This window comes from Stenotrophomonas sp. YJH_SMC_82 (assembly GCF_059368875.1).
In genome coordinates, this window is sequence record NZ_JCAFSE010000002.1 from 1 (window position 1) to 57,671 (window position 57,671).

Sequence of the window (57,671 nt, forward strand, 5' to 3'; positions counted from 1 at the left end):
CGCCCAGCGCTCGGCCGCGGCCGCCAAGGAGATCAAGGGCCTGATCGACGACTCGGTCGGCAAGGTCAACGACGGCTCGGCGCTGGTGCACAAGGCCGGCGCGACCATGGGCGAGATCGTCGCCTCGGTGCAGCGCGTGACTGACATCATGGCCGAGATCTCTGCGGCCTCGCAGGAACAGAGCGCCGGCATCGAGCAGGTCAACCAGACCGTGGTGCAGATGGACGAAACCACCCAGCAGAATGCTGCGTTGGTGGAAGAAGCCACTGCTGCGGCACGCGCAATGGAGGACCAGGCCGGCCAGCTGGCTGACGCCGTGGCGATCTTCCGCCTCGACAACCAGGTGTCCGCCGCAGTGAAGGCCGTGGCCGCGCGCGCGGAGCCGGCCCGTGTCACCACCGTGGCACGCCCGCAGCCGACCAGCACGCCCGCTCCGGTCCGCCGCAGCAGCAACGCCAGCACCTTCGCCGCCAGCGACAGCGACTGGCAGGAATTCTGAGACCCACCCGCGGCGGCTGCGGCCGCCGCCTCTGCCGATGGACACGTCCCCCGTGCAAAGTCCTACCCCCATCGTCACCGGCCCGCGCGAATTCGAGTTCGCCGACCGCGATTTCCGCCGCGTCTGCGACCTGATCTACCAGCGCGTGGGCATCGCCCTCGCGCCGGCAAAGCGCGACATGGTCTATGGCCGCCTGTCGCGCCGCCTGCGCACGCTGGGCATGCGCAGCTTCCAGCAGTACCTGGACCATCTGGAGCAGGAAGATGGTGACGAATGGCAGGCGTTCACCAACGCCCTGACCACCAACCTGACCTCGTTCTTCCGCGAACCGCATCACTTCGACAAGCTGCGCGAGGAACTCCAGCAGCGCTCCAGCCGCACCCCACTGCTGCTGTGGTCGTGCGCGGCGTCCACCGGCGAAGAACCCTACTCGATGGCGATCACCGCCTGCGAGGCCTTCGGCACGTTGAAGCCGCCGGTACGCATCATTGCCACCGACGTCGATACCCAGGTGCTGGCCACCGCCGGCCGCGGCGTCTACAACATCGATCGCGTCGCCAGCCTCGATCCGGACCTGCGCCGCCGCTACTTCCAGCGCGGCAGCGGCCCCAACGAGGGCCAGTGCCGCGTGCTGCCGGCGCTGCGCGAACTGATCGAGTTCCGCCCATTGAACCTGCTCGCCCCGCGCTACGACGTCGGCGGCCCGTTCGACGCGCTGTTCTGCCGCAACGTGATGATCTACTTCGACAAGCCGACCCAGCGCGCCATCCTCGGTCGCCTGGTCCAGCACCTGGCCGATGACGGCCTGCTCTACACCGGCCATTCGGAGAACTACCTGCACGCCGCCGACCTGATCCAGCCCTGCGGCCGCACCCTGTACCGCCGTGCGGCAAAGGCCGGCGCATGAATGCCTCGCTGCGTACCGACGATGTGATGCGCTACCAGGATGCGCGCTTCCAGACCATCGCCGCCAAGCTGCTGCCGACCCAGTACCTGGTGGTCGATGACACCACTGCGCTGACCACCACGCTGGGCTCCTGCGTGGCGGCGTGCCTGCGCGACCCGGTGCTGAAGATCGGCGGCATGAACCACTTCCTGCTGCCGGAGGGCAACGCCGGTGACGGCGCACCCGCACGCTACGGCAGCTATGCGATGGAACTGCTGATCAACGACATGCTCAAGCGGGGCGCCCACCGCAAGCGCATCGAAGCCAAGGTGTTCGGCGGCGCCAACGTGCTCAAGGGCTTCACCAGCAATCCAGTGGGCACCCGCAACGCCGAGTTCGTGCGCCAGTACCTGCAGGCCGAGCACATCCCGATCATCGCCGAGGACCTGTGCGGCATCCATCCGCGCAAGATCTGGTTCTTCGCCGACACCGGCCGCGTGGTGGTGCAGCGCCTGCCGCATGCGCATGAGGCCGAAGTGGCCGCCACCGAATCGGCGGTGCGTGCGCGCCTGTCCAAGGCGCCGGTCACCGGTGGCGTGGAGCTGTTCGAATGACCTCTACCGGCAACGCCCCCTGCCGGGTGCTGATCGTCGACGACTCTGCCGTCGTGCGCCAGATGCTCACCGAGATCCTGTCCAGCGATCCCGCCATCGACGTGGTCGGCACCGCCGCCGACCCGCTGCTGGCCCGTGAAAAGATCAAGCGACTGGCCCCGGACGTGATCACCCTGGACGTGGAAATGCCGCGCATGGACGGGCTGGCGTTCCTGGAAAACCTGATGCGCCTGCACCCGTTGCCGGTGGTGATGATCTCCTCGCTGACCGAGCGCGGCGCCGACACCACCCTGCAGGCACTGGCGCTGGGCGCCGTGGATTTCGTATCCAAGCCGAAGTTGGACGTGGCCCGCGGCCTGCAGGGCTACGCCGACGAGATCATCGCCAAGGTCAAGATGGCGGCGCGCTCGCGGGTACGTCCGCTGGTGCGCGCTGCCGCGCCGAAGCTCATGCTGGACGCCGCGCCCGCGATACGCCCGGCCGCGCCGCAGTTCCGCACCACCGACCGGCTGATCGCGATCGGTTCCTCGGCGGGCGGCACCGAAGCGCTGCGCGTGGTGCTGGAAGGCATGCCTGCCGACGCGCCCGCCGTGGTGATGACCCAGCACCTGCCGGCCAGCTTCAGCAGTGCCTTCGCCGAACGCCTGGACCGGCACTCGGCGATGGCCGTGCGCGAGGCCAGCGATGGCGAAGCAGTGCTGCCTGGCCACGCCTACCTGCCGCCGGGCGGCAAGCACCTGCGGATCATCCGCGACGGTGCGCGCTGGCGCTGCCGCGTCGACGATGGCCCGGCAGTGAACCGCCACAAGCCGGCAGTGGACGTGCTGTTCCGTTCGGTCGCGCAGAACGCCGGTGGCAACGCCATCGGCGCCATCCTCACCGGCATGGGCGATGACGGTGCACGCGGCCTGCTGGAAATGCGCCAGGCCGGCGCGCCGACGTTGGTGCAGGACGAAGCCACCAGCGTGGTCTGGGGCATGCCCGGCGCCGCGTTCAAGCTGGGGGCGGCTGAGGAACAGGTGCCGCTGGAGCGGATTGCCGAGCGGCTGCTGGCGCTCGCTCGCGGCTGATAGCGCGCCCCGGCTCAAGGACTCCGCGGGCAGTAGATCCACGCCATGCGTGGATGACTTTGTAGAGTCGAGCCGCGCTCGACTCATCGCGCATCGCACGAACAGCAGCCAAGCATGGACTCGGCGCTACAGGCCATCAGGCAACAAGAAAAGGTGCCGGCTTTCATCGGGGTTCTTCGTTTCAAGGTGCCGGCTTTCATCGGGGTTCTTCGTTTCAACGCGCTACCCGCATGTGTGCTTTGATAGCGGTATTGCACAAGGAATGCTGCACATGATCAAAGGCATATGGAAGGCCGCCCTGGCGGCCGTACTGCTTTCATTGCCACTGGCACCCGCCAGCGCCAGTGGCGATCTGTTCTACTTCGAGGCCAAGCAGGGTGATGTGTTCTTCATGCTGATGCTGGTGGGTCGCGAAGATCCCGGCGCGGTAAGCGTCAGCTGGAAAGGCCCGTCTATCCCGCCGTACCCCAACGTGCATCGCCGCTACTACATCGAATTCAACCGTGCAAAGCGCCAGGCCTACGTGCGTCCACTTGACCGTGATGGACTGCCTTGGTTCGAGATGGATGTCTCCGGTAAGAGCGGCAACGTGCTGATCGGCGGCCGTCGGCTGGAAGGCAGCGCAGACTGGACCGTGCAGTAGCGCCGGAAGCCTGAGCGTTGCGTTGTTTCCAACACGCCCAGATTTTCCATTTGGATCGCACCAGGCTCCAGCCATACCAGGCAGTCAATGGTCCGACTATTGGCTGGGACGAGGATGCAGACGCCCCAGAACGGTCCCGTCGAGCTTGATCAGCTCCAAGGTCTGATCTGTCTTCAACGTCTCAAACAGACCATCCGGTCGAGAATGAATCGATAGAAATCCCTGTTCGAACAGCGTCGTTTCTGTGTCCGGGTCAAGAAAATTAACCGTAATATCACCGGCACTGTTTCGCTCACGCACTGAAACCAGGCCTTTCGAAACATTCACGTAGCCGTAGCGGGGCGCCAGCCTCCACCGCCCCGACTCATCCAGAAGACCCCAACGGCCACGTAGTGAGAGCGCATAGACTCTTGTTCCATCCGCCAAAAAATCCGGTAAGGGATCATGCAGCGTGAAATCAGCCACCGCATTGCCACGCAGATCGAGTATGTGATACCCGGGGTCATATCCCGGCCGTTCGAATGCCGCGACCAGATTCGGACCCAATGGTCTTATTCGACGGTAACGAGGAGGAATCAGCCAAGCACCCGTAGCATCTATTACACCCCATCCTCCATCGGCTTGGGCCAACAGCAGTTGGTCATCCAGTCCTTCCGCGGTTTGAAAAGGCGCAAGTCGGTAGTACAGGGAAGACGAGATGCTGCCATCTTCCAGCATCATGAAACGCACCCCCGCTTCGCCGGGCTTTTGATACTCGACGATCCTGCGGTTCAACGGATGCAGGCCTGCAGCGCGTTGCAGGGAGCGCAGCGACCCATCCAGGCCTACAACGTATTCATCATCTTCCGAACTGAAGATTACATACCCCACTCGTTCAGCGAACTCATCTGTCTTCATACAGTGGCCTGCAGGCGTCGGAAACATCAAACCCGCGCGCGTGAAATGCAGGCACTGGCCGTCTTCGGCTACCGCAGAAAGCAGGTACCCACCCCGACCAAACTTGAACCGATATCGACCCATGGGCGCCACTTGCACCCCGTGGGGATCCAGCACCGTGTCGTTCCCGCCCTGGGTGGCGAGCGCGAAACCCGAACTGTTGAAGGTCATCTGATCGTAGTCCTGGCGCCCTATGCCTGCCAGTGATCGATCAACCAGGCCAAAGTGGACACCATCGCGCGAAGCGATGGCCACTTCCCCCTCATGACCCACGGGACCAAAGCTACCAAAGACACTGAAAACGGGACCGGACCTGCCCTTTGCGTCAAGGAAGTGGGTCGTGCAGCGCCGCTTTTCACTGTTGCAGAGTTCTACAGCCGGGTTTCCTGCCCAGGACGCCGAGCGCAGGAGATCGATCTCGCCTTTCTCCTCAAACCGACGCACCAATCGGCCTCGTGCATTGAAGAAGTCGATTCGCGTGTACGCCTTGGGCGGGCTCCGCAGCAATACCTTGGCTTCGATCATCCCGTTGCCATGTGCCTCAACCGAGTCGTAATGCGCTTCAAGGACGATACGCCCTTCTGAATTCATGACGCCCCTGTTCTCCCCCCTTTCGAAGACCGCCACCCCATTTTTGAAGGGGCGGAGGTATTGCATTCCCCGATGCTCGACCAGTTGCCGGCCCGTGCCATCCAGCACCACGCAGCGACCCTCATGACAGAGGCTGTGGCGTGTAGTCCTGTCGAGACGGGGCGGCGGCTTGATAGACAGCGGCATCGCAGACGCCGGCGTTGCGCCGACCGATGGCGCCATGGTCAGAAGTGCGGAGGCCAGCAGAGCCCCGAAGGCCTGGGTGATGACGCTGCGGCGATGGGCAGGGCTGGGAGTCGTCAGCAGAAATGAATGGCGCATCTCAGGCAAGACCCGAATGGTGGGCATCCACGGTAGGCGCCATGCGTCGCCAGAGACATACAATTTCTCCGAAAGTGCCCTGTCCACAAAAAACCCCCGGCTTTCACCGGGGGTTCTTCATTTCAACGAGATGCCGGCCAGCGGCCGGCACTACCGCATCAGGCAGCGACCGTCTTGGCCACGTCCTGGTATTCCTCGATCTGGTCGAAGTTCATGTAGCGGTAGATCTCCGCGCCATTGGCGTTGATCACGCCGATGTCCGCCATGTACTCCTCCTTGGTCGGGATGCGGCCCAGGCGCGAGCAGATCGCCGCCAGTTCCGCCGAACCCAGGTACACGTTGGTGTTGCGGCCCAAGCGGTTCGGGAAGTTGCGGGTCGAGGTCGACATCGCGGTGGAGCCTTCGCGGATCTGCGCCTGGTTGCCCATGCACAGCGAGCAGCCCGGCATTTCCATGCGCGCGCCGGTAGCGCCGAAGGTGCCGTACACGCCTTCCTTGGTCAGCTCCGAAGCATCCATCTTGGTCGGCGGGGCCACCCACAGGCGGGTCGGCAGGTCACGCTTGCCTTCCAGCAGCTTCGCAGCGGCGCGGAAGTGACCGATGTTGGTCATGCACGAACCGATGAACACTTCGTCGATCTTGGCGCCGGCCACTTCGGACAGGGTCTTCACGTCGTCCGGGTCGTTCGGGCAGGCCACGATCGGCTCGTGGATGTCGGCCAGGTCGATCTCGATGACGGCGGCGTATTCGGCGTCGGCATCCGGCTCCAGCAGCTGCGGGTTGGCCAGCCACGCTTCCATCTTCTCGATGCGACGCTGCAGCGAACGCGGGTCCTGGTAACCCTCGGCAATCATCCACTTCAGCAGCGTGATGTTGCTGGTCAGGTACTCGATGATCGGTTCCTTGTTCAGGCGCACCGAGCAACCGGCCGCCGAACGCTCGGCCGAGGCATCGGACAGCTCGAACGCCTGTTCGACCTTCAGCTCCGGCAGGCCTTCGATTTCCAGGATGCGACCGGAGAAGATGTTCTTCTTGCCAGCCTTGGCCACGGTCAGCAGGCCCGACTTGATCGCGTACAGCGGGATCGCGTTGACCAGGTCACGCAGGGTCACGCCCGGCTGCATCTTGCCCTTGAAGCGCACCAGCACCGACTCCGGCATGTCCAGCGGCATCACGCCGGTGGCCGCGGCGAAGGCGACCAGGCCCGAACCGGCCGGGAACGAAATACCCACCGGGAAACGGGTGTGCGAGTCACCACCGGTGCCGACGGTGTCCGGCAGCAGCATGCGGTTGAGCCAGCTGTGGATCACGCCGTCGCCCGGGCGCAGCGAGACGCCGCCACGGGTGGAGATGAACTCCGGCAGGGTGTGGTGGGTCTTCACGTCCACCGGCTTCGGGTACGCGGCGGTATGGCAGAACGACTGCATCACCAGGTCGGCCGAGAAGCCCAGGCAGGCCAGGTCCTTCAGCTCGTCGCGGGTCATCGGGCCGGTGGTGTCCTGCGAGCCCACCGAGGTCATCTTCGGTTCGCAGTAGGTGCCCGGGCGCATGCCCTGGCCTTCCGGCAGGCCACAGGCGCGGCCGACCATCTTCTGCGCCAGCGAGAAGCCCTTGCCGGTGTCGACCGGCTGCACCGGCAGGCGGAACAGATCGGTCGGGGCCAGGCCCAGCGCTTCGCGCGCCTTGCCGGTCAGGCCACGGCCGATGATCAGCGGAATGCGGCCACCGGCACGCACTTCGTCGAACAGCACGTCGGACTTGACCTGGAACTCGGCGATCACTTCACCGTTCTTCAGCGCCTTGCCTTCATACGGACGCAGCTCGACCACATCGCCGTGTTCCATCTTCGACACGTCCAGCTCGATCGGCAGCGCGCCGGCATCTTCCATGGTGTTGTAGAAGATCGGGGCGATCTTGCCGCCCAGGCAGACGCCACCGGCGCGCTTGTTCGGGATGAACGGAATGTCATCGCCGGTCCACCACAGCACGCTGTTGGTGGCCGACTTGCGCGAGGAACCGGTGCCGACCACGTCGCCGACGTAGGCAACCAGGTGGCCCTTTTCCTTCAGCGACAGGATCTGCTGGATCGGGCCGCGCTTGCCGTCTTCTTCCGGGGTGAACGGCGCATCGTCGCGCTTGTTCTTCAGCATCGCCAGGGCGTGCATCGGAATGTCCGGGCGGGTGGTCGCGTCCGGTGCCGGCGACAGGTCGTCGGTGTTGGTCTCGCCCGGCACCTTGAACACGGTGACGGTCAGGCTCTGCGGCACTTCCGGATTGCTGGTGAACCACTCGGCATCGGCCCAGCTCTGCAGCACGGCCTGGGCGTTGGCGTTGCCGGCCTTGGCCTTTTCCTGCACGTCATGGAACGCATCGAACACCAGCAGGGTCTTCTTCAGGCCGTTGGCGGCGATGGTGCCGACGCTGGCGTCGTCCAGCAACTGCACCAGCGGGGCGACGTTGTAACCGCCGAGCATGGTGCCCAGCAGTTCGGTGGCGCGCTCGCGGCTGATCAGCGGGTTCTGCTCGCTGCCCAGGGCGATCGCCGCCAGGTACGAGGCCTTGACCTTGGCCGCGTCATCGACACCGGCCGGCACGCGATGGGTCAGCAGGTCGAGCAGGAACTCGGCCTCGCCCTGCGGCGGGTTCTTCAGCAGTTCGATGACATCGGCCGTCTGCTGCGCGCTCAGCGGCAGCGGCGGGATGCCAAGCGCAGCGCGCTCGGCGACGTGGTGGCGGTAGGCTTCCAACATGACAACTCCCGGGTAATGCGTAGGTTGAAATAACAAAGTGGGCTCAGGCGTGCGGCACGATCAGCTTCAGGCCCTTGAAGTAGTCGCGGTAAAACGTGTCGTTCCAGGTGATCAGGCCGTCACACTGCAGCAGTGCGTGGGCGCCGACCATGAATTCGTCCAGGCTGCGGCGGCTGCCGCCACGCTGGCGATGACGGCGGTGCATCTCGCCGGCGCGCAGCGCCGACTTGGCTTCCATCGGGTTGAAGTGCACGCCCATTTCTTCCAGCGCTTCGAGCACCTCGGCGCCGCCGCGCAGCGATGCGCAGACCTCGGCCAGGGTCGCGCCACAGACCACCACGCGGCCACCGACCAGGCTCTGCCGGAGGATGGCTTCCACGGCATCGGCCTGCGGACCATTGCTGAGCAGCTCGACCAGCACCGGTGAATCGACGGCGATCATCACGGCTTATTCCTCGTCACGCACCGCGCGTACCGCTGCGTCGGACGATTCGAAGCCGTCCAGCGCAAACTTGCCGCGCGCCCGTGAAATCGCATCGTCAACACTCTTGCGCAGGATGATGCGGCTGCCGTCCAGCTCGACCTTCAGCAGCGTGCCCTTGGTCAGGCCGAGGGCATCACGCACCGCCTTGGGCAGGGTGATCTGTCCGCGTTCTGCAACAGTGGCTTCCATCGGTAGGCCCTCCAGAGTATGCACAAATTATACATACTTCCCCGGGCATACTTCCACCCTGAACAGGACCGGCGCCCCGCCAGCCCTTGCCTCGCAAAGGATCGGCCACAAACGTGACATACGCCATACACCTTCCCCTGTAGTCTGGAACCGATGCCGCAGGCCGGGACCCGGCCCGGATGAATCCATTCAGTCTGAGGTTCATACTGGGACGACCGGGGCCGTCAGGCCCGCGGCGACCGCAAGCAGGCCCGCCCATGCGCGGGCCACTGCAAGCCATCCGCAAGAAGGAGTTACCCCGCATGAGCGATTCGTTCTCCACCCGCAGCCAGCTGAACGTCGGCGGCAAGACCTACGACTATTTCAGCCTGCCCACGCTGGGCCAGCGCTTCGATATCTCCCACCTGCCCTACTCGATGAAGATCCTGCTGGAGAACCTGCTCCGGCACGAGGACGGCGGTATCACCGTCGGCAAGGACCACATCGAAGCCGTGGCCCGCTGGAACCCGGCGGCCGAGCCGGACACCGAGATCGCCTTCATGCCGGCGCGCGTGGTCCTGCAGGACTTCACCGGCGTGCCCTGCGTGGTCGACCTGGCCGCGATGCGCGACGCGGTCGTCAAGCTGGGCGGCTCGCCGGAGCAGATCAACCCGCAGATCCCCTCCGAACTGGTCATCGACCACTCGGTGCAGGTCGATGTGTTCGGCAAGCCGGACGCGCTGGACCTCAACGGCAAGATCGAGTTCCAGCGCAACCAGGAACGCTACGGCTTCCTGCGCTGGGGCCAGAAGGCCTTCGACAACTTCAAGGTGGTGCCGCCGAACACCGGCATCGTCCACCAGGTGAACCTGGAGAACCTGGCCCGCGTAGTGATGACCGCCGACAGGGACGGCAAGGCGATCGCCTACCCCGATACCGTGTTCGGTACCGACAGCCACACCACCATGATCAACGGCATCGGCGTGCTTGGCTGGGGCGTGGGCGGCATCGAAGCCGAGGCCGCCATGCTCGGCCAACCGTCGTCGATGCTGATTCCGCAGGTGGTCGGCTTCAAGCTGACCGGCAAGCTGCCCGAGGGTGCCACCGCTACGGACCTGGTGCTGACCGTCACCCAGATGCTGCGCAAGCTGGGCGTCGTCGGCAAGTTCGTCGAGTTCTACGGTGACGGCCTGCAGCACCTGCCGCTGGCCGACCGAGCCACCATCGGCAACATGGCCCCGGAGTACGGCGCCACCTGCGGCATCTTCCCGATCGACGCCGAATCGCTGAACTACCTGCGCCTGTCCGGCCGCAGCGAAGAGCAGATCGACCTGGTCGAAGCCTATGCCAAGGCACAGGGCCTGTGGCACGAACCGGGCAGCCCGCATGCCCAGTACAGCACCACGCTGGAACTGGACATGGGCACGGTGAAGCCGTCGCTGGCCGGCCCGAAGCGTCCGCAGGACCGCGTGCTGCTGGAGGACGTGCAGAAGAACTACCGCGAAGCACTGGTTGGCATGACCAGCAACCGCGACAAGCGCAGTGATGATGTTTCCTCGTTCGTCAATGAAGGCGGCGGCGCGGCGGTCGGCAACGAGCAGCTGGCCAAGGGCTTCGCCGACATCGAGATCGAAGGCCGCAAGGTGCGGCTGAAGGATGGCGCGGTGGTCATCGCCGCCATCACCTCCTGCACCAATACCTCCAACCCGGCGGTGATGATCGGTGCCGGCCTGCTGGCCCGCAATGCGGCCGCCAAGGGCCTGAACCGCCAGCCGTGGGTGAAGACCTCGCTCGGGCCGGGCTCGCGCGTGGTCACGGACTACCTGGAAAAGGCCGGCGTGCTGAAGGAGCTGGAGAAGATCGGCTTCTACGTGGTCGGCTACGGCTGCACCACCTGCATCGGCAACTCCGGCCCGCTGCCGACCGAAGTCAGCGCCGGCATCGCCACCGGCGACCTGGTGGTCACCTCGGTGCTGTCGGGCAACCGCAACTTCGAGGGTCGCGTGCACCCCGAAGTGAAGATGAACTACCTGGCAAGCCCGCCGCTGGTGGTGGCCTATGCCATCGCCGGCACCACCGACATCGACCTGACCACCCAGCCGCTGGGCACCGGCAGCGATGGCCAGCCGGTGTTCCTGCGCGACATCTGGCCGAGCAACAAGGAAATCGGCGATGTCATCGCCGCCACCATCGGCCCGGAGATGTTCAAGCAGAACTACGCCGACGTGTTCAAGGGCGACACCCGCTGGAACACCATCGCCTCGCCGGACGGCAACCTGTACGCGTGGAGCGATGCCTCCACCTACATCAAGAACCCGCCGTACTTCGATGGCATGACCATGCAGACCGGCAGCATCGACGACGTGCACGGCGCACGCGTGATGGGCCTGTTCGGCGATTCGATCACCACCGACCACATCTCCCCGGCCGGCAACATCAAGAAGGACTCGCCGGCGGGCCGCTTCCTGCAGGAACGCGGCGTGCAGCCGGCCGACTTCAACAGCTACGGCAGCCGCCGCGGCAACGATGACGTGATGGTCCGCGGCACCTTCGCCAACATCCGCATCAAGAACCTGATGTTCGGTGGCGAGGAAGGCGGCAACACCCTGTACTACCCCGCCGGTGGTGGCCAGCCGGAGAAGCTGGCGATCTACGATGCGGCCATGAAGTACAAGGCCGACAAGGTGCCGCTGGTGGTGCTGGCCGGCAAGGAATACGGCACCGGCTCGTCGCGCGACTGGGCCGCCAAGGGCACCCTGCTGCTGGGGGTGAAGGCGGTCATCGCCGAGAGCTTCGAACGCATCCACCGCTCCAACCTGGTCGGCATGGGCGTGCTGCCGCTGCAGTTCCGCAACGGCGAGAACGCGCAGAGCCTGGGCCTGGACGGCTCGGAAGTGATCGACATCACCGGCCTGCAGGACGGTGCCAGCAAGCGCGCCACGGTCACCGCGACCAAGGCCGATGGCACGAAGAAGACCTTCGAGGTCTCGGTGATGCTGCTGACCCCGAAGGAAGTCGAGTACTTCCGTCATGGCGGCCTGCTGCAGTACGTGCTGCGCCAGCTGGCAGCCAAGTAACGGAAAAGGGCCGGATCCTTGCGGGTCCGGCCCTTTCCGTCTGCGATGCCCCCCTGTAGAGCCGAGCCTGCGCTCGTCTGCTTCTGCGCCAACAGCAGCCGAGCGTGGGCTCGGCTCTACAGAGGCGCTCAGCGGCGGGGTGCGTCCGGGTCGGTGCGCAGCGCCTTCAGCAGGCCCCACATGTAGAACGCCAGCGTGAACGAGAACGGCAGGCCACACAGCACCACCGCCGTCTGCATCGCACTGAAATTGCCGGCCAGCAGCAGGCCGACACTGGCCACGGTAATGCCGGCCGCCCAGAACACGCGCAGCCAGATCGGCGCGTCATGGCCGTCTTCCACACCATCGTCAACGCGACGGGTGCACAGGTTGGCGATCATCAGCGTGCCCGAGTCGACCGGGGTCAGGAACAGCACGAAGCCGATCACCACTGCGGCACCGGCCACGTACGGCGCGCCGGGCAGGTATTCCAGCAGCTTGAACAACGTCATCGCCGCATCGTGCTGGGCCACCTCACCCAGGATCGCCTGGCCGTGGTTGAGCACCAGGTCGATGGCGGTGTTGCCGAAGATCGACAGCCAGGCCAGGGTGAAGCCGAGCGGGATCAGCAGCACGCCCATGATCACTTCGCGGATGGTGCGGCCGCGCGAGATGCGCGCCACGAAAAGGCCGACGAACGGCGCCCAGGCGATCCACCAGGCCCAGTAGAACAGCGTCCACGAGCCCATCCACTCACGGCCCTTCGGGTCGTTGAGGTACATGTCGAAGCTCTTGCGCACGAACGCGCCAAGGTAATCGCCGGTGTTCTGGATCAGGCCGTCGAACAGGTGCAGGGTCGGGCCGGTGACCAGCACGAACAGCAGCAGGCCACACAGCAGGCGCACATTGAGGTTGGACAGCCAGGCAATGCCCTTTTCCACACCGGCGACCACGCCGATGGTGGCCACCACCATCATCACCAGCACGATGGCCACCAGCACCTGCGGCGTATCCGGGATGTGGAACAGGTAGACCAGGCCGGACTGCACCACCAGCGCGCCGATGCCGAGGTTGGTCACCATCGAGATCAGCGTGGCCAGGATGCCGAAACCATCGACCATGTCGCCGATGCGGCCGTGGATGCGCTCACCGAAGATCGGGTACAGCGCCGAGCGCAGCGCCAGCGGCAGGTCGCGGCGGTACGCGAAGTAGCCCAGCGCCACGCCGACCAGCGCGTACAGCGCCCAGCCGTGCAGGCCCCAGTGCAGGAAGGTCAGCACCATCGCTTCGCGGCCGGCGGCCACGGTCCCGCCGGGTTGCCCGGGCGGATGCAGGAAATGGTCCAGCGGCTCGTAGGCACCGTAGTACAGCAGCGCGATGCCGATGCCGGCCGAGAATAGCATCGAGACCCAGGCAACGTAGCCGAAGGCCGGTGACTCCTCGTTGTGACCCAGGCGGATGCGGCCATACGGCGAGAACGCCAGCCACAGCACGAAGCCCAGGCACAGCACGATCAGCAGCATGTACCACCAGCCGAACGCGGCCGACACCTCGGCCTGCGCCCATTGCAGCCAGTGCTCGCTGCCTTCGGGATAGAGAACGGTGAGCAGCCCGAGGATGCCGATCGACACCGAGGAGCTGAGAAAGACAAAACGGTTCAAGCGCAGGGGCGAACGCTTGGGATGAGCCAGGGAAGACATGGGATCGTCTCATCAGTCCGGGGGAGCACATGGGCGGGGCCGGACCGGTAAACCGGGCCCATGGCGTGGGGCGCGAGCGCATCCTAGGGTTTATTGATTGAACGTTCAATCAATAAAAAGCATAATGGCGGGCAGCCGATCCTTCGGGTCGCAATCCGTGGAGAGACAATGCCGAAGAAAGGCGTGGAACCGGTACGGCGCGAACAGCTGATCCGGGCCACTTTCCAGACCATCGACGAGATCGGCATGGCCGACGCGACCGTCGCCACCATCGCGAAGAAGGCAGGGCTGTCCAGCGGCATCGTCGCCCACTACTTTGGCGACAAGGACGGCCTGCTCAATGCTGCAATGCGGCAGATCCTGCGCGAACTGAAGGACGCCGTCGCCCGCTACCGCGCCGAGGCCAGCGATGACCCCCGCGAGCAGTTGCGTGCCATCGTCGATGGCAACTTCGACGACAGTCAGATCAACGGTACCGCAATGCGCGTCTGGCTCACGTTCTGGGCCGCCAGCATGCACCAGCCGGAACTGGCCCGGCTGCAGCGCGCCAACGACCAGCGCCTGTTCTCCAACCTGTGCCACCAGTTCAACCGCCTGCTGCCCCACCCGCAGGCCCGCCTGGCCGCCCGTGGCCTGGCCGCGATGATCGACGGCCTGTGGCTGCGTGGCAGCCTGGTCGGCGGCCAGTTCAACGCCGACAAGTCGCGGCGCATCGCCTACGGCTACATCGACTTCCAGTTGCAGGCTGCCGCGCTATAAGCGCTTCAGCACCCGCCCCCTTCCAAGGAGTACGCCCCATGACCACCCTGCCCGTCCAACAGCTCTACATCCACGGCCAGCGCGTCGATGCCACCAGCGGCAAGACCTTCAAGACCGTCAACCCGGCCACCGGTGAGGTGATCGCCGAAGTGCAGGTTGCCAGCCAGGCCGACGTCGAGCGCGCCGTGCAGAGCGCGGCCGAAGGCCAGAAGGTGTGGGCCGCGATGACGGCCATGGAGCGCTCGCGCATCCTGCGCCGCGCCGTCGAGCTCCTGCGCGAGCGCAACGACGAACTGGCCCACCTGGAAACCCTGGACACCGGCAAGGCGCTGGCCGAGACCACCACCGTGGACATCGTCACCGGCGCCGACGTGGTCGAGTACTACGCTGGCCTGGCCACCGCCATCGAAGGCATCCAGCTGCCGCTGCGCGAATCGAGCTTCTTCTACACCCGCCGCGAACCGCTGGGCGTGGTGGCCGGCATCGGCGCCTGGAACTACCCGATCCAGATCGCCATGTGGAAGTCGGCCCCGGCCCTCGCCGCCGGCAATGCGATGGTGTTCAAGCCGTCCGAAGTGACCCCGTTGACCGCGATCCGGCTGGCCGAGATCTACACCGAAGCCGGCGTGCCGGCCGGCGTGTTCAACGTCGTGCAGGGCCCGGGCCGCGAGATCGGGCAGTGGCTGACCGAGCACCCGGTGATCGAGAAGATTTCCTTCACCGGCGGCGTCGCCACCGGCAAGAAGGTCATGGCCAGCGCGGCGTCCTCGTCGCTGAAGGAAGTGACCATGGAGCTGGGCGGCAAGTCGCCGCTGGTGATCTGCGATGACGCCGATCTGGACCGCGCCGCCGACATCGCGGTGATGGCCAACTTCTTCAGCTCCGGCCAGGTCTGCACCAACGGCACCCGCGTGTTCGTGCCGCGCAGCATGCTGGCCGCGTTCGAGGCCGCCGTTGTCGAGCGCGTCAAGCGCATCCGCATCGGCGACCCGATGGCAGCCGAGACCAACTTCGGCCCGCTGACCAGCTTCCCGCACATGGAAAACGTGCTGCGCTACATCGAAAGCGGCAAGGCCGAAGGCGCCCGCCTGCTGACCGGCGGCGGCCGTGCCACCGAAGGCGCGCTGGCCAATGGCGCGTACGTGCTGCCGACCGTGTTTTCCGACTGCCGCGATGACATGACGATTGTCCGGGAAGAGATCTTCGGGCCGGTGATGAGCATCCTCGCCTACGACGACGAAGACGAAGTGGTGCGTCGTGCCAACGACACCACCTTCGGCCTCGCCGCCGGCGTGGTCAGCAAGGATGTCAGCCGCGCCCACCGCATCATCCACCGCCTGGAAGCCGGCATCTGCTGGATCAACACCTGGGGCGAATCGCCGGCCGAAATGCCCGTCGGTGGCTACAAGGAATCCGGCGTCGGCCGCGAGAACGGCATCTCGACCCTCGGCCACTACACCCGCATCAAGTCGGTGCAGGTCGAGCTGGGCGACTACGCCAGCGTGTTCTGACCGGCGCGCCGCCAGCACGCCCCATCGTCCGGCCACCGCGCCGATCCGACATCCCGCCGGGACGCCTGCATGCAGCGCGCCCCGGCCTGCAGGAGACACCCATGAGCACCCACAACGAGTACGACTACATCATCATCGGCGCCGGTTCGGCCGGCAACGTGCTGGCTACCCGCCTCACCGAAGATGCCGATGTCAGCGTGCTGCTGCTGGAAGCCGGTGGCCCGGACTACCGGCTCGACTTCCGTACCCAGATGCCGGCGGCACTGGCCTTCCCACTGCAGGGCAAGCGCTACAACTGGGCGTACAAGACCGATCCGGAGCCCTTCATGAACAACCGCCGCATGGACTGCGGCCGCGGCAAGGGCCTGGGCGGCTCGTCGCTGATCAACGGCATGTGCTACATCCGCGGCAACGCGATGGACTATGACAACTGGGCCAGCATGCCGGGCCTGGAAGACTGGACCTACCTGGACTGCCTGCCCTACTTCCGCAAGGCCGAAACCCGTGATATCGGCCCCAATGACTACCACGGTGGCGACGGCCCGCTGCGCGTTACCACGCCCAAGGCCGGCAACAACGAGCTGTTCGCTGCGATGGTCGAAGCCGGCGTGCAGGCCGGCTACCCGCGCACCGACGACCTCAACGGCTACCAGCAGGAAGGTTTCGGCCCGATGGACCGCACGGTGACCCCGAAGGGCCGTCGTTCCAGCACCGCCCGCGGCTACCTGGACCTGGCCAAGCCGCGCCCGAACCTGACCATCGTCACCCACGCGCTGACCGACCGCATCCTGTTCTCGGGCAAGCGCGCCGTGGGCGTGCAGTGGCTGCACAGCGACCAGCCGCAGCGCGCCACCGCCCGCCGCGAAGTGCTGCTGTGCGGCGGCGCCATCGCCTCGCCACAGATCCTGCAGCGCTCGGGCGTCGGCCCGGCCGACCTGCTGCGCAGCCTGGACATCGACCTGGTGCACCACCTGCCGGGCGTCGGCGCCAACCTGCAGGACCACCTTGAGATGTACCTGCAGTACGAGTGCAAGAAGCCGGTGTCGCTGGCGCCGGCACTGAAGCTGTACAACCAGCCGGCGATCGGTGCCGAGTGGCTGTTCCTGGGCACCGGCATCGGCGCCAGCAACCAGTTCGAGGCCGGTGGCTTCATCCGCAGCGACGCCGAATTCGACTGGCCGAACCTGCAGTACCACTTCCTGCCGGTGGCGATCAATTACAACGGCTCCAACCCGATCAAGGCGCACAGCTTCCAGATGCACGTCGGTTCGATGCGCTCACCCAGCCGCGGCCGCATCCACGTGCGCTCGAAGGACCCGCGCGAACATCCGAGCATCCTGTTCAACTACATGTCGCACGACCAGGACTGGCGCGAGTTCCGTGCGGCGATCCGCATCACCCGCGAGATCTTCGCGCAGCCGGCGCTGGCCCCGTACAGCGGCCGCGAGATCTCGCCGGGAAGCGCGCTGCAGACCGACGCGCAGATCGATGCGTTCGTGCGCGAGCACGCCGAGACTGCCTATCACCCGTCGTGCTCGAACAAGATGGGCCATGCCGACGATCCGATGGCGGTGGTCGATGGCCAGGGCCGCGTACACGGGCTGGAAGGCCTGCGCATCGTCGATGCCTCGATCATGCCGCAGGTGGTGACCGGCAACCTCAACGCGCCGACCATCATGATGGCCGAGAAGCTGGCCGACGTGATCCGCGGCCGCACCCCGCTCGCCCGTAGCACCGCGCCGTACTACAAGGCCAACGGCGCACCCGTTCGCAAGCAGGGTTGACGCAGCCGGCCCGCTTGGGGCCACGGTAGTGCCGGCCGCTGGCCGGCATCCATCGTATGGTCCGTCCAGCGCAGATGCCGGCCAGCGGCCAGCACTACCCAGCAAGGAGGCTCTTCGGGGCCTCTTCGCGTTTTCCCTACGGCGGGGTATGCTGCAATGACCGGCCGTTGTCGATACGCTCAGGGCCGGACCTAATACATCACGATTCCTGGAGGGGGAATATGAGTCTGGATCGTCCCTGGCTGCAGAGCTATCCGAAAGGCGTTCCCGCCGAGATCGACGTCAACGAGTTCCATTCGGTAGCTTCGGTCTTCGACGCTTCCGTCGCGAAATTCCGCGACCGTCCCGCCTACTCCAGCTTCGGCAAGGTCCTCACCTACGGCGAGACCGACGCGCTGGTCGAACAGTTCGCGGCCTACCTGCTCGGTGAGCTCAAGCTCAAGAAGGGTGACCGCGTCGCCCTGATGATGCCCAACTGCCTGCAGTACCCGGTGGCCACCTTCGGCGTGCTGCGCGCCGGCCTGACCGTGGTCAACGTCAACCCGCTGTACACCGCCCGCGAGCTCAAGCACCAGCTGGTCGATGCCGGCGTGACCGCGCTGGTGGTGGTCGACAACTTCGGCGACACCGTCGAGCAGGTCATCGCCGATACGCCGGTCAAGCATGTGGTCACCACCGGCCTTGGCGACCTGCTCGGCGCCAAGGGCGTGATCGTCAACTTCGTGCTGAAGTACATCAAGAAGATGGTGCCCAACTACCATCTCAAGGGCGCGGTGCGCTTCCGCCAGGCGCTCAAGCTCGGCAGCCGCCACAGCCTGCCCAAGGTCGAGATCGACCACGACGACATCGCGTTCCTGCAGTACACCGGCGGCACCACCGGCGTGGCCAAGGGCGCGATGCTGACCAACCGCAACCTGATCGCCAACATGCAGCAGGCCTCGGCCTGGATCAGTGCGTCCGGCATCGAGATGGGCAAGGAGTGGATCATCACCGCCCTGCCGCTGTACCACATCTTCGCGCTGACCGCGAACGGCCTGGTCTTCATGAAGTTCGGTGGCTGCAATCACCTGATCACCAACCCGCGCGACATGAAGGGCTTCGTCAAGGAGCTCAAGTCGGTGCGTTTCACCGCCATCACCGGCGTCAACACGCTGTTCAACGGCCTGCTCAACACCCCCGGTTTCGACACGGTCGACTTCTCCTCGCTGAAGGTCACCCTGGGCGGCGGCATGGCCGTGCAGCGCGCCGTGGCCGAGCGCTGGAAGAAGGTCACCGGCGTGACCCTGGTCGAGGCCTATGGCCTGACCGAGACCTCGCCGGCAGCCTGCATCAACCCGCTCACCCTGACCGAGTACAACGGCTCGATCGGCCTGCCGATCCCCTCCACCGATGCCTGCATCAAGGATGACAACAGTGCCATCCTGCCGCTGGGCGAGGTCGGCGAGCTCTGCATCAAGGGCCCGCAGGTGATGAAGGGCTACTGGCAGCGCCCGGAGGAAACGGCCAAGGCCATCGACGCGGACGGCTGGCTGCATACCGGCGACATGGCCAAGATGGACGAACACGGCTTCTTCTACATCGTCGACCGCAAGAAGGACATGATCCTGGTGTCCGGCTTCAACGTGTACCCGAACGAAGTCGAGGACGTGATCGCGATGATGCCGGGCGTGCTGGAAGTGGCCGCGGTCGGCGTCCCGGACGACAAGTCCGGCGAGGTGGTGAAGGTGGTCATCGTGAAGAAGGACCCGAACCTGACCGCCGAAATGGTCAAGGAGCATGCCCGGGCCAACCTGACCGGCTACAAGCACCCCAAAATCGTTGAATTCCGAAAGGAGCTGCCGAAGACCAACGTCGGCAAGATCCTCCGTCGCGAACTCCGCGATACGCCCGCCCAGTAAGGGTTTGCGGCAATCTGGACAGTGCAGGGCCCGGGGCGGAAACGTCCCGGGCCCTTTCGCATGCGACGCCGCTGAGGCGGTGTAGCATCGCCGCGTGTGTGGACCGTTCGGCCCGCCGGCCACCCACCTGACACTGCGGGCCGCATGCCGAGGACCCTTCCATGAGTACCATCGAAAAGCTGCCTTCAAGCGGCTCACCGTTCGCCACCATCCGTACCGAAGACAGCGCCGACGGCGCTGCCCACTGGCTGTTCATGCACGCCGATGCCGCCACCGGGATCCGCCCCTGCTGCCGCAAGGACATGCTCGACGAAATGTGGAGCTACATGGCGGCCATCACCCGCAGCCCTGCCGAACGCCACAACGGGACATTGCGGCATTTCGTGCTGGCCTCCGATGCCGTCGCCTACAACCTGGGCGGCGACCTGGACCTGTTCACCCGCCTGATCCGCGAAGGCAACCGCGACCTCCTGCTGAATTACGCCCAGCGCTGCGTGGAGGGCGTGCACCACCTGCATACCGGGTTCGGCGGCGATGTCCGTTCGATCGCGCTGATCCAGGGTGACGCCCTCGGCGGCGGCCTGGAAATGGCCCTGGCCTGCCACACCATCGTCGCCGAGGAAGGCAGCGGACTGGGCCTGCCGGAGGTGCTGTTCGGCCTGTTCCCGGGCATGGGTGCGTACTCCTTCCTGTGCCGGCGCGTGTCCCCCCACCTGGCCGAGAAGATCATCCTCGACGGCCGGGTCTACAGTGCCGAGGAGATGCATGCCATGGGCGTGGTCGACGTGCTGGTGAAGAAGGGCGAAGGCCGGGCGGCGGTCGAGGAACTGATCCGCCAGCAGCAGCGCACGCCGCAGTCCTATCTGGCGATGAATGTCGCACGCGCCATCGCCCAGCCGGTCAGCTACGACGAACTGCTGGAGATCACCAAGGTATGGGTCGATTCCGCCCTCGCACTCGGCGACCGCTCGCTGCGCACCATGGATCGCCTGATCAAGGCCCAGACCCGTCGCGCCAGTCTCGACGCGGCCTGATTCCTCCCCTCCCCCAGGATGGGTTCAAGCCCGGCTGGCCACCGGGCTTTTTTTGTGTTCACGCCACGCCTCAGCGCGCTTCACCATCATCGGCGGCGCCGCGCATGCGGCGTTCGGCCCGCGCGTCCAGCGCGCGCCGGCCTTCCTTGATCGCCTCCTGCAGGATGCCCAGGCGCGGACGCCATTCGGTCTTGAGCTGCCAGTCGGCCATCCGCATCAGCTCGCCGGCACGGTTGGACGCGCGCATCAGGCCGAGATTGCTGGCCACGCCCTTGATCGCGTGGGATTGTTCGCGGAACACATCCCACTGCGTGGCCTCGCCGGCCTGCTCGGCCTTGCCCATGCAGCTCGCCACGTCCTCCAGGCACTGGCGGATGAACTCACGTTCGAAGCCCTCGCCCATGCCCAGCGAAGCCAGTTCGTCCAGCACGCTGCTGTCGAGCACGCCATCCTGCAGCGGCGCCGCCGGTCGCACCACCGGTGCGGCCATGGTCTTCAGCTGGGCATTGCTGGCGATCTCGGCCAGCGTATCGAGCAGGCGCACCGCAACGACGGGCTTGGCCAGGAAGGCATGTGCGCCGGCCTGGGTACAGCGCTGGATCGCCTCGGGCGTTACATCCGCACTGAGTACCAGTACCGGCGTGCGCGGACCGCCGCCGGCCTGCATCACCCGCAGTTCCTTGAGCATGTCCAGCCCGCTCATGCCCGGCATGTGCAGATCGACGATGACCGCGTCGAACTCGCTGTCGGCCAGCGCATCCAGCACCGCCTCACCGCCGTCCACGCACAGCACGCGATGGCCGGCCTTCTGCAGCAGGCGCTGCAGGACCATGCGGTTGGCCTCGTGGTCGTCGGCCACCAGGATCTGCATGCTGCGCACGCGGGCGCGATGGCGCAGGAACGGATCGGCAAAAGCGATCACGTTGCCGCCCGGGCCCGCGTCTTCGTCGCCGCTCAGGCTCGGCACCGCGCCCGGCACCTGCGGCTGCGGCGGCGCGAACGGCAGCTCGACCCAGAAGTGGCTGCCGCGCGGCGGGTTTTCCAGATAACCGATGTCACCGTCCATCGCCTCGACCAGGCCTTTGGCGATGGTCGTGCCCAGCCCCGTCCCCTCGTGGCGGCGCGCCATGCTGACATCGGCCTGCTCGAACGCGTCGAACAGCCGTGCACGCATGGCAGGTGGCACGCCGATGCCGGTGTCGAGGATGTCGAAGCGCAACCGCACCGCCCCGCTGGCATCGGCCTGCACCACGCCGACACGTATCTCGACCCGGCCATGGTCGGTGAACTTGACCGCGTTGCCGGCCAGGTTCAGCAGGATCTGCCGCAGGTGCCCGACATCGCCGCGCACGCGTGGCGGCACACCATCGGCCACCTTCACCCGGTAATCCAGCCGTTTGGCCTTGGCCTGTGGCAACAGGATCAGACCGATCGCCTGGATCACGTCGGCCACGGCGAAGTCCTCGGCCACCACGCGCAGCTTGCCGGCCTCGATGGCCGAGATGTCCAGCACTTCCTCCACCAGTGCCAGCAGGCTGCGCGAGGACGCCTGGATGGTGTTGAGGCACTCGCGCTGCTCGTCATCCAGGCGCGTGGTGGCCAGCACTTCGGTCATGCCGTTGAGACCGTTCAACGGCGTGCGGAACTCATGGCTCATGTTGGCCAGGAACCGGCTCTTGGCCTCGCTGGCGCGGCGCGCCTCGGCCATCGCTTCGGTCAACTGCCGCAGCAATGTCGAGAAGTACAGCGGCACCGCTGCCAGGCCCAGCCAGAGGCCGATGGCCAGGCGGAAATTCTGTTGCCAGTAAGGCGTCAGCATCACGGTGCAGCCGAAGCTCACCATCGCCATGGCCACCGCCACGTACAGATAGTGGTTGCCAAAGCGCATGCCATTGCCGACCGTCACCCACATCACCACGATGTAGACCCAGGCCAGCGGCTCACCCATCTGCACCATGCCGGCAGCAATGAGGCCGTAGTCAGCCAACATGCCCAGCACGCGGCGGGGATCGGAACGCGCCGGCCGCCACAGCAGCCAGCCGAACAGCAACAGTGACAGGCTCAGGCCGGTCAGCACGATCGCCAGCACACCGACGTACTGGGTATGCGGCAGATCGTGGCGCGGTGCCGGCAACAGTACGTAGGCCAGGATCAGGCTGATCAGCACGATGCGGACGATCTGCTGGCCGTGCTCGCTGTCCTGGCGCTGGGACAGGCGCAGCCGCAGCTGCGACAACAGGCGTTTCACGCGCCCAGCCCCGGGCGCGCGGACGCCATCGAATGCTCGGCGCAGATCTGGTCGAGCTGTTCGCGGCCGCGCAGCAGCGCGTCCACGCATCGGGGATCGAACAGGCGGCCACGCTGGGCGTAGAGATAAGCCAGGGTGGCTTCCATGGTCCATGCTTCCTTGTACGGACGGGGCGAAATCAGGGCGTCGAAGACATCGGCGACGGCCACGATGCGCGCTTCCAGCGGAATCGCGTCGCCGACCAGCCCATCGGGATAGCCACTGCCGTCATAGCGCTCATGATGACGCAGTGCGATCAACGCGCCAACCTGGATGAAGCGATTCTGGCTGCCGCTCAGCAGTTCATGGCCAATCCGCGGGTGCCGGCGCATGATCGCCAGTTCTTCCTCGTTGAGCTTGCCCTGCTTGAGCAGCACCGCATCGGGAATGGCGATCTTGCCCATGTCATGCAGCGGCGCAGCCATTTCGATCAGGCGCACCTCCTCTTCGGGCAGCCCGAGCTGTTCGGCGATCAGTCCGGCCACGCGCGCCATGCGCTCCAGGTAGGCGCTGGTGCCGGCATCACGGAACTCGATCGCGCGTGCCAGCCGCGACAGCGTTTCGCGCTCGCGCTCTTCGACCTCATGCATGCTGGCCAGCAGGCGCTGCTCCAGCGACAGCGCCCGCTGCTTCACGTTCTCGGTCTGCTGGCGCAGCTGCAGCAGGTTGTAGCAGCGCGCCCGCAGCTCGCGCGGGCGGATCGGCTTGACCAGGAAGTCGATGACGCCTGCTTCCAGTGCCGCTTGCCGGATCGGCTCGTCACCGACCACGGTGATCAGGATCACCGGAATGTCACGGTGCTTGGGCAGGCGACGGAAACGACGGGCGAATTCCAGCCCATCCATCTCCGGCATGCGGTAATCGAGCAGCAGCAGGTCGACCGGATGGGCTTCGCACCAGGCCAATGCGGTCAGCGGGTCTCCGAAGTCATACACGCTCACTTCCGGCGCGATGTCTTCGATGACGTGACGCAGCATCGTCCGGGCCGAAGTCTGGTCGTCAACGATGACGATGTTCAACGCGTACTCTGCCTGGTTTCTCGACCACGCTGGATCATCAGCAGGCGAGGATACTCTGCCGCTGCGAACGCTCGCACCCTGCATCGGCCTGACTCCCGTGTCATGCGTCCCGATTCATGATCGTCATCACAATGTGAAGCGGACTCCCCACACCGTGCCCTCCCCCTGGCGCCGATCAAGCCATAACAGGCGTCAAGGTAGTGCAATTACGATACGCCGAGTGCGGGACGCGTCAATCGCGCCGTCTCGTTTCGGGACGGCGCGCACAATCGGGAGTCAAAAAGACGACTTACTGCTCCGGACGCATGTACGGGAACAGCAGTACATCGCGGATCGAGCTGCTGCCGGTCAGCAGCATCACCAGGCGATCCACGCCGATGCCGAGGCCGCCGGTCGGTGCCATGCCGTACTCCAGCGCACGGATGTAGTCGGCGTCGTAGTGCATGGCCTCGTCATCGCCACCTTCCTTCGCCGCCACCTGGGCCTGGAAGCGCTGGGCCTGGTCTTCCGGATCGTTCAGCTCGGAGAAGCCGTTGGCCAGCTCCTTGCCGTTGACGAACAGCTCGAAGCGGTCGGTGTAGCCCGGGTCATTGTCGTTGGCACGGGCCAGCGGCGAGACCTCCACCGGATGGTCAGTGATGAAGGTCGGCTGGATCAGGGTGTGCTCAACGGTGGCCTCGAAGATCTCCAGCAGCAGCTTGCCCCAGCCGTAGGACGGCTTGACGCGGATCTTCAGGCGCTCGCAATGACGCAGCAGCGCATCGCGGTCGGTGCAATCGGCGACGGAGATTTCCGGGTTGTGGTGGCGGACTGCCTCGTCCATGCGCCAGCGGCGGAATGCCGGGCCCAGGTCGATCTTCGCGCCGTCCCATTCGACCTCGGTGCCACCGTTGACCGCCTTGGCCACGTCACGGATCACGCCTTCGGTCAGGTCCATGATCTCGTTGTACGTGGCATAGGCCTCGTACAGCTCCATCATGGTGAATTCCGGGTTGTGGCGGGTGCTGACGCCTTCATTGCGGAAGTTGCGGTTGATCTCGTACACGCGCTCAAGGCCACCCACGGTCAGGCGCTTGAGGTACAGCTCCGGCGCCACGCGCAGGTACAGGTCCAGGTCCAGCGCATTGTGGTGGGTGGTGAACGGCTTGGCCGCCGCGCCGCCGGGGATGTAGTGCATCATCGGCGTCTCGACTTCCAGGAAGTCGCGGTTGTCCAGCCACGCGCGCATGGCGCGGATGATCTTCGAGCGCTTGATGAACACCGCGCGCGACTCCGGGGTCACGATCAGGTCGACGTAACGCTGGCGGTAACGCTGCTCGACGTCGGCCAGGCCATGCCACTTGTCCGGCAGCGGGCGCAGCGACTTGGTCAGCAGGCGGATCGATTCGGCCTTGACCGACAGCTCGCCGGTCTTGGTACGGGTCAGGCCGCCTTCGACGGCGATGATGTCGCCCACGTCCCAGCCCTTGAAGGCGGTATAGGCATCGCCCAGCACCGCGCCCTGCAGGAACAGCTGGATGCGGCCGGACTCGTCCTGGATCTGCGCGAAGCTGGCCTTGCCCATGATGCGCTTGGCCATCAGGCGGCCCGCCATCTTCACCTGGCGGCCGTTGCCTTCCAGGGCCTCGGCGGTCCAGGTTTCGGCATCTGCGAATTCTTCCTGCAGGCGGCCGGCGAAGTCCTCGCGACGGAAGTCGTTCGGGTACGCGATGCCCTGCCCACGCAGCGCTTTGAGTTTCTCACGGCGCTCGGCGATCAACTTGTTTTCGTCGACGGGGGGGGTATCGGTAGCTTCGCTCATGGATCTGCGGGAATCGTGTAGTGAGGGGGGATGCAGCGCCCGGCACAGCCGGTTGCCCAGCATACCAAAACCGCCCAGCCCCAGCCCTGGGCCGGGCCCGCCCCGGTAGCCGCCAACCTTGGTTGGCGCCGTGCGTGTCGACCAAGGTCGACACCTACCGGGCGGATCGGCCGGCCCTGCTCCGCCGCTACCTGTTGCCGGGGAACGCCTGGCGCAACTCATCCACCAGCACCCGCTGGTTCTCCGAATAGTCCACCGGCACCGACACCAGGTGCACCCCGCCCTCGTTGAAGGCCGCTTCCAGGGTCGGGATGAACTGCTCGATGGCCGTCACCTCGTGGCCCTTGCAGCCATAGGCCTCGGCGTACTTCACGAAATCGGGGTTGCTGAAGGTCATGCCGTAGTCGGTGAATCCGTCCACGGCCTGCTTCCAGCGGATCATGCCGTAGGCACCGTCGTTGAGGATCAGCACCACCAGGTTCAGGCCCAGCCGGCGGGCCGTCTCCAGCTCCTGGCTGTTCATCATGAAACCGCCGTCGCCGCACACCGCCAGCACCCGCCGCTGCGGATACAGGATCGAGGCCATGATCGCCGACGGCAGGCCCGCGCCCATCGTCGCCAGCGCGTTGTCCAGCAGCAGCGTGTTGGCCACCTGGGTGCGGTAGTTGCGCGCGAACCAGATCTTGTACATGCCGTTGTCCAGCGCCACGATGCCATCCGGCGGCATCACCTGGCGCACGTCGTGCACCAGCCGCTGCGGGGTGAACCCGACCTCTTCGGCCCGGTCGGCCAGGTGTTCGAGGATGGTCGCGCGCAGCGGCAGCAGCGCAGCGGCATTCGGCACCGCGCCCTCGATGCGGTCGGCCAGCTGGGTCAGCGAACGACCGATATCGCCGATCACCTCCACCTGCGGGAAATACACCTGTTCCACCGCCGCCTGCGAGTACCCGATATGGATCACCGTCGGCCCACCCGGGCGCATCACGAATGGCGGCTTCTCGGTGACCTCGTGGCCGATGGTCACGATCACGTCGGCCTGGTCGATCGCCATGTGCACGTAATCGCGCTCGGTCAGCGCCGCGGTGCCCATGTACAGGCCTGAACCACCGGCCACCGCGCCCTTGCCCATCTGCGTGGTGAAGAACGGGATGCCGGCGCGCAGCACGAACGCGGACAGCGCGTCGCTGGACTGCGGCCGCGAGGCCGCCGAAGCGATCATCAGCAGCGGCCGCTTTGCATTGCGGATGAGCTCTGCTGCCCGATCCAGCGCCTCCGGGCTGGCAATGGGACGGTCCACCGCGTGCGGCGGAATCAGCGCCACGCCCTCGACCTCATCGGCAGCAATGTCTTCGGGCAGCTCCAGCAACACCGGGCCCGGGCGCTCTTCCTGGGCGACACGGAACGCCTCGCGGACGATGGTCGGAATGGTGCGTGCCGAGACGATCTGCCGCGCCTGTTTGGTCAGCGGCTTCATCGTGCCGACGATGTCGACGATCTGGAAGCGCGCCTGCTTGCTGGCGACGATGCCCTTCTGGCCGGTGATCATGATCACCGGCCACGCACCCAGCAGCGCATAGGCGGCGCCGGTGGTGAAGTTGAGCGCGCCCGGGCCGAGCGTGGCCAGGCATACGCCCGGCTTGCCGGTCAGGCGGCCGTAAGTGGCCGCCATGAACACCGCCGCCTGTTCGTGGCGGGTGATGACCAGTTCGATGCTGGAATGGCGGAGCGACTCGACCACGTCGAGGTTTTCTTCGCCGGGAATGCCGAAAATGCGCTCGACGCCTTCGTTCTCAAGTGCGGCGACGAGCAGATCTGAACCCTTGGACATCGGATGCCGTCCTTTGTGCTGGACTGATGGTGGATCGTTGCAGGAAGGATGAGAGCCGCGCGTCAATGCTTGTCGAACCACACTGTCTGCGCGTTGACGAATTCACGGATGCCGAAGTGCGAGAGCTCGCGGCCGAAGCCACTCTTCTTCACACCGCCGATCGGCACGCGAGGGTCGGAAGCGGAGAAGCCGTTGACGAACACACCGCCGGTCTGCAGCCGGCGCGCCAGCTGCATGGCCCGCGCGCGGTCACCGGTCCACAGGTTGCCGCTGAGGCCGAACTCGCTCTGGTTGGCCAGTTCCACCGCGTGGTCGGCATCGCGGGCGCGGCTGATCGAGGCCACCGGCCCGAACGTTTCCGTGTCAAAGGCCTGCATGCCCGGCTCCACGTCCGCCAGTACGGTGGGCGCGTAGAACGCGCCCGGGCGATCGAGCTGATGGCCGCCGACGAGCAGCTTCGCGCCTGCGTCCACCGAGGCGCGCACCTGCGCGTCCAACTGTTCCAGCAGGTCCTGGCGTGCCATCGGACCAACGCGATTGCCCGCTTCACGGCCATCACCGATGGTCAGCGCCTGCACTTTCTGGCAGAACTGCGCCACGAAGCGGCCGTACACCGCGTCTTCAACGATGATGCGCTTGCCGGCAATGCAGACCTGCCCGGTGTTCTGGAAGCGCGAGGTCACCGCCGCATCGACGGCCGCATCCAGGTCAGCGTCAGCCAGCACGATGAACGGATCCGAGCCGCCCAGTTCCAGCACCACCTTCTTCAGCGCCTGCCCGGCCTGGGCGGCGATGCTGCGGCCTGCGGCCACGCTGCCGGTCAGGGTGACGGCGGCGATGCGGTCATCGGCGATCGCACGGCTGGTACCCTCGCGGCTGATGTTGGCGGCGATGAAGGTGCCTTCCGGCAGCCCGGCATCACGCCAGGCGGCATCGAGCAGCTGCGCGGTGCCGACGATGTTCTCGGCCGGCTTCAGCAGGAAGCCGTTGCCGCCCATCAGGATCGGTACCGCCGCGCGCATCACCTGCCAGTACGGGAAATTCCACGGCATGATGCCCAGCACCACGCCCAGCGGCAGGTAGGACACGTAAGCCTTGTCGTCGGGCACCTGGGTCGGCTCGTCGCGCAGGAACTGCGCACCGTGGTCGGCGTACCAGTCGCACAGCACGGCACACTTCTCGATCTCGGCCAGTGCTTCGGCCTGGACCTTGCCCATTTCGGCAGTGGCCAGCGCGGCCAGCGTCTCGCGGTCACGGCGCAGTACGCCCGCCATCGCACGCAACACCTGCGCTCGCTGTTCCAGGCTGCGGGCGCTCCAGGCGGCGAAACCGGCCTGACCGCGATCGAGGATCGCTTCCAGCTCGGCATCCGTGGCGAAGGGATGGCTGGCGATCTGCTGGCCGGTGGCCGGATCGCGGGAAATGGCGGTGGTGGGGGCAGCGGACATGCAGGTCTCCTGGTGTCTCGTCGACGGGCGGCGGCCCGTCTCCTGCACAGGAATGTGGACTCGATTGGCGGAGGCAACAAGGCGTCTGCTTATCCTGTGACCTGCACTTACCTGTCTGAATGGGGGCTCTTGCAGGGCTGCGCCCTGCACCCGCAGAGGCAACGGCAACAGCCGAAGCAGCAGCAACAGCGGGCTATCCGTGGGATGGCGAGGTGGGTCCGGTTGCGGGAGACGCCGTAAACCCGTCCTTGGGGGCTTGGCCGCGGCATCCATGCCGCGGACACTCCCGCAACCGGACCCACCCCGCCTTCGACGGTTTTCCGCGATCTGTCGGAAATGCTCTTGGGGTCAGATCCGTTTTCCATAGGAAAACGGATCTGACCCCGGAATTTCTTTCGATATCTGACAGATGTGTCGACCAAGGTCGACACCTACCAACAGCCGCGTGAACCTTTCAAAGGTGGGGCGGTGTCGGAGTGCGGGGTGTCAGCCGCATGGATGCGGCTGCCAAGCCCCCAGGGACGGGTTTACGGCGTCCCCGCACTCCGACACCGCCCCGCCAACCCACGGAATCCAGCTCTAGCTCTGGCTCTGGCTTTGGCCGTTGCATTGAGCAGGTGCAGGGCTGCAAGCCCTGCCGACCAACCTACCTACGCGGCAGGTAAGTGACCAGGGAAAGATCGTGCCGGCTCTCCGGCACCAGCGCCACGTACTGCAGGTCCAGCAGCCCGCGCGTGGGATGGTTCAGCTTCTTCGCACCCTCATCGAACCGGCGCACGTCGTGCTCCGGCCACCACTGGCGGAACTCCTCGCTATGCGCCGCGATGTCCTCCACCAGCGCCAGGAACGGCGCCTTGTCCGGCGCCTGCGCCATCGCCGCACGGAAGCCTGCCAGCAGGCCGCGGGTCATTTCTTCCCAGTTGAGGATCAGCGTGCGGTACGGCGGGTACAGGAACATCAGCCGCAGCGTGTTGCGCTCATGCGGCGCCAGTTGGCTGTAGTCCACGAACAGATCGGCGATGGCCGGGTTCCAGGCCAGGATGTCGAAGCGGGTGTTGCGCACATAGGCCGGGATCGGCTGCATCGCCTCCACCAGCTGGCGCAAGCCGTCGGTCACGCTCTCGTCCGGTGATTCCAGCGGCACGCCGTAGCCGGAGAGCGCGAACGCGTAGGCGCGTTCGTCGTCGCTCATGCGCAGCACCTGCGCCAGGCGCTCCAGCACCTCGGGCGAGGCGCGCACTTCACGGCCCTGCTCGATCCAGGTGTACCAGCTGACGCTCACCCCGATCGCCAGCGCGACTTCCTCGCGCTTCAGGCCCGGGGTACGCCGGCGCCCGGCCGGCAGGCCGAGCGTGGCAGGATCGACACGGGCGCGGCAGGCCTTGAGAAAGCCGCCGAGTTCCTTGCGTTCACTTTCGCTGCGCATCATCGCTACCGCCGTACCCGTTGTAGCGTCGAGCCATGCTCGACGCATCTGCTACTGCGCCAACAGCAGCCGAGCATGGGCTCGGCCCCACATCGGAAGCGTGATCAGCCACCCTCGGCGTTGCGCACGAGGGTGACGATATCCGCGCAGGCGCGCCGATCAGGCATCGACGCGCTTGGAGCCCACGGCCAGGCCGGCCTTCAGGCTGGCCTCGACGAACTCGTCCAGGTCGCCGTCCAGCACCTTCTGCGTGTCCGACCGTTCGATGCCGGTGCGCAGGTCCTTGATGCGGCTCTGGTCGAGCACGTAGTTGCGGATCTGGCTGCCCCAGCCGATGTCGGACTTGGTGGCTTCCACCGCGTCCTTCTCGGCATTGCGCTTCTGGATCTCCAGTTCATACAGCTTGGCGGCCAGCATCTTCATCGCGTTGTCGCGGTTCTGGTGCTGGCTGCGGCCGGTCTGGCAGGCCACGACGATGTTGGTCGGGATGTGGGTGATACGCACCGCCGACTCGGTCTTGTTCACGTGCTGGCCACCGGCACCGGACGAACGGTACACGTCGGTACGCAGGTCGGCCGGGTTGATGGTGATGTCGATGTTGTCGTCGATTTCCGGCGACACGAACACCGAGGTGAAGCTGGTGTGGCGGCGGTTGTCCGAGTCGAACGGCGACTTGCGCACCAGGCGGTGCACGCCGGTCTCGGTCTTCAGCCAGCCATAGGCATAGTCGCCTTCCACGCGCAGCGTGGCCGACTTGATGCCGGCAACGTCGCCACCGGACACTTCCATCAGTTCGGTCTTCCAGCCGCGCGACTCGCACCAGCGCAGGTACATGCGCAGCAGGATCTCGGCCCAGTCCTGGGCTTCGGTGCCGCCGGCACCGGCCTGGATGTCGACGAACGCCGCCGCATTGTCCATCTCGCCGGAGAACATGCGCTGGAACTCCAGCTTCTCCACGTGGGCCTGGTGCTTGTCCAGGTCGGCGACCACGGCCAGGGCGGTGTCCTCGTCCTGCTCGGACTCGGCCAGCTCCAGCAGCTCGGTGGCATCGTTCAGGCCATCGAGCACCGAGGCGATGCCGCCCACGGTCTTTTCCAGGCTGGAACGTTCGCGGCCCAGGTTCTGGGCGTACTCGGCGTTGTTCCAGACGTCGGGGCTTTCCAGCTCCCGCGTTACTTCTTCAAGACGCTCTTTCTTGGCGTCGTAGTCAAAGATACCCCCGAAGCGACAGCACGCGATCGGTCAGATCGGTGATGCGCTGGCGGACAGGATTCAGTTCGATCATGTCGGCGGTTATGCATTCAAAAGATGACTGGTAATGATACCGCAGGCTGCGGGTGCCCGGAATGAGGGCCTCACCCTGCCCCCAGCGCCTGCCGCAGCAGCGGCAGCTGGCGCCGGCTGCACGGCACTTTCGCCCCGTCGGCCATGTGCAGCAGGGCCTCGCCACCGTCCAGCGGCTCGATCGAGCGCAGCTGGCCCCGATGGATCAGCCAGCTGCGGTGCGGGCGCAGGAACTCGCCCGGGTCGAGCCGCTGCTCCAGCACCGCCATGGTGATCCGCAGCGGATAGTCGTGGCCGCGTACCCGCAGGTTCACATAGTTCCCCGCGGCCTGGGCATACTCCACGTCCGCCGTGGCGACCAGGAACTCCTTGCCCAGCTTGCGCACCAGGAAGTGCTGGGGGCGCTCGACCGGCTCCACCGGCGGGCCGACGTCCGGCTCGGCCAGCAGGCTCGCCTCGCCCTGCCTGCGCCGGCCGAACCAGCTGGCAAAGTGCTCCAGTGCCACGAACATCGCAAACGTGCGTACATCCTTCAGGTATTCGTAGGCAAAACGCTCCAGCCAGCCGGCATCATCCTGGTAGCGATGGCCCAGCGACCCGTAGGCCAGGTGCCGCAGCAGCACCATCCCCACCACGTGCAGCAGCGACCAGCCGACGCTGGCCAGCAGATACAGCGGCAATCGCCGCTTCCAGGTATCGGCATGCAGCGGCCAGCGCTCGCAGCCCCACCACAGCAGCGGCAGGGTCAACAGGACCAGGCCGAGGCTGCTGAACTCCCAGATCATCGGCTCCCACAGCCCGAGATCGGCGCCGCGGCGACTGGCGTCCATCACTTCCACCAGCGCATTGGTCACTGCCGAGGCCGACAGGATCGCCGCCCATACCAGCAGCCGGGTTGAAGTACGCCAGCGCGATGGTCGGCCCTGAGTCATTGCTGCATCCATGTCGTTGCGGTGCTCCAGCCTGCCTCAAGGGACAAAGGGTAGCGGCTCCATTGATCCCACCACCCCCGCCATTGGTCACTGCGTCGGTTCCAGCGGCCCCTTGCCAGTCGCCGCACGGACCGGGCGGCGTCACCTTGGCTCGACTCTCCGGCACACCACCACCATGACCCGACGCTACGACATCGACGCCCTGCGCGTGTTCGCCTTCGCCCTGCTGATCCTCTACCACACCGCCATGGCCTACGTGGACGACTGGGGCTTTCACCTCAAGAGCGTGCATACCGCCGAATGGCTGCAGTGGCCGATGCTGTTCGTCAACCGCTGGCGGATGTCGCTGCTGTTCCTGATCTCGGGTATCGCCATCGCGCTGATGCGGCCGGAAGGCAGGTTGCTGCGCTTCGCCGGCCTGCGCACCTGGCGGCTGCTGCTGCCGCTGCTGTTCGGCATGTTCGTGATCGTGCCGATCCAGCCCTATTGCGAAGGCGTGGCCAACGGCCACGTGGCACCCGGCTTCGGCCAGTTCCTGCTGCGCTACTGGCAGGTGCGGCCGTGGCCGGAAGGCAGCTTCGCCGGCTGGCAGTACGGCATCACCTGGAACCACCTGTGGTACCTGGCCTATCTGTGGAACTACACGCTGGCCTTGGCCCTGTTGATGCCATTGCTGGGAACGGCGGTGGTTCGCCGCGCGATGGCGCTCTGCGCAGCATCGCCGATGCTGCTGATCGGCCTTCCGTCCGCCCTGCTGCTGGCCTGGGTGATCTGGCTGGAGCCGATCTACCCGTCCACCAATGCCCTGCTCGGCGACTGGTACCAGCACGCGAAGTACGCGACGGTGTTCCTGGCCGGCTACCTGCTGGGTCGTGAACCGGTGTTCTGGGAGCGCGTGGTCGCCCTGCGCCGCACCACGCTATGGCTGGCGCTGGCTGCCGTCGGCTGGTATCTGGGGTTGCGCATCCTCGGCCAGGTATTGCCCGCCGATTCCCAGCTGCGGCAATGGCCCGAACCGTTCTGGGACCTGCAGGGCCGGGCCAGCCAGTCGCTTTACGTATGGACCGCGCTGCTGGCCATCCTCGGCTGGGGAAAGGTCTTCCTCGATCGCCCGTTCCGCTGGCTGCCGTACTGCACCGAGGCGATCTATCCCTGGTACATGCTGCACCAGAGCCTGATCATCGTGCTGCTGTTCTGGCTCAAGCCACTTCAGTTGGGCCCGTGGATGGAACCGGCCCTGCTGCTGGCCGGTACTGTCGGCGGCTGCCTGCTGATCCATGAGTTGCTGATCCGTCGCGTGCGTTGGCTGCGGCCCCTGTTCGGCCTGCGTGCGAATCCGCCGGCGGCGCCAATGGCGCGCACCGCAGTAGTGTAGAGCCGAGCCCACGCTCGGCTGCTTCTGCCATGAGCCGAGCGCAGGCTCGGCTCTACATTGAGGCAGTCGAGCCAGCTCGACTCTACACGGGTGCCCGAGCGATCAACGCACCTCGAACTCGCCCACCAGCACGGTTTCGGCGCGATCCTTCAGCCGCATCGTCACCATCTGGTCCTTCTGCTTGGCCGTGCCCCAATGGGTGGTCAGGCGCAGCATCAGCGTCGTCGCACCGGTCACCAGCTGCTGGCGACTGCCGAAATAGTTCGCCTCGACCTTGTACTTGCCCGGCTTGGCGTTGCGCAGCGAGAACTGCTCGGGGCCATAGCCGCCGGTGAAGTCCTGCGACATCCGCCCGCCCTGGTAGGTCTGGCGGTTGCCGTAGTAGGCACGCTCGCCGTTCGGGTCGGTCACCCACAGGTCCATGTCGCTGTTGTCGGCATCCCAGGACAGCACCACGCGCAGGTCCAGCGGCATTGCCTGCAGCAGGCGCGGGTCGATGGCCGAGGTATCCAGCCGTGGCGTGCTGCGCGCCACCAGGTTGGTCAGCTCATCCAATGCGATCAGGGCGATGCCATCGAAGCGGCTGTCCCACGGCCGCACCACCACCTGGTACAGCGGCGCCAGCGCCTGCTGCGGCTTGCCGGCCGCTGCCAGCGCCAGGCCCAGGTCGCGGAAGCTCTGCGGTTCTTCCTGGCCCATCGCCAGCACCTGCTCGAACACCGGCACCGCCAGTGCCGGGGCATCAGCCTGCATCAGCCGGTAGCCGAGCACGCGCAGCAGATGCCGGTTGTCCAGATCCATCTCGGCCAGGTTCGACAGTACCCGCAGTGCCAGTTCGCGCTGGCCCTGCTCCAGCAGCAGGTCGGCCACATCGAGGAAGAACGCGCTGCTGTCGGCGTGGGCATCGCGCTCGGCCAGATAGCGGTCGTAGAGTTGCGACGGCGGGCCCTCGCGCAGGCGCCGGGCGATGGCCGAGTCCGGCTGCCAGGCCGCCAGCTGGATGCCGAGTTGGCCGTCGTTGGCGGCAGCAGATGCGTCGGCGAACCCACCGGTGACCGCGATCGCATCCAGCGCCTTGCTCGATGCAGGTGCGGAGCGGCGCGCGCGTGCGCTGCTGGCTTCCATGCGCTGCTCGGCGGCGGCCATCGGTGCCGGGGCGGGTGGTGCCGCCGGGGCCGGCGCGGCGAGCATCGCCACCGGCGCTGATTCCATCGCGTAGTCCGCGGAGGCCACTTCCAGTGCCCCGCCCTTTGCCTGCGGCGGCATTCCCTTCGGCCAGCTGCGGTTCCACCACTGCTGGCGCTCCTTCCAGCGTGCCGCCACCTCATCCAGGCGCTGGCGATCAGCAGCGGCGCGATCTCTTACCTGCACTGCGAACCTGGCGTCGTACTCGGCGCGCAGCGTGCCCGGAGGGCGGATCGCATAGCGCAGGTAGTCCTCCAGTGTCTCCAGCACGATCAGCGAGGTATCCGGCCCGACCAGGCCAAACTGCTGCGACAGGCGCTGCATGGCCTCGCGGTTGCCGCGGCGGTCGGCGGCCAGCTGCTGCAGGCGCGCCTGCGCCCACAGGCCGGCCAGCAGTTCGCCGTCATCGCTTTTCTGGGTGGCCGGCAGTGCCTGCCATTCGCCGCCACCCACGCGCACCCGCATCGGCACGCCGTCGGCCGCCAGTCGTGCATGCAGCCACAACCAGCCCTGGGCTTCACTGCGACGATCGATCACCACGTCCTGCACGCCGCGCCCTGCATCGACCTGCACATCCAGCGGCGACGACAGCAGCTCACGGGCGGCCAATTCGACATCCTTCCCCAGCGCTACGAAGCGACCACCATGCGCTTCGCTCCAGCCACGCAGTCGCACGGCATCGGTGCGCGCGCCGGCGCTGCTGACCGCAAACAGGCGTTGATCCGGCGCCATCGCCGGCAGCTGTTCCGGCCCATAGGTCAGCAGGCCATCGCTGAACAGCAGGTATTCCTTCACGCTCGATTGCGGCTGCCACTGCGCCAGCGCGCTGGCACCGTCCGGGCGCACGGCCTGCAGGGCTGCGCGCAGCTCGCTCCAGTTGCCGGCGCGGATGCGGAATCGACGCACCGGCTCGGCGCGATCCCGCAGTACGGTCAACGCCACGCTGCCGTCACCCAGCGCAGCGAAATAGCGATCCAGCAGGGCGAACTCACGTGTGCGATCGCGCTGGCCCGCCGAGCCGGAACCGTCCCACAGCAGCCCGATCTCGCTGGGCAACGTGCGCGGCGTGCTGCTGGCCACCACCGGCAGCTGCGCCAACAGGTAATGGCCGTCCTGCCAGGGCGCCACCTGCACCTGCGCCTGACGTGCTGCCGGCAGGTTCCACTGCAGCTGCTGCGGCAACTGCGCGCCCTTGCCCTGCCACAGCAGTTGGCCCGCGCTGATGCGGAAGGGTGCCGTACCTGCAGTGGTCGCGCCGGGTGTCTGCAGTTTCAGTTCAACCGAGGCCGCGCCGGCGGCGAACTGCAGCGGCAGCGTCCACTGCCAGCCTTGGCCGGCGAAGGCCAACGGCTCGCGAATCACCAGCTCCACGCGCCGGCTACCGCCGGCCGGCAGCGGGTAGATGCGCAACCGGAACTGGTTGCCAGCGGTCTGTTCCAGCAGGCCCGGGTCGACCCCGCGACGGGCGATCTCCTCGAACACCTGGCGGCCGCGATCCTTGGGCACCGGCACCGCGTCACGCATCTCGCCGTTGATATCCAGCGCGAAGCCGCTGACCTGCTGACCGTCGGCCAGCGGGAACTGCAGCTCGCCCTCCAGCACGCGCCGGTTCGGGTTGTGGAATTCCAGTGTGATCCGGGTCTGGGCGATGCCGGCCTGGACTTCGCCTTCGATGCGGGCGTGTCGCAGCTGCACCGCCTGCTCGGCGGCCGGGGCAATCAGCAGAGGCATGCTGGCCTGCGGCCGGGAGATCGGCGGCGACTGCGCGCCAGCGGGCCAGGCCGCGAGGGCCAGCAACAACACAGTGCAGCAACGGACGAAGACCATGAGCGGACTCCAGTGGGATCGTGAACCTTTGAACGCACCAGCAACCGTAATGGGGTTGGCGCCCCCAAAAAGGGGACGGAGGGGATTAAGTCGCAAGTGGCAAACAAGGCACAAGCGACTTAATCCCCTCCGTCCCCTTTTTCTATGCGGGCAGGCAGTGCTCCACGATCAGCTGGATGGCGCTGCCGCCGCGATAGTCGTCGCAGGCGAGGCGATAGGCGAGATGCACATGGCGACCGGGCGCGTTGCCGTGCCAGCCGCCGAAGTGGATCGCGTTGATGGTGCCGGGCACGCCCGGCAGGCGCAGCTCCAGCTTCAGGTGACGCTCCTTCAGCACGCGCCAGTTGGCCACTTCGAAGTGGCCGTCGAACAGCGGCTCGGGGAAGCCCTGGCCCCATGGGCCTGCCAGACGCAGCGCATCGGCATGGCGATGATCGAGTTCGTTGGCGGCCAGCTCACCGTCGCTGAGGACCTGCTGCTGCAGTGCCGCCGGATCGAGCATTTCCAGCACCACGGCGACGAAGGCGGCCTTGAAGTCATCGACGTGGTCACGCCGCAGGCTGAGCCCGGCCGCCATGGCGTGGCCGCCGAAGCGTTCGATCAGGCCCGGATGGCGCGCGTCGACCAGCGCCAGGGCGTCACGGATGTGCAGGCCGGGAATCGAGCGCGCCGAGCCACGCAGGGTGTCGGCGCCCGGTTCGGCCGGGGCAAAGGCGATCACCGGGCGATGCAGGCGGTCCTTCATCTTCGACGCGACCAGGCCGACCACGCCCGGATGCCAGTCGGCATCGAACAGGCAGGCCGCCACCGGTCGCTGACCGGCCATGTCCAGCACCACCCGGGTCAACGCCTGCTCGGCATCGTCGGTCATCGACTGCTGCACGGCGCGCCGTTCCGAATTGATCTGCTCCAGCGTCTGCGCGATCTCGCGCGCCTGGCGCGGGTCTTCGGTCAGCAGCAGCGCGATGCCCAGCGCCATGTCTTCCAGCCGGCCCGCGGCATTCAGGCGCGGGCCGAGCGCGAAGCCGATGTCGGTGGCTGTGAGCCGCGCGGCATCACGGCCGCTGGCTTCGATCAGCGCACGCAGGCCGACACAGCCCTGCCCCGCGCGCAGACGCCGCAGGCCCGCGCTGACCAGTGCCCGGTTGTTCGGATCCAGCGCCACCAGGTCGGCGACGGTGCCGACCGCCACCAGGTCCAGCAGCGTGGTCAGGTCCGGCCCCTTGCCATCGGCGAAGACGCCGGCCTCGCGCATGTGCCGGCGCAGCGCCATCAGCACGTAGAAGATCACGCCGACGCCGGCCAGCGACTTGCTGGGGAAGGCATCACCGTCGAGATTGGGATCGACGATGACATCGGCCGGCGGCAGCTGCGGCCCGGGTAGGTGATGGTCGGTGACCAGCACCTGCCAGCCCCGCGCCTTGGCCGCGGTCACACCCGCATGGCAGGCGATGCCGTGGTCGACCGTGACCAGCAGGTCCGGCTGCAGCTCGGCCAGCTCCTCCACCAGTGAGGGTGACAGGCCGTAGCCGTGCACCATTCGGTTCGGCACCGCGTGGAAGACATGCTGCGCGCCGAGCATGCGCAGGCCACGCACGCCGACCGCACAGGCGGTGGCGCCATCGCAATCGAAATCGCCGACCACCAGGATGCGCTTGTCATTGGCGATGGCCTCGATCAGCAGGCCCACCGCATCATCGATGCCGGTCAGCAGCTCGGGGGCGTGCAGATGGCCCAGTTTCGGCTGCGCCAACTCCGGTGTACCCGCGCCCCGGTTGGCATAGAGACGCGCCAGCAGCGGCAGCGTGCCCTCCGGCCAGCTGCCGGGCGCAACCGCATCGCGGCGGCGGATCGTCGGCGTATCAGGGAATGGCTGCACAGCATCGGCGGCAAGGGACATCGGCATCGCCGGGTTGCGGAAGACATCCCCATGATAGCGCGGGGTCGGATCTCTCTGCCCGCAGGAGGCTCCCCCCCCCCTGATCGCGAGCATTTGGAATCTGCCAGCATATCTTCCATGCTTGTCGGCCCTGAAATGGACTTCAACGCATGCATCGCACGCTGCTTCCCGCGCTGCTGGGCCTCGCACTGGCCCCGGCCGCCCACGCCGCCAAGCCCGAACCGAAGGCCGGCGTGCAGTTCCAGCACAACGACTGGTCGCTGGCCTGTGACAACACCCGCACCTGCCGCGCCGCCGGCTACAGCCCGGAAGAACCCGGCAATCTGCTCAGCCTGATGCTGGAACGCGCGGGCGGCCCGGGTACGAAGGTGCTCGCGCGGCTGCGCAATGGCGAGGATGGCGAAAGCCCGACGCCGACCGGGGCGCTGCGCCTGCGCCTGAACGGCAAGGACCTGGGCCCGGTGCACGACACCGGCGACGGGGACAACGTGTTGTTGCAGCAGGCACAGACCGATGCACTGGTCGCCGCACTGCCGCGCCAGGCACGCATCGAGATCATCGACGGCAAGGGCAAGGCGTGGCCGATCTCCGACAGCGGCGCAGCGGCCGTACTGCTGAAGATGGACGAGGCCCAGGGCCGGCTGGGCACGCCCGGTGCGCTGGTGCGGCGTGGCGACAAGCCCGAAGCGAGCGTGCCTGCGGCGTTGCCGGTGCCAGTGATCGTGCGCGGCACGCTGATGGCACCGCGCGCCTCGGACGCGGCGCTGGCCAAGGCACCGGGCCTGCGCAAGGCGCTGATCGCCAGCCTGCCGAAGCCGGATGAGTGCGGCCGCCTGAGCGATGGCGGGACAGATGAGATCGAGATCCAGCGACTGGACGCCCAGCATGTACTGGCAAGCACCAGTTGCTTCGTGGGTGCCTACAACATGAGCAACGCCTACTGGGTGGTGCGAGACAAATCGCCGTACCAGGCGACCTTTGTCACCAACCTGGCCGAAGATTTTGACCGCGATGACGCTACGCTGCGAGGCCGCTCCCGAGGCCGCGGTGTCGGCGATTGCATCTCCGCCAATGACTGGGTGTGGGACGGGGAGCGCTTCGTGAAGAGCAGCGATTTCACGACGGGCCAGTGTCGCAATATGCTCGGTGGGCACTGGACACTGCCGACGGTGGTCAGCGAGGTCCGTTGAGGCGCCGCTACCTGCGGTAGTGCCGGCCGCTGGTCGGCAACCCCGACAAACCCTGGGGGTCAGAGCCGTTTTCCGATGGAAAACGGATCCGACCCCGATCGGTCGACCCCGATCAATCGTGAAGCTGCCGCGGCTTCTTCCAGAACTGCCAGCGCTGGCCGCGGTCCAGCTGGAACTGCAGGCCGTCCTCGAAATCGAGCACCAGCCGCTGCAGCTCGCCACGCTTGAGCGCGGCCAGCAGCGGCCGGATTGCATCATTGCCGAGCTGCTGCAGCGAACGCAGCTGGCGCAGGTCGACCAGTGCATCCACCGCCTGTTCGCCATCCACGGCTACGCCAGCCGCCAGGGCCAGGCCCTGCAGCAGGGCATCGCGGCTGCGCACCTGTGCGTGCGGCGTGCTGACCGACACCGGCATCACGCCACCGCCCCAGAACCACAGCGAATTGATCGGCTGTTGTCCCTGAGCGGCGCGCTGCTGGTTCCAGGAATGGTTGTGCAGCAGTACCTGCGCTTCGGTCATCAGCGCCCGCCAGCGACGGCCGCCCTCGCCCTCCGGCAGATGCGAGAACAGGTCATCGCCCAGCACCTCGTCCGGACTATTGAAGTCCGGCAGCACCAGGTCGATTGGAAGCCGCAGGTACCAGCGCGACGGGTCCGGTGCGTCAAGCACGAACCCGGCATCGGCAAACAAGGGCTGCAGCACCGGCAGCAGGGCCAGGCTGTCGGCCAGCGTCGGCCGCAGGGTTTCGCCGTAGGCCATCATCCGCGCGCCATGCATGTCCGGCACCATGCAGGCCGGATCGGCACGCAGCCAGCTGGCGCCGGCCGCATCGCCGACGTCGCGCTGGCGGGTCAACGCGGCCACCGGCCAGTGCGGCGCGGCAACCGCGAAATGGCGCGTCAGCTGCGCGCGTTCGCCAGGCGCGACCTGCACGGTCGTGGCACGGCCGAGCGCACGTGCCACATCGTCCGGCAACGCAGCCGCGGCAAAGCGGCTGCGGGCCGGCAACAGCAGGGTCGCCGTTGCCACCGTGTCAGTCCACGTAGCTGACGCTGACGATCTCGTACTCGCGCTGGCCGGCCGGGGCGTCGATCACGATCGAATCGCCTTCCAGCTTGCCGATCATCGCGCGCGCCACCGGCGAGGAAATCGCGATCAGGCCCAGCTTGATGTCCGCTTCCAGGTCACCGACGATCTGGTACTTCTTCTCTTCGTCGGTTTCCACGTCGGCCAGCGTCACGCTGGCGCCGAACACCACCTTGGAGCCGGCGTTGAGCTTGCTCACGTCGATGATCTCGGCGTGCGACAGCTCGCCTTCCAGCTGCTTGATGCGGCCTTCGATGAAGCCCTGTTCCTCGCGCGCGGCGTGGTACTCGGCGTTCTCCTTCAGGTCGCCATGCTCACGCGCTTCGGCGATGGCGGCGATCACCTTCGGGCGCTTGACCGACTTCAGGTGATCCAGTTCGTCGCGCAGCTTCTGCGCGCCCTTCATGGTGATGGGGGCTCTCATGCATTCAACTCCTTGTGCAGCTCCTGCAGCGACCAGACGGGACCGGTGCCGCGGAATTCCAGTGAATCCACCAGCGCCTTGGCGCCGGCAATGGTGGTCGAGTAGGTGACGCGATGCTGCAGCGCCTCGCGACGGATCGAGAACGAGTCGTTGATCGCCGAACGACCTTCGGTCGTGTTGACGATGTAGACGATCTCGCCGTTCTTGATCGAGTCGACGATGTGCGGACGGCCTTCGACCACCTTGTTGATGATCTCGCAGTCCATGCCGTGCTGCTGCAGCCAGGCGGCGGTGCCACGGGTGGCGACCAGGCTGTAGCCGCGCGCCAGCAGCGCCTTGGCCACCGGCAGCACGCGCTTCTTGTCCGGATCACGCACCGAGACGAAGGCCTTGCCAACCGGCGGCGCCTTGATGCCGCCGGCTTCCTGCGCCCGCGCGAAGGCGGCGTTGAAGGTGCGGCCCACGCCCATCACCTCACCGGTGGAGCGCATCTCCGGCCCGAGGATCGGGTCGACGCCCTGGAACTTGGCGAACGGGAAGATCGCTTCCTTCACCGAGTAGTAGTCCGGCACGATTTCCTTGGTCGCGCCCTGCTCGGCCAGCGTCTTGCCGGCCATGCAGCGGGCGGCGATCTTGGCCAGCGGCATGCCGGTGGCCTTGGACACGAACGGCACGGTGCGCGAGGCACGCGGGTTCACTTCCAGCAGGTAGATGGTGTCGGCACCCTCGTCGCTGGTCTGGATCGCGAACTGGGTGTTCATCAGGCCGACCACGTTCAGGGCCTTGGCCAGCTCCACCACCTGGCGGCGCAGCTCGGCCTGGGTTTCAGCCGACAGCGAGTACGGCGGCAGCGAGCACGAGGAATCGCCCGAGTGCACGCCGGCTTCTTCGATGTGCTCCATCACGCCACCGATCAGGACGTTGCCCTGGGCATCGGCAATGATGTCGACGTCGCACTCCACGGCGTTGTCGAGGAAGCGGTCCAGCAGCACCGGCGAATCGTTGGACACCTTCACCGCGTCGCGCACGTAGCGGGCCAGGTCGGCTTCGCCGTAGACGATTTCCATCGCACGGCCGCCCAGCACGTAGCTCGGGCGCACCACCAGCGGGTAGCCGATCTCGCGGGCCAGCAGCAGGGCTTCCTGGTCGTTGCGGGCGATGCGGTTCGGCGGCTGCTTCAGGCCCAGCGTGTCGACCAGCTGCTGGAAGCGCTCGCGGTCTTCGGCCAGGTCGATCGAGTCCGGGCTGGTGCCGATCACCGGCACGCCATTGGCTTCCAGCGCGCGCGCCAGCTTCAGCGGGGTCTGGCCGCCGTACTGCACGATCACGCCCTTCGGCTGTTCCAGTTCGACGATCTCCAGCACGTCTTCCAGGGTCAGCGGTTCGAAGTACAGGCGGTCGGAGGTGTCGTAGTCGGTCGACACGGTTTCCGGGTTGCAGTTGACCATGATGGTTTCATAGCCATCCTCGCGCAGCGCCAGTGCCGCGTGCACGCAGCAGTAGTCGAACTCGATGCCCTGGCCGATGCGGTTCGGGCCACCGCCCAGGATCATGATCTTGTCGCGGTTGCTCGGCGCGGCCTCGCACTCGTCCTCGTAGGTCGAGTACAGGTAGGCGGTGCCGGTGGAGAATTCACCGGCGCAGGAGTCCACGCGCTTGTAGACCGGGCGCACCTTGTGCGCACGACGCAGCGCGCGGATGGCGGCTTCATTGGTGCCGGTCAGCTGCGCCAGGCGCGCATCGGAGAAGCCAGCACGCTTCAGCTTGCGCAGGCGTGCGGCATCCAGCGCGTCGATGCCACCGGCCGCGACTTCGCCTTCTGCAGCGATGATTTCCTCGATCTGGTCCAGGAACCAGTGGTCGATGAACGACAGTGCGTAGATCTCTTCCACGCTCATGCCGGCGCGGAACGCGTCGGCGACGAAGAACAGGCGCTCCGGGCCCGGCGCCTTCAACTCGCGACGCAGGGTCTGCAGGTCGTCTTCGTTGGCCAGGTCCAGGCCGGTCGGGTCGAAGCCGACCTTGCCGGTTTCCAGGCCACGCAGGGCCTTCTGCACCGACTCCTGGAAGGTACGGCCCATCGCCATCACCTCGCCCACCGACTTCATCTGGGTGGTCAGGCGGGCGTCGGCGGCCGGGAACTTCTCGAAGGCGAAACGCGGGATCTTGGTGACGACGTAATCGATGGACGGCTCGAACGAGGCCGGGGTCAGGCCACCGGTGATTTCGTTCTTCAGTTCGTCCAGGGTGTAACCCACGGCCAGCTTGGCGGCGACCTTGGCGATCGGGAAGCCGGTGGCCTTGGAGGCCAGCGCCGAGGAACGCGACACGCGCGGGTTCATCTCGATGACGACCACGCGGCCGGTCTTCGGGTTGATGCCGAACTGCACGTTCGAGCCACCGGTATCGACGCCGATCTTGCGCAGCACGGCGATGGAGGCATCGCGCAGGCGCTGGTACTCCTTGTCGGTGAGGGTCTGCGCCGGCGCCACGGTGATCGAGTCACCGGTGTGCACGCCCATCGGGTCAAGGTTTTCGATCGAGCAGACGATGATGCAGTTGTCCGCGGTATCGCGGACCACTTCCATCTCGAATTCCTTCCAGCCCAGCACCGACTCTTCCACCAGCACCTCGGTGGTCGGCGACAGTTCCAGGCCGCGGCTGACGATCTCGACCAGCTCTTCGCGGTTGTAGGCGATGCCGCCACCGCTGCCGCCCAGAGTGAAGCTGGGGCGGATGATGGTCGGGTAGCCGACGCGGGTCTGGATCTCCAGCGCTTCGTCCAGGGTGTGGGCGACGGCGGCGGTCGGGCATTCCAGGCCGATCTCACCCATGGCCACGCGGAACAGCTCGCGGTCTTCGGCCATGCGGATCGCTTCGCGCTTGGCGCCGATCAGTTCGACGTTGTACTTCTCCAGCACGCCGTTGTCGGCCAGGTCCAGCGCGCAGTTCAGCGCGGTCTGGCCACCCATGGTCGGCAGCAGCGCATCGGGCTTTTCCTTGGCGATGATCTTCTCGACCGTCTGCCAGTTGATCGGCTCGATGTAGACGGCGTCGGCCATCTCCGGGTCGGTCATGATCGTGGCCGGGTTGCTGTTGACCAGCACCACGCGGTAACCCTCGTCACGCAGGGCCTTGCAGGCCTGGGCGCCGGAGTAGTCGAACTCGCAGGCCTGGCCGATGACGATCGGGCCAGCACCGATGATGAGGATGGTCTTGAGGTCAGTGCGCTTGGGCATTTTCTTCTCTAAGTCAGTACAGCGTGACAAGGGGGAGTGATCGCACGCTGTCGATCAGGAATCTTGATCCGCAGCGCCGCGCCGGGGGCAGCAGCGATGCGGGGTTTACGGTCCATCGCGACGCCACCGGGGGGCCGGCGGCGTACTGATCACGCCTTGGCCTGCTCCATCAGCACCACGAAGCGGTCGAACAGCGGACCGACATCGGTCGGGCCCGGCGACGCTTCCGGGTGGCCCTGGAACGAGAACGCCGGCACGTCGGTGCGGGCGACACCCTGGTTGGTGCCGTCGAACAGCGAACGGTGGGTCACGCGCAGGGTCGGCGGCAGGGTCGCTTCATCGATCGCGAAGCCGTGGTTCTGCGAGGTGATCATCACCCGGCCGCTGTCCAGGTCCTGCACCGGGTGATTGGCACCGTGGTGGCCATGGCCCATCTTCATGGTCTGCGCGCCCGAGGCCAGGCCCAGCAGCTGGTGGCCCAGGCAGATGCCGAAGGTCGGGATCTTCACATCGATGAAGGTCTTGATCGCTTCGATGGCGTAGTCACACGGCTCCGGGTCACCCGGGCCGTTGGACAGGAACACGCCGTCCGGCTTCAGGGCCAGCACTTCGGCGGCCGGGGTCTGCGCCGGTACCACGGTCACTTCGCAGCCACGCTCGGCCAGCATGCGCAGGATGTTGGTCTTCACGCCGAAGTCGTAGGCCACGACCTTGAACCGGGCCGGCACGCTGACGAAAGCGTTGGCATCCAGGTCCAGCTGGCCCTCGGTCCAGGTGTAGGCCTTCTCGGTAGTGACGACCTTGGCCAGATCCATGCCCTTCAGCCCCGGGAACTTGCGGGCGGCTTCCAGTGCCTTTTCCACGTCGATGTCGCCGGCCATCAGCGCACCGTTCTGCGCGCCCTTCTCGCGCAGGATGCGGGTCAGCTTGCGGGTGTCGATGCCGGCGATGGCGACCACGCCACGCTGGATCAGCCAGTCCTGCAGCGACACCTGGCTGCGCCAGTTGCTGGGGCGGCGCGGAACGTCGCGCACGATCAGGCCGGCCGACCACACCTTGGACGCTTCGTTGTCCTGGTCGGTCATGCCGGTGTTACCGATATGCGGATAGGTCAGCGTGACCATCTGCCGGGCGTAGGACGGGTCGGTCAGCACTTCCTGGTAGCCGGTCATGGCGGTGTTGAACACCACCTCACCGACGGACAGGCCGGGCGCGCCTACGGATTCGCCCTCGAATACGGTGCCGTCTTCGAGGACGAGGATTGCGGCTTGGGTCACGGGAATCTCACTTTGGCTACCGAGGGGGCTGCCGAAGTCACGCCTGCGCTTCACGGAAATCCGGTTGCAAAAAAGCGCGGACGTACGGTCTGGGACCGGTCCGGCTTTCGTGATTCGGCGAGTGCGAATTGTAGCGCTGCCGGGGCGCTCGCGCCAGCGGTTATCGCGCTTCATGAACAGGCGATTGCGCATTCATTTCAATCCGGCGGCGTATGCGGGCCGGAGGCGGGGTCGGATCCATTTCCCGAATGGGAAAGGCTCTGACCCCAGGCGCCCTCGGATGGGGTCAGAGCCCTTTCCGCAGGAAAGGGATCCGACCCCAGGAATCAGCCCGCCTACTGCAGCAGATCCCTTACCCGGTAGCTGCCCGGCGCCCGCCCCTGCAGCTGGCGGGCGGCGAACAGGGCGCCGCGGGCGAAGATGTCGCGGTTGGTGGCCCGATGCACCAGCTCGATGCGCTCGCCCAGACCGGTGAACTGCACCATGTGCTCGCCCACGATGTCACCGGCACGCAGGCTGGCGTAGTGCGGCTCCGCCCCGCCCCGTTGCGCGGCCGCGCCCAGGGTCAGCGCGGTGCCCGATGGCGCATCCTTCTTCTGGGTGTGGTGCGATTCGACGATGTCGCAGTCCCAGCCGGCCAGCGCCTGCGCCGCGCGCTCCACCAGTTCGTCCAGTACCGCCACGCCCAGGCTGAAGTTCGAGGCCCATACCAGCGGGATCTTCGCCGCCGCGGCCTCCAGCGCCTGCCGCTGCGTGCTGGAGATGCCGGTGGTACCCGACACCAGCCCGGCACCCCGCTCCACGCACAACGCCAGCATCGGGTCGAAACCCTCCGGCAGGCTGAAGTCGATCGCCACATCGAACACCGGCGCGCCGGGCAGCTCACTGGCGCCGAAGAACGGCACGCCGTCGACCACGCGCTGTGCCGGCGCACGGCCGGTCACTGCGGCCACGATCTGCAGGGTTTCGGGATGTTCGGCGGCCAGCCGCAGCAGGGCCTGGCCCATGCGCCCGGAGGCGCCGTGAATGAGCAATCGCAGGGGAGTCTGGTTCATGCCTGCAGGCTAGCGGCAGCACGCCTGCTCCGGCAAGCGCCATCACTGCTACGCTGCATGCCCTTTCATGCAATGGATGGCAGCCCCTTCATGCAGATCAGCGAACAGCTGGTGCTGGTCACCGGCGCCGGCCGCGGCCTTGGCCAGCACATCGCCCGCGCGTTCGCGGCGCAGGGTGCGCGCGTCATCGTCAACTACCACCGCAGCGAAGGCCCCGCACGGGCGCTGGCCGCCGAGCTGGGCGGACAGGCGATCGCGCTGCCGGCCGACGTCACCGACCGCAGCCAGGTCGATGCAATGCTGCAGCACGCCCTGGCCCACTTCGGCCAGGGTGTCACCACGGTGGTCAACAACGCGCTCGCCGCGTTCTCGTTCAATGGTGATGCCCGCGACGGCGCCGCCGATATCGGCTGGTCGGCGTTCCAGGCGCAGTTCGAGGGCAGCGTGCGCGGCGCGCTGAACACCGTGCAGGCCGCCCTGCCCGGCATGCAGGCCCGCCGCTTCGGCCGCATCATCAACATCGGTACCAACCTGTTCCAGAACCCGGTCGTGCCCTACCACGACTACACCGCCGCCAAGGCCGCGCTACTGTCCCTCACGCGCACGCTGGCCGGCGACCTCGGCCCGCATGGCATCACCGTGAACATGCTGTCCGGCGGCCTGCTGCGCACCACCGATGCCAGCGCTGCCACGCCGGAGGCAGTGTTCGACTACATCGCCGCCAACACGCCACTGCGCAGCGTTACCACGCCAGCAGAATTCGCCGATGCCGCGCTGTTCTTCGCCAGCCCTTGGTCGCGCGCGGTGACCGGGCAGAACCTGGTGGTCGATGGCGGGCTGGTGCGGGACTGAGCCAATGCGCATTTCCGAGGTCAGCCGCCTGACCGGCGCCAGCGCCAAGGCCATCCGCCTGTACGAGGCGCGCGGACTACTGCCGCCGGTGCCGCGGCTGAACCGCTATCGCGACTACAGCGAACAGGATGTGGCCTGGGTGCAGCTGATCCGCCAGGCGTTGGCGCTGGGCATCACCCTGGCCGCGGTCTCCCGCCTGCAGGGCCGCGACGGACGGCTCGACTGGCCCGCGGTGCTGGCCCTGCTTGAGCAACAACGCAGCCGCATCGCCAGCGAGCGGGCACGGCTGGCGCAGGTCGAGCTCGACCTGCAGCAGGTCAGCGACGAGCTGCGGCAGTGGCTGCACTCCGGAAGCGGTGACTGCATCCAGGAACCCAGCGGCTGCGCCGCTGGTCGTTGACTCTGCCCCAAGGGCATAGCCCAACCTCGCGCACTTTCCATTGCCCGAGGTTGCCGTGTCCCGTTCCATCCTGATCCTGCTCGGCCATCCCGACCGCGACAGCCTGTGCGGTGCCCTCGCCCAGCGCTACGCCACCGCCGCCGAGAATGCTGGCCATCGGGTGCGCCTGATCGCACTGGGCGAACTCGAGTTCGATCCGGTGCTGCGCCATGGCTACCGCCAGATCCAGCCGCTGGAAGCCGACCTGCAGGACACTGCGGATGCGATCGAGGCCTGCGACCATCTGGTGCTGGTCTATCCCACCTGGTGGGGCGCGATGCCGGCGCTGCTGAAGGGCTTCTTCGATCGCGTGCTGCTGCCGGGGTACGCCTTCCGCTACCGGCGCGATTCAGTCTGGTGGGACCGGCTGCTGGCCGGTCGCAGCGCACGGGTGATCACCACGCTGGATACGCCGCCCTGGTATTACCGCTGGATCTACCGCGACCCGGGCATCACCCAGATCCGCGCCACTATTCTGGAATTCTGCGGCATCCGCCCGGTGCGGGTCAGCCGACTCGGTGCGGTGCGCAGCAGCTCGCCGGAGCAACGCAACCGGTGGCTGGCGTTGGCAGCGGAGCTGGGCTCACGGGCCAACTAGCTGGAAGAGCGTGCGAACCAAGGTTCGCACCCACCTGGAGCGTTCGCACCCACCTGCGGCGCTCGTTGCGGGTGTCGCGTTTGCCAATTGACCGTCAGGCACTGCGCCTCAAGGCTGTGGGCCCTTGTTACGGCCCAGGCAAAGCCCATGAAATCCTCGACCGTCTTCAGCAAGTGCGCCAGGAAGACCGGCTTTGCCGGGACGTCGACGACCCGCTACCGCTTGCTGGATGCCGCGCTGCTTGTCGTGAATCACCAGCGCGCCAGCGAAAGCCGGGGCTTCTATGTGAATGCTGGACTCTACTTTCCGGAACTGCTCACGTATCCCCTCGCGCCTGACGATCTTGAAACGGCTTTCCGGTACCGCTCCAGCATCCCCACGCCCCATGTCGACTGGCGGATCGAAGAAACGCCGGGCCTGCGCCGGACCTTCATCCAGCAGGATCTTGAAGATCTGCTGGAGGCCGGTAACCGCGACGCGTTGAAGGCCCTGCTGCTCGATGCCCTGGCCGACGTGGCAGGTTTCGCGGCAGCCCATGGGAACAGGGAATCGGTGCGGCGATTGAACCGGGACGGGAACTTCCGGGCGATCATCCGCAGAGAGGTCTGAATCCCGAGAGCGTGCGAACCAAGGTTCGCACCCACAGGGCGAAGGCCCGCACCACCGGCCGAAGGTTCGCACCCACCGGCCGGCCGCCGTCGAGCATGGCTCGACGCTACTTCTTGGTCGGCCCGCAGCTGTCGCAACCGCCACAGGCACCACCACCGCCCGTTGCCGGCGGCGCGATCTTCCGCCCCAGCGCCTGCAGCCAGGCGGCGCGGCCCGGCTTCAACAGGGCCAACGCCAACGCACCGCGCAGCGTGCGCACGGTGCCCGGGAACTGCTTCTTCAGCACCACCCAGGCACTGACCAGCACAGCCACCGCGATGATCAGGTACTGGATCAGCAGGCCGGTATCCATCAGCCGCCTCCCAGCGCCCTGGTCACCTGGTAGGTGATCAGTGCGGCCACATAAGCCGCTGCGAACAGGTAGAACGCGGCAAAGCCCATCTGCTTCCACGAATTGGTCTCGCGCTTGATGGTGGCCAGCGTCGAGATGCACATCGGGGCGTAGATGTACCAGACCAGCAGCGACAGCGCGGTCGCCAGCGACCAGCCATCGCTGATCAGCGGGGTCAGCGCCTGGCTGGCGGCATCGTCATCGGCGGCCGACAGCGCATACACGGTGGCCAGCGACGACACCGCCACCTCGCGCGCGGCCAGGCCCGGGATCAGCGCGATGCAGATCTGCCAGTTGAAGCCCAGCGGCGCGAAGAACACCGCCATCGCATGGCCGATCTGGCCGGCGTAGCTGTAGTCGATGGCTGGCATCGTGGCGTCGGCCGGTGCCGCCGGGAACGACAGCAGCACCCACAGCAGGATGGTCAGCGCCAGGATGATGCCGCCGACGCGCTTGAGGAAGATCATGCCGCGCTCGTACAGCCCCACCGCCAGGTCGCGCACATGCGGCAGGCGGTACGACGGCAGCTCCAGCATCAGCGGGTGCTCGCTCTTGTCGCGACGCCACTTCTTCATGATCCACGACATCGCCAGCGCGCTGAGAATGCCCGCCGCATACAGGCCGAACAGCACCAGGCCCTGCTGGTTGAACACGCCCCACACCGTCTTCTGCGGAATGAACGCACCGATCAGCAGCGCGTACACCGGCAGGCGCGCCGAGCAGGTCATCAGCGGCGCCACCAGGATCGTGGCCAGGCGGTCACGCGGGTCCTGGATGCTGCGCGTGGACATGATGCCCGGCACCGCGCAGGCGAAGCTGGACAGCAGCGGGATGAACGAGCGGCCGGACAGGCCGGCGGCCGCCATCATGCGGTCGAGCAGGAACGCCGCACGCGGCAGGTAGCCGGACTCCTCCAGCACCAGGATGAAGAAGAACAGGATCAGGATCTGCGGCAGGAACACCACCACGCCGCCGACGCCTGCGATGATGCCGTCGGTCAGCAGGCTGGCCAGCGGGCCTTCCGGCAGCACGCTGCCAACAAAGGTGCCGAGCCAGGCGAAGCCAGCCTCGATGCCGTCCATCAGCGGCGTCGCCCAGGCGTACACCGCCTGGAAGATCAGGAACATCACCATCGCCAGGCTGACCAGGCCGAACACCGGGTGCAGCAGCCAGCGGTCCAGCGCGTCGTCGATCTTCGCGGTCCGTGCCGGCATGCGCACGGCGACCGACAGGATCCCGCGCACCTTGGCGTGGTAATCGATGCCACCTTCCGGGCCCGGCACCGGCGCATCCAGGTGCGGCACCATGGCGTCCAGGCGCTCGACCAGGGCCTTGGCGCCCTGCTTGCGCACCGCCACGGTCTCCACCACCGGCACGCCCAGCTCGCGTTCCAGCGCGGCCACATCCACCTGGATGCCGCGGCGCTGGGCCGCGTCGACCATGTTCAGGGCCACCACCATCGGCTTGCCCAGTTCGCGCAGCTCCAGCGCGAAGCGCAGGTGCAGGCGCAGGTTGGTGGCGTCGATCACGCACAGCAGCACGTCCGGCGCGGCCTCGCCCGGGTAGAAGCCCCGGCACAGGTCACGAGTGATCGCCTCGTCCAGGCTGGCCGGATGCAGGCTGTAGGCGCCCGGCAGGTCAAGCACGGCGAATTCACGGCCGGACGGCGCGCGCAGGCGGCCCTCCTTGCGCTCGACGGTGACGCCGGTGTAGTTGGCGACCTTCTGCCGGCTGCCGGTCAGCTGGTTGAACAGCGCGGTCTTGCCGCTGTTGGGGTTACCGACCAGCGCGATGCGCAGGGGGGCGGTGGCGGCGATTGCGGTCATGCACGTCGTTCCTGGCTGGCGGCGTCGACCACGACCCGCTTGGCTTCACTGATCCGCAGCGCGAACCGGGTGAACCCGACCTGCACCAGCAGCGGCTCGCCGCCCACCGGGCCCTTGGCCACCAGGCGCACTTCCTCGCCGTTCACGAAACCCAGCTCGCGCAGGCGCCGGGCAATGGCATCGTTGGCATGCAGGTCCTGCACGGACTCGACCACGGCCGAGGTGTGCAGCGGCAGTTCGGACAGCGTCATCTAGCGTGTTCTCTGCTGGATGTAAATGGTTCTCGATTCTAACATTCCCGCGTCGCGTCATGGCCCATGACCAATGGCCCGCTATGATCCATACAGGTATGGAGTGACCCTGGAATCCCATGAACGATGCTTTGCAGATCGAGCGCCGTGGCGCCGTCCTCACCCTCTGGCTGAACCGGCCGGAGCTGCACAACGCCTTTGACGCCAGCCTGATCGCCCGGCTGACCGCCGCGCTGGAAGCCGCCGGCCGCGATGATTCGGTCCGGGCCGTGGTGGTCGCCGGCCACGGCGCCTCCTTCTCGGCCGGTGCCGACATGCAGTGGATGCGCGGCATGGCGGCGGCCAGCGAGGCCGACAACCGCGAGGACTCGCTGGCACTGGCACGGCTGATGCGCACCCTGGACGAGCTGCCCAAGCCGACCCTGGCCCGGGTCCACGGCGCGGCCTTCGGTGGCGGCGTCGGCCTGGTTGCCTGCTGCGACATTGCCATCGCCAGCACCTCGGCCCGCTTCGGCCTGACCGAAAGCCGCCTTGGCCTGCTGCCGGCGGTGATCTCGCCTTACGTGATCGAGGCCATCGGCCCGCGCCAGGCGCGGCGCTGGTTCGCCACCGGCGAGCACTTCGACGCCGATACCGCACTGCGCATCGGCCTGGTCCACCAGCTGGTCGAGCCCGAGCGCCTGGACGAAGCGCTGGAGCGCCAGCTGGCCCTGCTCGACAAGGCCGGCCCGATCGCCTCGTCCACCGCAAAGCAGCTGGTCCGGCAGGTCCGCGACAGCCATGACCGCGACGCGCTGGATCGGGATAATGCCGCCCTGATCGCGCGCCTGCGGGTGTCCGCCGAGGGCCAGGAAGGCCTGGGCGCCTTCCTCGACAAGCGCGCCCCCCATTGGGTCACGGAAGCCTGAACATGCTCGATCATCTTGGTTTGACCAGCGCCGACCTGGCGCGCAGCAAGACCTTCTTCCTGCAGGCGCTGGCGCCGCTGCAGATCGGCGTGGTGATGGAAGTGAGCGCCGAACAGACCGGCGACCACGACCACATCGGCTTCGGCAGCGACGGCAAGCCGTTCTTCTGGCTCGGCAATGGCGGCACCGCCAGCCACGGCGTGCACGTGGCCTTCGCCTGCGCCAGCCGCGCGCAGGTGGACGCCTTCCACGCCGCCGCCCTCGCCGCCGGTGGCCGCGACAACGGCGCGCCGGGCCTGCGCCCGTGGTACCACCCGGATTACTACGCCGCCTTCGTGCTCGACCCGGACGGCAACAACATCGAAGCGGTCTGCCATCGCCCCATCGGCGAGGTGGCTGCATGAGCGACTACGTCCGCATCGTCGAGGTCGGCCCGCGTGACGGCCTTCAGAACGAAAAGCAATCGGTGTCCACCGCCGACAAGATCGAACTGATCAACCGCTTGTCGGCCACCGGCCTGCGCAGCATCGAGGCGACCAGTTTCGTCAGCCCGAAGTGGATTCCGCAGCTGGCCGATGCCGCCGAGGTCTACGCCGGCATCCAGCGCCGGCCGGGCATCCACTACCCGGTACTGGTGCCGAACGAACAGGGCTACGACCGCGCCCGCGCGGTGGGCGTGGAGGAAGTGGCGGTGTTCACCGCTGCGTCCGAGGCCTTCAACCGCACCAACACCAATGCCGGCATCGACGAATCGCTGGCCCGGTTCGAGCCGATCCTGCGCCGCGCCGCCGCCGATGGCGTGCGCGTGCGCGGCTACGTCTCCACCGTGCTCGGCTGCCCCTACCAGGGCGAGGTGCCGCTGGCCGACGTGGTGCGGGTGGCGCGCGCGCTGCACCAGATGGGCTGTTACGAAATCTCGCTGGGCGACACCATCGGCGTCGGCACCCCACGCAAGGCACGGGCGATGCTGCAGGCGGTAGCTGCCGAGATCCCGATGGAAGCCTTGGCCGTGCACTTCCACGACACCTACGGCCAGGCCATCGCCAACATCGCCACCTGCCTGGAAGCAGGCGTGCGCGTGGTCGACAGTGCAGTCTCGGGCGCCGGTGGCTGCCCGTACGCGAAGGGGGCCAGCGGCAACGTCGCCAGCGAGGACGTGGTCTACCTGCTGCAGGGCCTGGGCCTGGACAGTGGCGTGGACCTGCCGGCACTGGCCGAGACCGGCCGCTGGCTGGCCGGCCTGCTCGGCCGCGCCACCGCCAGCCGCACCGGCCAGGCGCTCGCAGCGACCGGCTGAGCACCCCGCTGCGCCGCTCCCGCTCGGGCGGCGCAGCGCACAACGGCGACGGTCGCCGCTTCCGTTAGAATCGGCGGTTCTCGAACCTGCAGGACCGTTCAATGCAGCTGTCTTCCGTACGTGCCGTGATCACTGGCGGCGTCTCCGGCCTCGGCCTGGCCGTGGCCCAGCACCTCGTCGCCCAGGGCGGCAAGGTGGCTCTGTTCGACCTCAACGACGACAAGGGTGCAGCTGCCGTTGCCGGGCTGGGTGCCGACAAGGCCCGCTATTTCAATGTCAACGTCAGCGATGAGGCGGCCGTGGCTGCAGCCATCGACCAGGCCCACGATTTCCTCGGCGGCCTGAACGTGGCGATGAACTGCGCCGGCATCCTCGGCGCCGGTCGCGTGCTCGGCAAGGAAGGCCCGATGCCGCTGGCCGGCTTCCAGGGCACGGTGATGGTCAACCTGGTCGGCAGCTTCAACGTCGCCAAGGCCGCGGCCAACCGCATGCAGCACAACGACGCCGGCGAAGACGGCGAGCGCGGCGTGATCATCAACACCGCCAGCATCGCTGCCTATGAAGGACAGATCGGCCAGGCCGCGTATGCCGCCAGCAAGGGCGGCGTGGTGTCGATGACGCTGCCGATGGCGCGCGAACTGTCGCGCTTCGGCATCCGCGTCAATACGATTGCTCCTGGCGTGTTCTGGACGCCGATGGTCGATGGCATGCCCGAAGCCGTGCAGCAGTCGCTGGCCGCCTCGATCCCGTTCCCGTCGCGCCTGGGCAAGCCGGAAGACTTCGCCAGCCTGGTCGGCTTCATCCTCGGCAACACCTACCTCAACGGCGAGACCATCCGCCTGGACGGCGCTACCCGCCTCGCTCCGAAGTGATTCCCCCCGGGCGCCGGGACGGCGCCCTCCCCCAACGACCTAGATCACCATGAAAGCCAACGACATCAAGAAGGGCAACGTCGTCGAGTACAACAACGGCGTGTACCAGATCCGCGACATCGAGCGCAGCTCGCCCCAGGGTCGCGGCGGCAACGTCCGCTTCCGCTTCATCATGTACAGCGTGCCGGGCGGCAACAAGCTCGACGCCAGCTTCGATGCCGACGACAACCTGGTCGAGGTCGAACTGCTGCGCCGCCAGTCCACCTATTCGTACAAGGACGGCGATGCCTTCGTGTTCCTCGATGACGAGGACTACACGCCCTACACCCTGGACGCGGACGTGATCGGCGACGACGCCGGCTACATCACCGACGGCCTGACCGGCATCTACGTGCAGGTGATCGACGAGCAGCCGGTGGCGATCCAGCTGCCGGCCTCGGTGGTGCTGGAAGTGATCGAGACCCCGCCGGAACTGAAGGGCGGCACTGCCACCAAGCGCCCGAAGCCGGCCAAACTCAACACCGGCATCGAGATCATGGTGCCGGAATACATCGTCAACGGCGAACGCGTGCTGGTGAACACCGCCACCGGCGAATTCGCCGGCCGCGCCGACTAAGCGCCTTGCGCTGATCGGCTGCCTGTCCCTGCTTGCGGCGTGCTCGCCGCAGGCAGCGGGCAGCGCATCGCATGTAGCGATCGTGTAGAGCCGAGCGTGGGCTCGGCTCTACAGAAGGCTTACGGCTGCTTCGCACCGAAGTTGCCGCAGCCGTGGTACTGGCGGGTGCCGATGGTCAGGTTCACCTTGGCATCGAACGACTCGCCGCTCATGTCGTCCTGGCAGGTGGTGCGCTGGAAGCTGAGCTTGACGTCGGTACCGTCGGACGCCTTGCCACTCCAACCGTCAGCACCTTCGGTGGGCGTGGCGACGTCGAAGCGACGCTCGCCATAGTCAACTTCCACCCGCAGGCCCGGCGCGTCGCCATCGACGACCGCCAACCAGCCCGGCTCGTTGCCCGTGGCGCGGAACGCGGCCGTGCCCGCGCTGCCATCGCCTTCGGTCGCTTCGACCGCATGGCACTCGCGGTCCGCCTCGCCCTTCAGGCTCAACAGGCCGTCATCGCTGCCCTTGGTCCAGAAGCTGTTGCCCTGGCCATCACCGTACTTGGCACCCGACGCCGCACGTTCGGAGGTCATGGCGAAGGTACGTTCGCCGATCACCACCGTGGCCGCATCCTCGCCATTGAAGGCCGCGCGCACGCTCAGATCACCACACTGGTACGTGGTCTCGCTGCCGGTACCGGCGCTGGTGCTGGCAGCCGGTTCGGGCGCCGCCGGCGGCGCGGCATCGGTGCCGCCCGCAGCGGGTGCCTGGGCCGGCTGGCACGCGGCCAGCACCAACCCGAGCGAGGCTGCCAACAGACTGGGAACTACACGCATGGCTCGACTCCTTGTCGACACTACAGAGACCTTCGACCCTACCACCTGCCGGTGAGCGCGGCCTGAAAGCGGCCTGACCGTACTCACGCGGCCAGTACCGCCATCGACAACAGCTGCGCACCGCTGCCGCCGGAACTGCAGGCCCAGACCCGCAGCAGGCGCAGCTTCACTTCACGCTCCCGGCCCTGCCGCCACACGGACAACCGCACGTCGCTGGACAGCAACGCCAGGCGGCCACACAGCAGCGTCTCCACCGCGTGCAGCTGCAGGCTTCGCACCTGCACGCTGCCGGCCAGCCAATCGCCCAGCCATGGCAGATCGAGCATGCGGCCGCCGTGGCCTTCCATCATGAACAAGGCCGGCGATACCAGCGCGTTCAACGCATCGTGGTCATTTTCCAGCAGCGCAGCGCACAGGCGCTGCTCCAGCGCCATCAACTGCTGCTCATGCAGATCTTCAACGATGTTCCGTTCCATCCACGGTTCCTCCCGGCATCGGCCGGCGCCTGCGCAGGCGCTGCGCGATCCACTGCCGCGCGCCCTGCACTACTACATAGAAGACCGGCACGAAGAACACGGCCAGCACGGTCGCACTGACCATCCCGCCGAACACACCGGTTCCAATCGCCTGCTGGGTTTCCTTCGACGCGCCCTGCGCCAGCATCAGCGGCACCACGCCCAGCGCGAATGCCAGCGAGGTCATCACGATCGGGCGCAGGCGCAGCCTGGCTGCCTCCAATGCCGCCTCGACCAGGCCGCGCCCCTGCTGCTGCAGCTGCCGCGCGAACTCGACAATGAGGATCGCGTTCTTCGCAGACAGCCCGATCACGGTGATCATGCCGACCTTGAAGAACACATCGTTGGGCATGCCACGCAACAGCACCGCGGCGACCGCACCGAGCAG

At 66.8% G+C, this 57,671-nt stretch carries 48 protein-coding genes (1 of these 48 running past the window's edge); 22 read left to right on the forward strand and 26 right to left on the reverse strand.

What is annotated here, in order from left to right; all coding sequences use genetic code 11:
* The 5 genes from AC5P53_RS07535 to AC5P53_RS07555 all read left to right on the forward strand — a co-directional run.
* A partial coding sequence (locus tag AC5P53_RS07535) for a methyl-accepting chemotaxis protein (protein ID WP_495202429.1) occupies positions 1 to 499 on the forward strand: 499 nt, incomplete at its 5' end.
* 37 nt (positions 500 to 536) lie between these two features.
* Positions 537 to 1,406: a CheR family methyltransferase gene (locus tag AC5P53_RS07540; protein WP_049416359.1), complete on the forward strand. Its 870-nt coding sequence runs from the start codon at positions 537 to 539 to the stop codon at positions 1,404 to 1,406.
* Complete coding sequence (gene cheD / locus AC5P53_RS07545; RefSeq protein ID WP_014037083.1) at positions 1,403 to 1,999, forward strand: chemoreceptor glutamine deamidase CheD; 597 nt, start codon at positions 1,403 to 1,405, stop codon at positions 1,997 to 1,999. Before AC5P53_RS07540 ends, cheD begins: the two co-directional genes overlap by 4 nt.
* Entirely contained in the window at positions 1,996 to 3,069 is a 1,074-nt protein-coding gene (locus AC5P53_RS07550) for a protein-glutamate methylesterase/protein-glutamine glutaminase (RefSeq protein ID WP_197606439.1), read from the forward strand. Before cheD ends, AC5P53_RS07550 begins: the two co-directional genes overlap by 4 nt.
* 271 nt (positions 3,070 to 3,340) lie before the next feature.
* Complete coding sequence (locus tag AC5P53_RS07555; RefSeq protein ID WP_134731698.1) at positions 3,341 to 3,712, forward strand: hypothetical protein; 372 nt, start codon at positions 3,341 to 3,343, stop codon at positions 3,710 to 3,712.
* 96 nt (positions 3,713 to 3,808) lie between these two features.
* Here the strand turns inward: AC5P53_RS07555 and AC5P53_RS07560 are convergent, their stop codons facing one another.
* From AC5P53_RS07560 to AC5P53_RS07575, 4 genes are all read right to left on the reverse strand, one after another.
* Positions 3,809 to 5,560 carry a WG repeat-containing protein gene (locus AC5P53_RS07560; RefSeq protein WP_241887019.1) on the reverse strand — a complete coding sequence of 584 codons (1,752 nt, stop codon included), beginning with the start codon at positions 5,558 to 5,560 and terminating at the stop codon, positions 3,809 to 3,811.
* 158 nt (positions 5,561 to 5,718) lie between these two features.
* Positions 5,719 to 8,310, reverse strand: a complete 2,592-nt coding sequence (gene acnB, locus AC5P53_RS07565; RefSeq protein WP_241886778.1) for a bifunctional aconitate hydratase 2/2-methylisocitrate dehydratase — start codon at positions 8,308 to 8,310, stop codon at positions 5,719 to 5,721.
* A gap of 43 nt (positions 8,311 to 8,353) precedes the next feature.
* Entirely contained in the window at positions 8,354 to 8,752 is a 399-nt protein-coding gene (locus AC5P53_RS07570) for a type II toxin-antitoxin system VapC family toxin (protein ID WP_005416402.1), read from the reverse strand.
* Between the two features lie 6 nt (positions 8,753 to 8,758).
* The gene (locus tag AC5P53_RS07575) at positions 8,759 to 8,983 is read right to left on the reverse strand and encodes an AbrB/MazE/SpoVT family DNA-binding domain-containing protein (RefSeq protein ID WP_005409505.1); all 225 of its coding nucleotides are present in this window, start codon (positions 8,981 to 8,983) and stop codon (positions 8,759 to 8,761) included.
* Between the two features lie 302 nt (positions 8,984 to 9,285).
* On the opposite strand from AC5P53_RS07575, the gene acnA reads away from it, so the two are divergent.
* Complete coding sequence (gene acnA / locus AC5P53_RS07580; RefSeq protein ID WP_241886777.1) at positions 9,286 to 12,039, forward strand: aconitate hydratase AcnA; 2,754 nt, start codon at positions 9,286 to 9,288, stop codon at positions 12,037 to 12,039.
* A gap of 128 nt (positions 12,040 to 12,167) precedes the next feature.
* Here acnA and AC5P53_RS07585 read toward each other — a convergent pair whose 3' ends face one another.
* The gene (locus AC5P53_RS07585) at positions 12,168 to 13,718 is read right to left on the reverse strand and encodes a BCCT family transporter (protein ID WP_014647012.1); all 1,551 of its coding nucleotides are present in this window, start codon (positions 13,716 to 13,718) and stop codon (positions 12,168 to 12,170) included.
* A 168-nt stretch (positions 13,719 to 13,886) separates the two neighbouring features.
* Here AC5P53_RS07585 and betI point away from each other — a divergent pair, with 168 nt between their 5' ends.
* The 5 genes from betI (at position 13,887) to AC5P53_RS07610 (ending at position 20,704) form a co-directional block, all read left to right on the forward strand.
* On the forward strand, positions 13,887 to 14,477 hold the full coding sequence (gene betI, locus AC5P53_RS07590) for a transcriptional regulator BetI (protein ID WP_014647011.1): 591 nt from the start codon (positions 13,887 to 13,889) through the stop codon (positions 14,475 to 14,477).
* Positions 14,478 to 14,515: 38 nt separating this feature from the next.
* Positions 14,516 to 15,988, forward strand: coding sequence for a betaine-aldehyde dehydrogenase (gene betB / locus AC5P53_RS07595; protein WP_014647010.1), 1,473 nt, complete (start codon positions 14,516 to 14,518; stop codon positions 15,986 to 15,988).
* Between the two features lie 101 nt (positions 15,989 to 16,089).
* A complete protein-coding gene (gene betA, locus AC5P53_RS07600) occupies positions 16,090 to 17,772 on the forward strand; it encodes a choline dehydrogenase (RefSeq protein WP_014647009.1) in 1,683 nt (560 codons plus the stop codon).
* A gap of 221 nt (positions 17,773 to 17,993) precedes the next feature.
* The gene (locus tag AC5P53_RS07605) at positions 17,994 to 19,670 is read left to right on the forward strand and encodes a long-chain fatty acid--CoA ligase (protein WP_014647008.1); all 1,677 of its coding nucleotides are present in this window, start codon (positions 17,994 to 17,996) and stop codon (positions 19,668 to 19,670) included.
* A 161-nt stretch (positions 19,671 to 19,831) separates the two neighbouring features.
* Complete coding sequence (locus AC5P53_RS07610; RefSeq protein WP_126412075.1) at positions 19,832 to 20,704, forward strand: crotonase/enoyl-CoA hydratase family protein; 873 nt, start codon at positions 19,832 to 19,834, stop codon at positions 20,702 to 20,704.
* A gap of 70 nt (positions 20,705 to 20,774) precedes the next feature.
* Here AC5P53_RS07610 and AC5P53_RS07615 read toward each other — a convergent pair whose 3' ends face one another.
* The 8 genes from AC5P53_RS07615 to AC5P53_RS07650 all read right to left on the reverse strand — a co-directional run bounded on the left by AC5P53_RS07615 (position 20,775) and on the right by AC5P53_RS07650 (position 32,729).
* On the reverse strand, positions 20,775 to 22,952 hold the full coding sequence (locus AC5P53_RS07615) for a response regulator (RefSeq protein WP_049407400.1): 2,178 nt from the start codon (positions 22,950 to 22,952) through the stop codon (positions 20,775 to 20,777).
* Positions 22,949 to 24,094, reverse strand: coding sequence for a cyclic di-GMP phosphodiesterase response regulator RpfG (gene rpfG / locus AC5P53_RS07620; RefSeq protein ID WP_241886776.1), 1,146 nt, complete (start codon positions 24,092 to 24,094; stop codon positions 22,949 to 22,951). Before rpfG ends, AC5P53_RS07615 begins: the two co-directional genes overlap by 4 nt.
* A gap of 205 nt (positions 24,095 to 24,299) precedes the next feature.
* Positions 24,300 to 25,811 carry a lysine--tRNA ligase gene (gene lysS, locus AC5P53_RS07625; RefSeq protein ID WP_049440102.1) on the reverse strand — a complete coding sequence of 504 codons (1,512 nt, stop codon included), beginning with the start codon at positions 25,809 to 25,811 and terminating at the stop codon, positions 24,300 to 24,302.
* Between the two features lie 187 nt (positions 25,812 to 25,998).
* Positions 25,999 to 27,639, reverse strand: coding sequence for an acetolactate synthase large subunit (locus AC5P53_RS07630; protein ID WP_111206961.1), 1,641 nt, complete (start codon positions 27,637 to 27,639; stop codon positions 25,999 to 26,001).
* A 62-nt stretch (positions 27,640 to 27,701) separates the two neighbouring features.
* Complete coding sequence (locus tag AC5P53_RS07635; protein WP_111206962.1) at positions 27,702 to 29,087, reverse strand: NAD-dependent succinate-semialdehyde dehydrogenase; 1,386 nt, start codon at positions 29,085 to 29,087, stop codon at positions 27,702 to 27,704.
* Between the two features lie 646 nt (positions 29,088 to 29,733).
* Positions 29,734 to 30,516: a helix-turn-helix transcriptional regulator gene (locus tag AC5P53_RS07640; RefSeq protein ID WP_021204557.1), complete on the reverse strand. Its 783-nt coding sequence runs from the start codon at positions 30,514 to 30,516 to the stop codon at positions 29,734 to 29,736.
* Positions 30,517 to 30,672: 156 nt separating this feature from the next.
* A protein-coding gene (prfB, locus tag AC5P53_RS07645) for a peptide chain release factor 2 (RefSeq protein WP_014037064.1) occupies positions 30,673 to 31,798 on the reverse strand; the annotation gives its coding sequence in 2 pieces (ribosomal slippage) (positions 30,673 to 31,722 and positions 31,724 to 31,798; 1,125 coding nt in all).
* 70 nt (positions 31,799 to 31,868) lie between these two features.
* Complete coding sequence (locus tag AC5P53_RS07650; RefSeq protein ID WP_032959458.1) at positions 31,869 to 32,729, reverse strand: LytTR family DNA-binding domain-containing protein; 861 nt, start codon at positions 32,727 to 32,729, stop codon at positions 31,869 to 31,871.
* Positions 32,730 to 32,904: 175 nt separating this feature from the next.
* Between AC5P53_RS07650 and AC5P53_RS07655 the strand changes: the two genes are divergently transcribed.
* On the forward strand, positions 32,905 to 34,104 hold the full coding sequence (locus tag AC5P53_RS07655; RefSeq protein WP_049440096.1) for an acyltransferase family protein: 1,200 nt from the start codon (positions 32,905 to 32,907) through the stop codon (positions 34,102 to 34,104).
* Between the two features lie 102 nt (positions 34,105 to 34,206).
* Here AC5P53_RS07655 and AC5P53_RS07660 read toward each other — a convergent pair whose 3' ends face one another.
* Positions 34,207 to 37,116, reverse strand: coding sequence for a DUF2135 domain-containing protein (locus AC5P53_RS07660; RefSeq protein WP_241886775.1), 2,910 nt, complete (start codon positions 37,114 to 37,116; stop codon positions 34,207 to 34,209).
* Positions 37,117 to 37,258: 142 nt separating this feature from the next.
* Positions 37,259 to 39,016: a single-stranded-DNA-specific exonuclease RecJ gene (recJ, locus tag AC5P53_RS07665; RefSeq protein ID WP_241886774.1), complete on the reverse strand. Its 1,758-nt coding sequence runs from the start codon at positions 39,014 to 39,016 to the stop codon at positions 37,259 to 37,261.
* 149 nt (positions 39,017 to 39,165) lie between these two features.
* On the opposite strand from recJ, the gene AC5P53_RS07670 reads away from it, so the two are divergent.
* Entirely contained in the window at positions 39,166 to 40,206 is a 1,041-nt protein-coding gene (locus AC5P53_RS07670; RefSeq protein ID WP_241886773.1) for a DUF1176 domain-containing protein, read from the forward strand.
* A 112-nt stretch (positions 40,207 to 40,318) separates the two neighbouring features.
* Here AC5P53_RS07670 and AC5P53_RS07675 read toward each other — a convergent pair whose 3' ends face one another.
* The 5 genes from AC5P53_RS07675 to dapB form a co-directional block, all read right to left on the reverse strand.
* A complete protein-coding gene (locus AC5P53_RS07675; RefSeq protein WP_014646995.1) occupies positions 40,319 to 41,236 on the reverse strand; it encodes a Regulatory protein, RpfE type in 918 nt (305 codons plus the stop codon).
* A 4-nt stretch (positions 41,237 to 41,240) separates the two neighbouring features.
* Positions 41,241 to 41,705, reverse strand: coding sequence for a transcription elongation factor GreA (gene greA / locus AC5P53_RS07680; protein ID WP_026347191.1), 465 nt, complete (start codon positions 41,703 to 41,705; stop codon positions 41,241 to 41,243).
* A gap of 8 nt (positions 41,706 to 41,713) precedes the next feature.
* Positions 41,714 to 44,956, reverse strand: a complete 3,243-nt coding sequence (gene carB / locus AC5P53_RS07685) for a carbamoyl-phosphate synthase large subunit (protein WP_014646994.1) — start codon at positions 44,954 to 44,956, stop codon at positions 41,714 to 41,716.
* Between the two features lie 149 nt (positions 44,957 to 45,105).
* Positions 45,106 to 46,233: a glutamine-hydrolyzing carbamoyl-phosphate synthase small subunit gene (gene carA / locus AC5P53_RS07690; protein ID WP_046429958.1), complete on the reverse strand. Its 1,128-nt coding sequence runs from the start codon at positions 46,231 to 46,233 to the stop codon at positions 45,106 to 45,108.
* A 335-nt stretch (positions 46,234 to 46,568) separates the two neighbouring features.
* Positions 46,569 to 47,288, reverse strand: coding sequence for a 4-hydroxy-tetrahydrodipicolinate reductase (gene dapB, locus AC5P53_RS07695; protein ID WP_169411792.1), 720 nt, complete (start codon positions 47,286 to 47,288; stop codon positions 46,569 to 46,571).
* A 90-nt stretch (positions 47,289 to 47,378) separates the two neighbouring features.
* Here dapB and AC5P53_RS07700 point away from each other — a divergent pair, with 90 nt between their 5' ends.
* The 4 genes from AC5P53_RS07700 to AC5P53_RS07715 all read left to right on the forward strand — a co-directional run bounded on the left by AC5P53_RS07700 (position 47,379) and on the right by AC5P53_RS07715 (position 49,786).
* Complete coding sequence (locus AC5P53_RS07700) at positions 47,379 to 48,140, forward strand: 3-oxoacyl-ACP reductase (protein ID WP_414611750.1); 762 nt, start codon at positions 47,379 to 47,381, stop codon at positions 48,138 to 48,140.
* A gap of 4 nt (positions 48,141 to 48,144) precedes the next feature.
* Entirely contained in the window at positions 48,145 to 48,540 is a 396-nt protein-coding gene (locus tag AC5P53_RS07705) for a MerR family transcriptional regulator (RefSeq protein WP_241886772.1), read from the forward strand.
* A gap of 55 nt (positions 48,541 to 48,595) precedes the next feature.
* The gene (locus tag AC5P53_RS07710; RefSeq protein ID WP_049408776.1) at positions 48,596 to 49,177 is read left to right on the forward strand and encodes an NAD(P)H-dependent oxidoreductase; all 582 of its coding nucleotides are present in this window, start codon (positions 48,596 to 48,598) and stop codon (positions 49,175 to 49,177) included.
* Positions 49,178 to 49,324: 147 nt separating this feature from the next.
* Positions 49,325 to 49,786 (forward strand): DUF4304 domain-containing protein, encoded by a 462-nt coding sequence (locus tag AC5P53_RS07715; RefSeq protein ID WP_142234665.1) that lies wholly within the window; start codon positions 49,325 to 49,327, stop codon positions 49,784 to 49,786.
* Between the two features lie 106 nt (positions 49,787 to 49,892).
* On the opposite strand, the gene AC5P53_RS07720 is transcribed toward AC5P53_RS07715, so the two are convergent.
* The 3 genes from AC5P53_RS07720 to AC5P53_RS07730 are packed head-to-tail and all read right to left on the reverse strand — an operon-like array spanning position 49,893 to position 52,254.
* The gene (locus AC5P53_RS07720; RefSeq protein WP_032959473.1) at positions 49,893 to 50,138 is read right to left on the reverse strand and encodes a DUF6587 family protein; all 246 of its coding nucleotides are present in this window, start codon (positions 50,136 to 50,138) and stop codon (positions 49,893 to 49,895) included.
* Positions 50,138 to 52,003, reverse strand: coding sequence for a ferrous iron transporter B (feoB, locus tag AC5P53_RS07725; RefSeq protein WP_241886771.1), 1,866 nt, complete (start codon positions 52,001 to 52,003; stop codon positions 50,138 to 50,140). Before feoB ends, AC5P53_RS07720 begins: the two co-directional genes overlap by 1 nt.
* A complete protein-coding gene (locus AC5P53_RS07730) occupies positions 52,000 to 52,254 on the reverse strand; it encodes a FeoA family protein (protein ID WP_005416370.1) in 255 nt (84 codons plus the stop codon). The genes feoB and AC5P53_RS07730 overlap by 4 nt, the downstream gene beginning before the upstream one ends.
* Positions 52,255 to 52,373: 119 nt before the next feature.
* Between AC5P53_RS07730 and AC5P53_RS07735 the strand changes: the two genes are divergently transcribed.
* From AC5P53_RS07735 to yeiP, 5 genes are all read left to right on the forward strand, one after another.
* On the forward strand, positions 52,374 to 53,162 hold the full coding sequence (locus tag AC5P53_RS07735; RefSeq protein ID WP_014037048.1) for an enoyl-CoA hydratase/isomerase family protein: 789 nt from the start codon (positions 52,374 to 52,376) through the stop codon (positions 53,160 to 53,162).
* 2 nt (positions 53,163 to 53,164) lie between these two features.
* A complete protein-coding gene (locus AC5P53_RS07740) occupies positions 53,165 to 53,566 on the forward strand; it encodes a VOC family protein (RefSeq protein ID WP_014646985.1) in 402 nt (133 codons plus the stop codon).
* On the forward strand, positions 53,563 to 54,459 hold the full coding sequence (locus AC5P53_RS07745; RefSeq protein WP_049440083.1) for a hydroxymethylglutaryl-CoA lyase: 897 nt from the start codon (positions 53,563 to 53,565) through the stop codon (positions 54,457 to 54,459). Before AC5P53_RS07740 ends, AC5P53_RS07745 begins: the two co-directional genes overlap by 4 nt.
* Positions 54,460 to 54,560: 101 nt before the next feature.
* Positions 54,561 to 55,331 carry an SDR family oxidoreductase gene (locus AC5P53_RS07750; protein ID WP_014646983.1) on the forward strand — a complete coding sequence of 257 codons (771 nt, stop codon included), beginning with the start codon at positions 54,561 to 54,563 and terminating at the stop codon, positions 55,329 to 55,331.
* 49 nt (positions 55,332 to 55,380) lie between these two features.
* Positions 55,381 to 55,947: an elongation factor P-like protein YeiP gene (yeiP, locus tag AC5P53_RS07755; RefSeq protein ID WP_005409468.1), complete on the forward strand. Its 567-nt coding sequence runs from the start codon at positions 55,381 to 55,383 to the stop codon at positions 55,945 to 55,947.
* A 119-nt stretch (positions 55,948 to 56,066) separates the two neighbouring features.
* Here the strand turns inward: yeiP and AC5P53_RS07760 are convergent, their stop codons facing one another.
* From AC5P53_RS07760 to AC5P53_RS07770, 3 genes are all read right to left on the reverse strand, one after another.
* Positions 56,067 to 56,768 carry a COG3650 family protein gene (locus AC5P53_RS07760; RefSeq protein ID WP_197621132.1) on the reverse strand — a complete coding sequence of 234 codons (702 nt, stop codon included), beginning with the start codon at positions 56,766 to 56,768 and terminating at the stop codon, positions 56,067 to 56,069.
* 83 nt (positions 56,769 to 56,851) lie between these two features.
* On the reverse strand, positions 56,852 to 57,244 hold the full coding sequence (locus AC5P53_RS07765; protein ID WP_014646981.1) for a nuclear transport factor 2 family protein: 393 nt from the start codon (positions 57,242 to 57,244) through the stop codon (positions 56,852 to 56,854).
* Positions 57,225 to 57,671, reverse strand: the final stretch of a protein-coding gene (locus AC5P53_RS07770) for a multidrug efflux RND transporter permease subunit (RefSeq protein ID WP_241886770.1). The gene runs 2,703 nt beyond the window's last position; the window shows 447 of its 3,150 coding nt (coding positions 2,704–3,150); its start codon lies off the right edge, out of view — the gene reads right to left on this strand; its stop codon occupies positions 57,225 to 57,227. Before AC5P53_RS07770 ends, AC5P53_RS07765 begins: the two co-directional genes overlap by 20 nt.

Excerpts from the sequence above, each read along its gene's own strand:
- AC5P53_RS07765 (WP_014646981.1), bottom strand. The coding sequence starts at position 57,244 with ATGGAACGGAACATCGTTGAAGATCTGCATGAGCAGCAGTTGATGGCG.
- AC5P53_RS07630 (WP_111206961.1), bottom strand. The coding sequence starts at position 27,639 with ATGTCCAAGGGTTCAGATCTGCTCGTCGCCGCACTTGAGAACGAAGGC.
- AC5P53_RS07550 (WP_197606439.1), top strand. The coding sequence starts at position 1,996 with ATGACCTCTACCGGCAACGCCCCCTGCCGGGTGCTGATCGTCGACGAC.
- AC5P53_RS07610 (WP_126412075.1), top strand. The coding sequence starts at position 19,832 with ATGAGTACCATCGAAAAGCTGCCTTCAAGCGGCTCACCGTTCGCCACC.
- AC5P53_RS07575 (WP_005409505.1), bottom strand. The coding sequence starts at position 8,983 with ATGGAAGCCACTGTTGCAGAACGCGGACAGATCACCCTGCCCAAGGCG.
- AC5P53_RS07720 (WP_032959473.1), bottom strand. The coding sequence starts at position 50,138 with ATGGATACCGGCCTGCTGATCCAGTACCTGATCATCGCGGTGGCTGTG.
- AC5P53_RS07660 (WP_241886775.1), bottom strand. The coding sequence starts at position 37,116 with ATGGTCTTCGTCCGTTGCTGCACTGTGTTGTTGCTGGCCCTCGCGGCC.
- dapB (WP_169411792.1), bottom strand. The coding sequence starts at position 47,288 with ATGAACCAGACTCCCCTGCGATTGCTCATTCACGGCGCCTCCGGGCGC.
- AC5P53_RS07540 (WP_049416359.1), top strand. The coding sequence starts at position 537 with ATGGACACGTCCCCCGTGCAAAGTCCTACCCCCATCGTCACCGGCCCG.
- AC5P53_RS07640 (WP_021204557.1), bottom strand. The coding sequence starts at position 30,516 with ATGATGCGCAGCGAAAGTGAACGCAAGGAACTCGGCGGCTTTCTCAAG.
- betA (WP_014647009.1), top strand. The coding sequence starts at position 16,090 with ATGAGCACCCACAACGAGTACGACTACATCATCATCGGCGCCGGTTCG.
- carB (WP_014646994.1), bottom strand. The coding sequence starts at position 44,956 with ATGCCCAAGCGCACTGACCTCAAGACCATCCTCATCATCGGTGCTGGC.
- rpfG (WP_241886776.1), bottom strand. The coding sequence starts at position 24,094 with ATGCAGGGTGCGAGCGTTCGCAGCGGCAGAGTATCCTCGCCTGCTGAT.
- AC5P53_RS07700 (WP_414611750.1), top strand. The coding sequence starts at position 47,379 with ATGCAGATCAGCGAACAGCTGGTGCTGGTCACCGGCGCCGGCCGCGGC.
- AC5P53_RS07650 (WP_032959458.1), bottom strand. The coding sequence starts at position 32,729 with ATGACTCAGGGCCGACCATCGCGCTGGCGTACTTCAACCCGGCTGCTG.
- AC5P53_RS07750 (WP_014646983.1), top strand. The coding sequence starts at position 54,561 with ATGCAGCTGTCTTCCGTACGTGCCGTGATCACTGGCGGCGTCTCCGGC.
- yeiP (WP_005409468.1), top strand. The coding sequence starts at position 55,381 with ATGAAAGCCAACGACATCAAGAAGGGCAACGTCGTCGAGTACAACAAC.
- AC5P53_RS07635 (WP_111206962.1), bottom strand. The coding sequence starts at position 29,087 with ATGTCCGCTGCCCCCACCACCGCCATTTCCCGCGATCCGGCCACCGGC.
- AC5P53_RS07735 (WP_014037048.1), top strand. The coding sequence starts at position 52,374 with ATGAACGATGCTTTGCAGATCGAGCGCCGTGGCGCCGTCCTCACCCTC.
- AC5P53_RS07655 (WP_049440096.1), top strand. The coding sequence starts at position 32,905 with ATGACCCGACGCTACGACATCGACGCCCTGCGCGTGTTCGCCTTCGCC.
- AC5P53_RS07670 (WP_241886773.1), top strand. The coding sequence starts at position 39,166 with ATGCATCGCACGCTGCTTCCCGCGCTGCTGGGCCTCGCACTGGCCCCG.
- lysS (WP_049440102.1), bottom strand. The coding sequence starts at position 25,811 with ATGAGCGAAGCTACCGATACCCCCCCCGTCGACGAAAACAAGTTGATC.
- betB (WP_014647010.1), top strand. The coding sequence starts at position 14,516 with ATGACCACCCTGCCCGTCCAACAGCTCTACATCCACGGCCAGCGCGTC.
- AC5P53_RS07745 (WP_049440083.1), top strand. The coding sequence starts at position 53,563 with ATGAGCGACTACGTCCGCATCGTCGAGGTCGGCCCGCGTGACGGCCTT.
- betI (WP_014647011.1), top strand. The coding sequence starts at position 13,887 with ATGCCGAAGAAAGGCGTGGAACCGGTACGGCGCGAACAGCTGATCCGG.
- acnA (WP_241886777.1), top strand. The coding sequence starts at position 9,286 with ATGAGCGATTCGTTCTCCACCCGCAGCCAGCTGAACGTCGGCGGCAAG.
- cheD (WP_014037083.1), top strand. The coding sequence starts at position 1,403 with ATGAATGCCTCGCTGCGTACCGACGATGTGATGCGCTACCAGGATGCG.
- AC5P53_RS07560 (WP_241887019.1), bottom strand. The coding sequence starts at position 5,560 with ATGCGCCATTCATTTCTGCTGACGACTCCCAGCCCTGCCCATCGCCGC.
- AC5P53_RS07555 (WP_134731698.1), top strand. The coding sequence starts at position 3,341 with ATGATCAAAGGCATATGGAAGGCCGCCCTGGCGGCCGTACTGCTTTCA.
- AC5P53_RS07760 (WP_197621132.1), bottom strand. The coding sequence starts at position 56,768 with ATGCGTGTAGTTCCCAGTCTGTTGGCAGCCTCGCTCGGGTTGGTGCTG.
- AC5P53_RS07705 (WP_241886772.1), top strand. The coding sequence starts at position 48,145 with ATGCGCATTTCCGAGGTCAGCCGCCTGACCGGCGCCAGCGCCAAGGCC.
- AC5P53_RS07715 (WP_142234665.1), top strand. The coding sequence starts at position 49,325 with ATGAAATCCTCGACCGTCTTCAGCAAGTGCGCCAGGAAGACCGGCTTT.
- AC5P53_RS07605 (WP_014647008.1), top strand. The coding sequence starts at position 17,994 with ATGAGTCTGGATCGTCCCTGGCTGCAGAGCTATCCGAAAGGCGTTCCC.
- acnB (WP_241886778.1), bottom strand. The coding sequence starts at position 8,310 with ATGTTGGAAGCCTACCGCCACCACGTCGCCGAGCGCGCTGCGCTTGGC.
- AC5P53_RS07740 (WP_014646985.1), top strand. The coding sequence starts at position 53,165 with ATGCTCGATCATCTTGGTTTGACCAGCGCCGACCTGGCGCGCAGCAAG.
- AC5P53_RS07730 (WP_005416370.1), bottom strand. The coding sequence starts at position 52,254 with ATGACGCTGTCCGAACTGCCGCTGCACACCTCGGCCGTGGTCGAGTCC.
- feoB (WP_241886771.1), bottom strand. The coding sequence starts at position 52,003 with ATGACCGCAATCGCCGCCACCGCCCCCCTGCGCATCGCGCTGGTCGGT.
- recJ (WP_241886774.1), bottom strand. The coding sequence starts at position 39,016 with ATGTCCCTTGCCGCCGATGCTGTGCAGCCATTCCCTGATACGCCGACG.
- AC5P53_RS07570 (WP_005416402.1), bottom strand. The coding sequence starts at position 8,752 with ATGATCGCCGTCGATTCACCGGTGCTGGTCGAGCTGCTCAGCAATGGT.
- AC5P53_RS07585 (WP_014647012.1), bottom strand. The coding sequence starts at position 13,718 with ATGTCTTCCCTGGCTCATCCCAAGCGTTCGCCCCTGCGCTTGAACCGT.